Here is a 52,624-nt window from a genome sequence, read left to right on the forward strand (position 1 = left end):
CGATAGATCCACGCCGAGAACTTGCCGTGCTCGCCGCGCAGGTGGCCGTACTCGTGCGCGATCACCGCGAGCAGCCGTTTCGGCTCCAGCGCACACAGCAGCGGCCAGCCGATGCACAGGTAGTTGGTGTGCACCAGACCTCCGAAGCGCGGACGCTGCATGATGTAGGCGTTGAAGCTGGCGTCGACCATCACCACGTCGATCGGCGGTCCCTTGACCGCCCGGCGGATGCGGTCCAGGCCCTTGAACAGCTCCGGGGCATCGGCGCGTTCCAGCCGGTAGCCCTCGGGGCGCTCGAAACGCGTCATCAGCGCGCGCAGGCAGACCCACAGCAGCGCCAGCGCCACCAGCCCTACCCAGATCATCCAGCCACGCAGGCCATGCGCCGCCCAGGCCCGGGCGACGACGACCAGCGTGCCTGCCGCCCCTGCCGCAAGCAGGATCACCACCGCGTAGCCGAACATCGCGAACCACCACACGCTGCGCCGGTACGCGGCGGCATCCTCCTCGCAGGCCTGCTCGCTCAGGCGCACGAGATGCATGAAGTCGACGTGTCGCATGGGCGGTATGGCAGCGGCCGGCGGCCGCCTTGTGGTCAGGGCCCTGCACCGCGCCGCTGCGTGCTGCATCCCCCGCGCGGTGCCTCGGCCCAGTATATCGACGGCCCTGCGCCGCGCAGCCGCCGCGGCAGGGCTCAGCCGTGAAACACCTTCCGCTGCAGGCCTTCCAGATCCAGCACGCGCACGCCACCGTACTCGATGCGGATCAGCCCGCTGCGCTGCAGCGTGTGCAGCGCCTGGTTGACCCGCTGGCGCGACAGCCCGACCAGCATGCCCAGCTCCTGCTGCGTGATGCGCAGCATCGTGCCCACGCCGGGGTAGAGCACCGGGTGGAACAGCGCCGCCAGGCTGCGGGCCACGCGCACATCCGGGTCGGTCTGGCGGTCGATCTCGCGCGCGGCGATGAACTGCCCGAGCCGCTCGTTGAGCTGGCGCATCACGAAACGGTTGAACGGGATGCTGTTGTCCAGCAGCCAGTGGAAGGTGTCGATGGGCAGGCCGGCCACCACGCTGCGGCGCAGGGCCTGCACGTTGTAGCGGTACGGTTCGCGCTTGAGCAGCGTGCCTTCGCCGAACCACGCCCCGGGCGGCAGGCCGGTGAAGGTGATCGCCGTGCCCGAGGAAGTGTCGTTGCTCATCTTCAGCAGGCCGTCGATCACGCCGAACCAGTAGGTCGGTGCCCGACCGATGCGGCACAGCAGCTCGCCCGGCTCGGCGTCGGCGACGCGGATCTGCTGCGCGGCCGCCTCGCGGTCGGCCGCGTCCAGCACCTGCAGCCAGGGCACGTCGGCCAGTTCGCGCGGCGTGGGCGCACGCGCGCGGCGGTGCAGCGGCATCACGGAGGAAGCGGCGACCATGCTCGGGTTTTTCCCCTGGGGGCGGACCCTAGGATTGTCGTCAGAACGACAACCGGGCGTCAAACATCTTCCCTAGCATCACAGGCATGACGGCACACCCTGAAGGTGCCGCAAGAAGGAGACAAGGTGCAAACGACGTTTCCTCGCCTGCTGCTCGAGCACGCACGGCGCCGCCCTGACGCCCCCGCGCTGCGCGAGAAGGAATACGGGATCTGGCAGACCTGCACCTGGGCGCAGCTGGAGCAGCTGGTGCGCGAGCTGGCCTGCGGCCTGGCCGACGCCGGCCTGCGGCGCGGCCAGCACCTGGTCATCATCGGCGAGAACCGCCCGCGGCTCTACGCGACGATGCTGGCGGTGCAGGCGCTCGGCGCTGTGCCCGTGCCGCTGTACCAGGACGCGGTCGCCGCGGAGTTCGTCTTCCCGATCAACAACGCCGAGGTGGCGTTCGCCGTCGCCGAGGACCAGGAACAGGTCGACAAGCTGCTGGAGATCCGCCCGCAGTGCCCGCAGCTGGGCCGCATCTGGTATGACGACCCGCGCGGCCTGCGCAACTACGCCGAGCCCGGGCTGGCCAGCCTGGACGCGCTGATCGAATCCGGCCGGCGCCGCCACGAGCGCGAGCCCGGCTTCTTCGACGCCGAGGTGGAGCAAGGCCATCCCGACGACGTGGCCGCGATGTTCTTCACCTCCGGCACGACCGGCCATCCCAAGGGCGTGGTGCACACCCACCGCGCCCTGCTCGACCGCGCGCAGGCCGGCGCGAAGTTCGACCGCCTGACCGAGCGCGAGGAGGTGCTGGCCTACCTGCCGCCGGCCTGGATCGGCCAGAACTGCTTCAGCTTCGCGCAGTGGCTGGCCTGCGGCTACGTGGTCAACTGCCCCGAGTCGGCCTCGACGGTGACGATCGACATGAAGGAGATCGGTCCGACGTACTACTTCGCCCCGCCGCGCATCTTCGAAGGGCTGCTGACCAGCGTGATGATCCGCATGGAGGATGCCGGCCGCTTCAAGCGCTGGCTGTTCCACACCTTCATGAAGGTCGCGCGGCGCGTCGGCCCGGCGCGCATGGCCGGCCAGCCGCTGTCCGTCGCCGACCAGCTGCTGTACGCGCTCGGCGACGTGCTGATCTACGGTCCGCTGCGCAACAACCTCGGCATGAGCCGCATCCGCGTGGCCTACACCGCGGGCGAGGCGATCGGCCCGGACCTGTTCACCTTCTACCGCTCGATCGGCATCAACCTCAAGCAGCTGTACGGCTCGACCGAGACCGCGGTGTTCGTCTGCCTGCAGCCGGACCACGAGGTCAAGGCCGACACCGTGGGCGTGCCGATCGAGGGCGTGGAGATCAAGCTGGATGACAACGGCGAGATCCTGATCCGCTCGCCCGGGCTGCTCAAGGAGTACTACAAGAACCCGCAGGCCACTGCCGAGATCAAGACCGCCGACGGCTGGTATCGCAGCGGCGACGCCGGCTTCATCGACGCCAGCGGCCACCTGAAGATCATCGACCGCGCCAAGGACGTCGGCCGGCTGCGCGGCGGCGCCCACGACGGCGCGATGTTCGCGCCCAAGTACATCGAGAACAAGCTCAAGTTCTTCCCGCACATCAAGGAAGCGGTGGCCTTCGGCGACGGCCGCGAGAAGGTCTGCGCCTTCATCAACATCGACTTCGAGGCGGTGGGCAACTGGGCCGAACGGCGCAACCTGCCGTATGCGGGCTACACCGACCTGGCGGGCAAGCCCGAGGTCTACGAGCTGATCCGCGAATGCGTCGAACAGGTCAACGCCGACCTCTGCGCCGACGAGAAGCTGGCCGGCTGCCAGATCTCGCGCTTCCTGATCCTGCACAAGGAACTCGACGCGGATGACGGCGAGCTCACCCGCACGCGCAAGGTGCGCCGCGGCTACATCGCAGAGAAGTACCAGGTGCTGGTCGACGCGCTCTACGCCGGGCGCACCTCGCAGTACATCGAGACACAGGTCAGGTTCGAGGACGGCCGCACCGGCATCGTCTCGGCCGACCTGCGCATCGCCGACGCCAAGACCTTTCCCCCGATGAGGAGGGCCGCATGACAGCAGCAGTCGCCACCGCCATGCGCGCGGCCACCATGCCCGCGGAGCCGGCCTCCGCGCCCGCCACCCCCGCCCACGCGCAGGACGCGCCGGCCGCACGCCGCCGCATCGGCGACGTGATCCTCGACGTGCGCAACATCTCGCTGAGCTTCGGCGGCGTCAAGGCGCTGACCGACATCAGCTTCGACGTCCGCGAGCACGAGATCCGCGCCATCATCGGGCCGAACGGCGCCGGCAAGAGCTCCATGCTCAACTGCATCAACGGCGTCTACGCGCCGCAGCAGGGCTCGATCACCTTCCGCGGCCGGACGTTCAAGCACATGAACTCGCGCCAGGTGGCCGAGATGGGCATCGCCCGCACCTTCCAGAACCTGGCCCTGTTCAAGGGCATGAGCGTGCTGGACAACATCATGACCGGGCGCAACCTGAAGATGAAGAGCAACCTCTTCCTGCAGGCGCTGCGCTGGGGGCCGGCCGAACGCGAGGAGATCGAGCACCGCGAGTTCGTCGAACGCATCATCGACTTCCTCGAGATCCAGGCCTGGCGCAAGACGCCGGTCGGCCGCCTGCCCTACGGCCTGCAGAAGCGCGTGGACCTGGGCCGCGCGCTGGCGATGGAGCCGCAGGTGCTGCTGCTCGACGAGCCGATGGCCGGCATGAACCTCGAGGAGAAGCAGGACATGTGCCGTTTCATCCTCGACGTCAACGACGAGTTCGGCACCACCATCGTGCTGATCGAGCACGACATGGGCGTCGTGATGGACATCAGCGACCGCGTCGTCGTGCTCGACTACGGCAAGAAGATCGGCGACGGCACGCCCGACGAGGTGCGCAACAACGAGGACGTGATCCGCGCCTACCTCGGCACCTCCCACTAGAGAGCACCGCATGGCATTCTTCCTCGAGACCCTGTTCGGCGGCCTGATGGCCGGCATGCTCTATTCGCTGATCGCGCTGGGCTTCGTGCTGATCTTCAAGGCCAGCGGCGTGTTCAACTTCGCGCAGGGCGCGATGGTGCTGTTCGCCGCGCTGGCGATGGCGCGCCTGGCCGAGTGGTTCCCGCAGTGGCTCGGCTTCGAGAGCAAGGTGCTGGCCAACGTGCTGGCCTTCGTCGGCGCGATGGTGCTGATGGTCATCGTCGCCTGGCTGATCGAGAGGCTGGTGCTCGGTCCGCTGGTCAACCAGGAAGGCATCACGCTGCTGATGGCCACCCTGGGCGTGGCCTACTTCCTCGACGGCTTCGGGCAGACGCTGTTCGGCTCGGACATCTACTCGATCGACGTGGGCATGCCCAAGGACCCGGTGCTGATCGCCGAGTCCACCTTCGAGGGCGGCATCCTGATCAACCAGGAGGACCTGGTCGCCGCGCTGGTCGCCGCCGCGCTGGTCGCGGGCCTGGCGCTGTTCTTCCAGAAGACCGCCACCGGCCGCGCGCTGCGCGCCGTGGCCGACGACCACCAGGCCGCGCAGTCGATCGGCATCCCGCTCAACCGCATCTGGGTGATCGTGTGGTCGGTGGCCGGCTTCGTCGCGCTGGTGGCCGGGATCATCTGGGGCTCCAAGCTGGGCGTGCAGTTCTCGCTGTCGCAGGTCGCGCTCAAGGCCCTGCCGGTGGTGATCCTGGGCGGCCTGACCTCGGTGCCGGGCGCCATCGTCGGCGGCCTGATCATCGGCGTGGGCGAGAAGCTGTCGGAGGTCTACATCGGCCCGCTGCTGGGCGGTGGCATCGAGATCTGGTTCGCCTACGTGCTGGCGCTGCTGTTCCTGCTGGTGCGCCCGCAGGGGCTGTTCGGCGAAAAGATCATTGACCGGGTATGAAAGAGACGGGCTTGGCGAAGCAAGGTCAAGCGCAGCGTGTCGACGCCAAGGGATCATAGACCGCGCATGAGGACACGTGGGTTCAGCCCCGTCGAGCCAAGCGTGTCGTAGCGACAAGCGCACCAGGAACGCACCATGTTCTACAGAGAAAACGGCCAGTTCAAGACCAGCTACCGCGCCGACCAGCAGATCTTCCCGATCCTGCAGGACCGCATCGCGATCGGCATCCTGCTGTTCGTCGTGCTGGTGGTCGTCCCGCTGACGGCCAGCGAATACATGTTCCGCGCCATCCTGATCCCGTTCCTGATCCTGTCGCTCGCCGCGCTGGGGCTGAACATCCTGGTCGGCTACTGCGGCCAGATCTCGCTGGGCACCGGGGCCTTCATGGCGGTGGGGGCCTACGCGGCCTACAACTTCCACGTGCGCATCGAGGGCATGCCGCTGATCGCCTCGCTGCTGCTGGGCGGTGGCTGCGCGACGCTGGTGGGCGTGCTGTTCGGCATCCCGTCGCTGCGCATCAAGGGGCTGTACCTGGCGGTGGCGACGCTGGCCGCGCAGTTCTTCGTCGACTGGGCCTTCCTGCGCATCAAGTGGTTCACCAACGATTCGCCCTCGGGCTCCGTCAGCGTGGCCGGCCTCAACGTGTTCGGCATCCCGATCGAGTCGCCGGTGCAGAAGTACCTGTTCTGCCTGGCCTTCGTGCTGGTGTTCTCGCTGCTGGCCAAGAACCTGGTGCGCGGCGCCATCGGGCGCGAGTGGATGGCGATGCGCGACATGGACGTGGCCGCAGCCGTCATCGGCATCCGCCCGGTCTACGCCAAGCTAACCGCGTTTGCCGTCAGCTCCTTCATCGTCGGCGTGGCCGGCGCACTGTGGGCCTTCATCTACCTGGGCGCCTGGGAGCCGGCCGCCTTCAACATCGACCGCTCGTTCCAGCTGCTGTTCATGGTGATCATCGGCGGGCTGGGCTCGATCATGGGCAGCTTCTTCGGCGCGGCCTTCATCGTGCTGCTGCCCATCCTGCTCGATGCCATCCCGCGCTGGCTGGGCGCGCCGATCTCGACCGCCACCGCCTCGCACCTGACCTACATGATCTTCGGCGCGCTGATCGTCTTCTTCCTGATTGCCGAGCCGCACGGGCTGGCCCGGCTGTGGTCCACCGGCAAGGAAAAGCTGCGCCTGTGGCCGTTCCCGCACTGATCTGCCAGTTCTACAACGCACCGCACGTGCATACAAAAGGAGACAAGCAATGATCAAGTCGCTCGCTCTCGCATCGCGCCGGGCCACGGCGGCCACCCTGGTGGCCGCCGCGGTGGTGGCGCTGGCCGGACTGCCCGACGCCGCCCAGGCCCAGGCCAAGGAACAATTCTTCCCGCTGCTGGTGTACCGCACCGGCCCCTACGCCCCCAACGGCACCCCCTGGGCCAACGGCAAGCAGGACTACATCAAGCTGATCAACGCCCGCGACGGCGGCATCAACGGGGTCAAGATCACCTACGAGGAATGCGAGACGGGCTACGCGACCGACAAGGGCGTGGAGTGCTATGAGCGCCTCAAGGGCCGTGGCGCCACGGTGTTCGACCCGCAGGCCACCGGCATCACCTTCGCGCTTACCGACAAGGTGCCGCAGGACAAGATCCCGCTGATCACGCTGGGCTACGGCCTCGCGGCCTCGCAGGATGGCGGCGTGTTCAAGTGGAACTTCCCGCTGATGGGCAGCTACTGGACCGCCGCGGACATCATCATCCAGCACATCGGCAGGAAGGAAGGCGGGCTCAACAAGCTCAAGGGCAAGAAGGTCGCCCTGGTCTACCACGACTCGCCGTTCGGCAAGGAGCCGATCCCGCTGCTGGAGGAGCGCTCCAAGATGCACGGGTTCGACCTGCTGAAGATCCCGGTCACCGCACCGGGCGTGGAGCAGAAGTCGGCCTGGCTGCAGGTGCGCCAGCAACGCCCCGACTATGTGCTGCTGTGGGGCTGGGGCGTGATGAACTCCACCGCCCTGAAGGAGGCACAGGCCACCGGCTACCCGCGCGAAAAGATGTACGGCGTGTGGTGGTCCGGTGCCGAGCCCGACGTCAAGGACGTGGGCATGGGCGCCAAGGGCTACAACGCGCTGGCGCTCAACGGCTTCGGCCAGCAGGCCAAGGTCATGCAGGAGATTCTCAAGCACGTGCATGACAAGGGCCAGGGCACCGGCCCGCGCGACGAGGTCGGCTCGGTGCTGTACACGCGCGGCGTGATCATCCAGATGCTCACGATCGAGGCGGTACGCCGCGCGCAGGAGCGTTTCGGCAAGGGCAAGGTCATGACCGGCGAGCAGGTGCGCTGGGGCCTGGAGAACCTCGCGCTGGACGAGAAGCGCCTCGAGGAGCTGGGCTTCACCGGCCTGCTGCGCCCGATCAGCACCTCGTGCCAGGACCACATGGGCTCCACCTGGGCACGCATCCACACCTGGGATGGCACCAAGTGGGTGATGGACGACACCTGGTACCAGGCGGACGAGCAGATCCTCAAGCCCATGGTCAAGGCGGCCGCCGACAAGTACGCGGCCGAGAAGAAGCTGCAACGCCGCACGCCGCAGGACTGCCAGTCCTGACCGTGTGCCCGGGCTCCCCGCGGAGGGAGCCCTCCGGCAAGCGCCGCAGGACGCGACGCTTGCCAGAGTCGAAGGTGCAACAGATGACGACCGCTACGCCTGTCCTGCTCAATGTCAACGGCATCGAGGTGATCTACAACCACGTGATCCTCGTGCTCAAGGGGGTGTCGATGACCGTGCCCGAGGGCAGCATCGTCGCGCTGCTGGGCGGCAACGGTGCCGGCAAGACGACCACGCTGCGCGCCGTCAGCAACCTGCTGCGCGGCGAGCGCGGCGAGGTCACCAAGGGCTCGATCGAGCTGCGCGGCGAGCGCATCGAGGCGCTGTCGCCGGCCGAGCTGGTGCAGCGCGGCGTGGTGCAGGTGATGGAAGGCCGACACTGCTTCGGCCACCTGACCATCGAGGAGAACCTGCTGACCGGCGCCTACACGCGCCGCGACAGCAAGGCCGCGATCGCCGAGACGCTGGAGAAGGTCTACACCTACTTCCCGCGGCTGAAGACCCGCCGCCACTCGCAGGCGGCCTACACCTCGGGCGGCGAGCAGCAGATGTGCGCGATCGGGCGTGCGCTGATGGCCAACCCGAAGATGGTGCTGCTGGACGAGCCCTCGATGGGGCTGGCGCCGCAGATCGTCGAGGAGGTGTTCAGCATCGTGAAGGACCTCAACGCACGCGAGAAGGTCACCTTCCTGCTGGCCGAACAGAACACCAACATGGCGCTGCGCTACGCCGACTACGGCTACATCCTCGAGAACGGCCGCATCGTGATGGACGGCGCGGCCAAGGCGCTGGCCGAGAACGAGGACGTCAAGGAGTTCTACCTCGGCATGGGCGGCGGCGACCGCAAGAGCTTCCGTGAGGTCAAGAGCTACAAGCGGCGCAAGCGCTGGCTGGCTTGAGCCGGCCCCCAGGGAGACCGCATGGACGACTTCTTTGCCCCGCCCCCGTTCCGGCCCGACGAGGCCCTGGTGCAGCTCAAGCGCTCGCTGCGCGAGCTGCGTCCGCTGGCCGAGCGCGGCAACGGCTTCGAGCTGCAGGGCCTGCGCGTCATCGAGCTGGACATCGACGGCGCGACCCTGGTGGCCCGCGTCGCGAAGCGCCCGGCGCACACGCCCGAATGGGAGCACCGCACGCTGAAGAACGGCGCCGACGTGCGGCGGCTCGTCGACGACATCAAACGCCAACTGGCACGCTGGAGCGATGAATGAACGACAGCGCAGAGTTCTACGACGCGCTCGAAACCCGCGATCCGCAGCAGCGCGAGGAAGCCCTGCTGCAGGCCCTGCCGAAGCAGGTGGCGCATGCCCAGCGCAGCACCACCGCCTGGGCCCGGCGGCTGGCCGGCATCGACCCGCGTGAACTGACGTCGCGTGCGGCGCTGGCACGGCTGCCCGTGACCCGCAAGCACGACCTGGCCGAGGAGCAGAAGGCCCACCGCGCCAGCGACCCGTTCGGCGGCTTTGCCGCGATCGGCTGGCGCGCCATGCGCGCCTCGGGCGCGCTGCGGGTGTTCCAGTCCCCGGGCGGGCTGTACGAGCCCGAAGGCGGCGTGCCCGACTACTGGCGCATCGCGCGCGCGGTCTATGCTGCAAGGTTCCGCCGCGGCGACCTCGCCCACAACAGCTTCAGCTACCACCTGACCCCGGCCGGCTCGATGATGGAGACCGGCGCGCATGCGGTGGGCTGCACGGTGTTCCCGGGCGGCGTGGGCAACACCGAGCTGCAGCTGCAGGCCATGCTGGACCTGCGCCCGGACGGCTACCTCGGCACGCCCAGCTTCCTGAAGATCCTGCTCGACAAGGCCGACGCGATGGGCCGCGCGCTGCCGCACCTGCGCAAGGCCCTGGTCTCGGGCGAGGCCTTCCCGCCCTCGCTGCGCCAGGCGTTCGCCGCGCGCGGCATCGACGGCTACCAGTGCTACGCCACGGCCGACGTGGGCCTGATCGCCTACGAGACCGCCGCGCGCGAGGGCCTGGTGCTCGACGAGCAGGTCATCGTCGAGATCGTGCGCCCCGGCACCGGCGACCCGGTGCCCGACGGCGAGGTCGGCGAGGTGGTGGTCACCACGCTGAACCCGGACTACCCCCTGGTGCGCTTCGGCACCGGCGACCTGTCCGCGGTGCTGCCCGGCCGCTGCCCGACCGGCCGCACCAACACCCGCATCCGCGGCTGGATGGGGCGCGCCGACCAGACCACCAAGGTGCGCGGCATGTTCGTGCATCCCAGCCAGGTGGCCGACGTGCTGGCCCGCCATCCGGAGCTGCGCCGCGCGCGCCTGGTGGTCAGCGGCGCGGTCGCGCAGGACCGGATGACGCTGCATGCCGAGGTCGAGGGCGCGCCCGAGGGGCTGGCCCTGCGCGTGGCCGAGACGGTGCGCGAGATCACCAAGCTGCGCTGCGAGGTGCAGCTGGTCTCCCCCGGCACCCTGCCCAACGACGGCAAGGTGATCGAGGACGCGCGCCGCTATGACTGAGGCAGCGCGGCGCTCAGCCGCGCTCGACCACCACGAAGTGCTTGCGCACCGGCTCGAGCACCTCGAACATGCCCTCGAAGCCGGCCGGGATCACCGCGCCCTGCCCGGCCGCGACCTCGGTGTGGCCGCCCGCCGCGTCGTGCAGGCGCACCCGGCCTTCCAGCACGAAGAAGTACTCCTCCTTCGTCGGCGGGAACACGATGCGCCAGGCACCGGGTTCGCAGGTCCAGATGCCGCAGGAGGTCACGCCGTCGCTGCTTTCGTACAGCGTCCAGGTCTCGCGGCGCGGGCAGCCGCGCACCCGGCGGTCCTCGCGCGGATGGTCGACGACCGGCCCGGCGGCCGGCGGATCGAAGCGGATGATGGCAGGCTGGGTCATGACAGGAAGCCTCGCAAGGCAGAAGGGCCCGCATGGTACCCGCCCCGGCCCCCGCGCGCCCGGCCGGCATCCCGACCCTGCGCCGGGATATCGAGGGTTCGATATAAGCACAACGGGTTGAGGCACCTCAACCCTGGTTTCAGCTTACGTAGTTCCCACCGTGCGCAAGCCGCGCATCGGCCTAGCATGGTGCACGTTACATCCTCTGCAAAGGAGACACCGTGATGAAACGCCTGCTGATGGCTGCCGTCGCTGCCACCCTGACCGCAACGGGCGCCTTCGCCCAGGACTACCCGACCAAGCCGATCACGTTCGTGGTGCCGTTCGCTGCCGGCGGGCCGACCGACAAGGTGGCCCGTGACCTGGCCGAGGCCATGCGCAAGCCGCTGGGCGGACAGATCATCATCGAGAACGTCGCCGGCGCCGGCGGCACGCTCGGCCAGACCAAGGTTGCCAAGGCCTCGCCGGACGGCTACACGCTGCTGGTCGCCCACATCGCGATGGCCACCGCCCCTGCGCTGTACCGCAACCTCCAGTACAAGACCCTGGAGGACTTCGAGTACCTCGGCATGATCAACGAGGTGCCGATGACGCTGATCTCGCGCCCGACGCTGCCGGCCAACAACTACGCCGAGCTGTCCAAGTGGATCAACGACAACAAGGGCAAGATCAACCTGGCCAACGCGGGCCTGGGTTCGGCCTCGCACCTGTGCGGCCTGCTGTTCCAGTCGAGCATCAAGGTCGAGATGGTGACCGTGCCGTACAAGGGCACCGGCCCGGCGATGACCGACCTGATCGGCGGCCAGGTCGACCTGATGTGCGACCAGACCACCAACACCACGCCGCAGATCGAGGGCGGCAAGGTCAAGGCCTTCGCGGTCACCAGCCCGAAGCGCCTGAGCACGCCCGCGCTGAAGGACCTGCCCACGCTGGATGAAGCCGGCCTCAAGGGCTTCCAGGTCGCGATCTGGCACGCGCTGTACGCGCCCAAGGGCACGCCCAAGCCCATCCTCGAGAAGCTCAACGCCGCGCTCAAGGCGGCGCTGAAGGATCCCGAGTTCGTCAAGCGCGAGGAAGCGCTGGGCGCGGTGATCGTCAGCGACGACCGCGTGAACCCCGAGGGGCACAAGAAGTTCGTCGAGTCCGAGATCAACAAGTGGGGCCCGATCATCCGGGCGGCCGGCACCTACGCCGACTGAATCCCCCGCCTGACCGCCGTGGCCTTCGGGCCATGCCAGGCCGCCGCCACCGGCACGGGTGCGGCGGCTTTTTTCATGGCCCGTGCAGGTTCAGAAGCGTATCGGGATGGTCACCGGCCCGTCGTTGACCAGGTGCACCTGCATGTCCGCACCGAAGATGCCGGTGGCCACCTCGGGGTGCTGGCTGCGCGCCAGCTCGACCACCTTCTCGTAGAGCCGGCGCCCCTCGCCGGGCGGCGCGGCGCGCGAGAAGCTCGGCCGGTTGCCGCCCGAGACGTCGGCGGCCAGCGTGAACTGCGACACGATCAGCAGCCCGCCAGCCACGTCCTGCAGGCTGCGGTTCATCCGGCCCGCCTCGTCGCCGAAGATGCGCAGCTTCAGCAGCTTGGCGACCAGTCTTTCGGCCTGCGCGTCGCTGTCGCCGGCCTCGGCGCACACCAGCAGCAACAGCCCGCGGCCGGTGCGGCCCACCACCTGGCCGCCCACCTCCACGCGCGCCTCGGCGACGCGCTGCACCAGACCGATCAAGAGCGCTCCTCCTGCCTTGCGTTCATTGCGCCACCTGCGGCGCGACCGGCTCGACGTGCACCGGCAGCAGCTCGATGGCCACGCGCAGCCCGCTGACCGCGGCGACCAGCGCCCGCTCGACCTCCGCGCGCCGCTGCGCCGCCTGCGCCAGCGTCCAGCTGCCCGGCACGTGCATGTGCAGCGCGCAGTACTTGGCGCCCGCCGCGCTGCGGGTGCGCACGGCATCGAAGTGCACCCGCGCGTCCGAATGCGACTGCAGCACCTGCTCGATCGCGGCCAGGTCGTCCGCCTCCAGGGCCCGGTCCATCAGTCCGTCCACCGAGCGGCGCAGCAGGCTCCAGGCCTCGCGCATGATGTTCAGCGCCACCGCGATCGCCAGCACAGGATCCAGCCACAGCCAGCCGGTGGGCCCCACCAGCAGCACGCCGGCGGCCACGCCGATCGAGGTCCAGACGTCGGTCATCAGGTGCCGGCCGTCGGCCTCCAGCGCGATCGAACCGTGCCGGCGCGCCGCGCGCAGCAGCAGCCAGGCGACGCCACCGTTGATCAGCGAGCTCAGCATCGACAGCGCCACGCCCAGGCCCAGCGTCTGCAGCGGCTGCTGCGCCAGCAGCCGCTCGATGGCGGCCCAGATGATGGCGCCGGCCGCGCCCAGGATCAGCAGGCCCTCGAAGCCGCTGGAGAAATACTCCGCCTTCTCGTGCCCGAAGGGGTGGCTCGCGTCCGCCGGCGACCTCGCGATCGTCACCATCGCCAGCGCGAACACCGCGGCGGCCAGGTTGACGAACGACTCCATCGCGTCGGACAGCAGGCCCACCGAGCCGGTGAGCCGCCATGCGAGCGTCTTCAGCAAGATGGTCGCCACCGCGGCGGCGACCGACAGCTTCAGGTACCCGGTGACCGGCACGCCCTGCGCCCCTCGCCGCGGCTCAGGCCAGCGTCACCCGTGCGAACTTGCGCTTGCCGACCTGCACCACGTAGGTGCCCACGCCCAGCTTGAGCGCCTTGTCGCTCACGGTGGCCCCGTCGACGCGCACGCCGCCGCCGTCGATCAGGCGCATTGCCTCGCTGGTCGACGGGGCCAGGCCTGCCTGCTTGAGCACCGCGCCGATGCCCAGCGGCGCGCCGGAGAGCGACACCTCGGGGATCTCGTCCGGGATGCCCCCGCGCGCGCGGTTGTTGAAGTCGGCCAGCGCCTCCTCGGCGGCCTTGGCCGAATGGAAGCGGGTCACGATCTCCTGGGCCAGCATCACCTTGGCATCACGCGGGTTGCGGCCCGCCTCGCACTCGGCCTTGAGCCGGCGGATCTCGTCCATCGAGCGGAAGCTCAGCAGCTCGTAGTAGCGCCACATCAGCGTGTCCGAGATGCTCATCAGCTTGCCGAACATCTCGTTGGCCGGCTCGGTGATGCCCACGTAGTTGCCCTTGGACTTGGACATCTTCTCGACGCCATCCAGGCCTTCGAGCAGCGGCATGGTCAGGATGCACTGCGGCTCCTGGCCGTATTCCTGCTGCAGGTGGCGCCCCATCAGCAGGTTGAACTTCTGGTCCGTGCCGCCCAGCTCCAGGTCCGCCTTCAGCGCCACCGAGTCGTAGCCCTGCATCAGCGGGTAGAGGAACTCGTGGATGGAGATCGGCGTGCCAGCCTTGAAGCGTTTCGTGAAATCGTCCCGCTCCATCATGCGCGCGACCGTGTACTTGGCCGCCAGCTGGATCATGCCGCGGGCGCCCAGCGCGTCGCTCCATTCCGAGTTGTAGCGGATCTCGGTCTTCTGCGGGTCCAGCACCAGGCTGGCCTGCTTGTAGTAGGTCTCGGCGTTGGCCTTGATCTGCTCGGCCGTCAGCGGCGGGCGCGTCGTGTTGCGTCCGGAGGGGTCGCCGATCATCGAGGTGAAGTCCCCGATGAGGAAGATCACGGTATGCCCCAGGTCCTGCAGCTGGCGCATCTTGTTGAGCACCACCGTGTGGCCCAGGTGGATGTCCGGGGCGGTGGGGTCCAGGCCCAGCTTGATGCGCAGTGGCACGCCTGTTGCTTCAGACCGCGCCAGCTTGCGCAGCCATTCGGCTTCCGGCAGCAGTTCGTCACAACCGCGCAAAGAAATTGCCATCGCCTCCCGAACTTTGTCAGTGATCGGGTACTCGGTGGTCGGGGCGGACGCAGCCGCCGCCGCGCTGGAAGACGGAGCAGAAGTGAAGGACATACGGGTTATGGAAGTTGGGGAGGCAGGGGTGCGATTGCTATACTGCACGGCACTTTTGCCCTCCCGCACGGGACGCCTTCGGCATTCTAGTGGACGGCCACCGGCCGACAGCACGCCGCGGGCTTGGGTTCAAACTCGGGCGCAGTGCTCCGGGCCGTCCGTCCGGCCGCTCGCTCCTAACCGGCACACACCCAATTGAAAGAAGCGCTCGCAATCCTCGAACGCGGCTTGGGCCGTGCGGCGCTCTGGACGCGCCATCATCACAGGGGCATCGCTGCCGGCGTCGTCACTGTCCTGCTGGGCACCGGGATCACCGCTTTCGGCGTCGCGCCGCTGGCACCTGACGCTGCCGACCTGCCGCGCCGCCTGGTGCTCGAAGACGTCACGCCCCTGCCACTGGACGAACAGGTCGATGCGCTGGGCGGGATCCTGCTCGAACTGACCCGCAACGACCTCACCCGCACCAGCGACACGGCCGACTCGCTGCTCAGCCGGCTCAACGTGGTCGATGCCGAGGCCGCGGCCTTCCTGAGGCGCGACCCGGTCGCGCGCAAGCTGCTCGAAGGCCGCCCCGGCAAGATGGTGCAGGTGGTCACCGGTGAACGCGGCGAGCTCAAGCGCCTCGTCGCGCGCTACCCGGCCGAAAAGAGCGAGCAGTATTCCACGCATTTCACGCGCCTGACGGTCACGCGCGATGCGCTGGGGCTGCATGCCAAGACTGAGCAGGCTCCGCTGACCCCGCAGGTGCGCCTGGGCGGTGGCACCATCCGTTCCTCGCTGTTCGCCGCCACCGACGAAGCCGGCCTGCCGGACGTGATCGCGATCCAGATGGCCGAGATCTTCGCCAACGAGATCGACTTCCGCCGCGACCTGCGCCGCGGCGACCACTTCACGGTGCTGTACGAGTCGCTGGAAGCCGATGGCGAGCCGATCGCGTGGAACCAGGCCGCCGGGCGCGTGCTCGCGGCACAGTTCACGAACAACGGCCGCACCTACGAGGCGATGTGGTTCCAGGAGCCCGGCGGCAAGGGCGCCTACTTCGACTTCAAGGGCCAGAGCATGCGGCGCGCCTTCCTCGCCTCGCCGATGGAGTTCTCGCGCGTGACCTCGGGCTTCGCGATGCGCATGCACCCGATCCACAAGACCTGGCGTCGCCACCTCGGCGTGGACTACGGCGCGCCCACCGGCACGCCGGTGCGCGTCGTGGCCGACGGCGTGGTCGAGTTCGCGGGCGTGCAGAACGGCTACGGCAACGTCATCTACGTGAAGCACCGCGGCGATCGCGTCACGGTCTACGCGCACCTGAGCCGCATGCACGTGCGCAAGGGCGAGCGGGTCAGCCAGGGCCAGCACATCGGCGCGGTCGGCGCCACCGGCTGGGCCACCGGCCCGCACCTGCATTTCGAGATCCGCGAGAACGGCAAGCATGTCGACCCGCTGCGCGTGGCGCGCTCGTCGGAGGCCTTCTCGATCCCTGCCTCGGCACGCCCGCAGTTCGAGGCCCTGGCGCAGTCGGTGCGCACCCAGCTCGCGGTGGCCGAAGCCCGCTATCGCCACGCGAGCGCCGGCAACCCGCCGGCCAACGAGTGAGGCCCCGGCCCGTCCGCCCGAAGCCCGCCGCCGTGCGGGCTTTTTTCTGGGCCGGATGCGCCGGGCGCAACCCCCTGCGGCCGACACGCTCATCGCTGCGCAGGTGCGGCCCGCACGTACACTCGCCGGCATCGCCTGCCTGCATCGATGCTGCTGCCATGACACCCGTTGTCCGCCGATGCCCGTTCCCCGGCGCCCTGCTGGGGGTCCTGCTGCTCGCGCTGGCCGCCCCGGCGGGCGCCCAGCATGCGCACGGCGCCCATGGCCACCACGGCACGCCGTCGCAGGCCGGCGCCCCGCCCAGCCCTTACGCCGGCCTGCAGGACCGCGCGATCAAGGCGCTGTCGGACGAGCAGATCGCCGACCTGCGCGCCGGCAAGGGCATGTCGCTCGCCCTGCCGGCCGAGCTCAACGGCTACCCCGGCCCGGCGCATGCCCTCGAGCTGGCCGAGCCGCTCGGGCTGAGCACCGAACAGAAGGCGCGCACGCAGGCGCTGTTCGAACGGATGCAAGCGGAAGCCCGGGCCGCGGGTGCCGCGCTGATCGAGGCCGAGGCGGCGCTCGAGCGCCTGTTCCGCGAGCGCACCGCCACCCCCGAGTCGCTGCAGGCTGCCGTGGCCCGCGCCGCCGCCGCACAGGGGGCGCTGCGCGAGACGCACCTGCGCTACCACCTGCAGATGATGGACGTGCTGTCGCCGCAGCAGGTGGCCGCCTACCACCGGCTGCGCGGTTATTGAGGCCCGCGCGGCCGATTCCCTGCCCTGCCGACGCATGACGCCCCGGACCTCGACGCCCGCCCCCCTGACCGCGCCGGCCCGGCCGGCCAACCGCTACGACCGCATGGAGTGGGCCGGCGCGTTCGGCGACCTGGGCACGCTGATCCCGTTCGTGGTCGCCTACCTCGGCGTGCTCGGGATGGACCCGACCGGGGTGCTGCTCGCCTTCGGCGCGTCGATGGTCGCCTGCGGGCTCCACTACCGCACCCCGATACCGGTCCAGCCGATGAAGGCGATCGGCGCGGTCGCCGCGCTGCAGGCCGCCCAGACGGCGGCGATCACGCCGGAGACGGTGCACGCCGCCGCCTTGGTCACCGGGCTCGTCTGGCTGGCGCTCGGCAGCTCCGGCGCCGTGACCCGGCTGGCGCGGCTCGTGCCGCCGCCGGTGGTCGGCGGCATCGTGCTGGGCCTGGGGCTGGGCTTCATGGCCGAGGGCGTCAGGCTCATGCACACCGGCTGGTGGATCGCGGCCATCGGTGCCGCCGGCACCCTGGCGCTGCTGCGCAGCCGCACGGTCCCGGCGATGTTCGTGCTGCTGGCCTTCGGCGTGCTGGTCGGCGCCTGGCAACGCCCGGAGCTGCTGACCACGCTGTCGGGCACGACCGTGGAACTGCGGCTGCCGGGCTTCGCGCTCGCGCAGCTGCAGTGGGACCACGTGCTGGCCGGGGCCGTGCTGCTGGCGCTGCCGCAGGTGCCGCTGACGCTGGGCAATGCGGTCATTGCGATCAGCGACGAGAACAACCGCCGCTTCCCGCACGCACCGGTCACCGAGCGGCGCATCGCGCTCTCCACGGGCCTGATGAACCTGTTCAGCGCCGCCGTCGGCGGCGTGCCGCAATGCCACGGCGCCGGCGGCATGGCCGGCCATGTCGCCTTCGGCGCGCGCACCGGCGGCGCGCTGGTCATCCTGGGCGGGCTGCTGCTGGTGCTGGCGATCGGCTTCGGCGGCTCGGTGCAGCACCTGCTGCAGCTGCTGCCCCCGGCGGTGCTGGGCGTGTTCCTGCTGTTTGCCGGCGTGCAGCTGGCCCGCGGCACCCTGCGTGCGCGGCCGAGGGGGCAGGCACTGCTCGTCGTGCTGGTCACGGCGGCCGCAGCGCTGTGGAACGTCGCGCTCGCGTTCGTGGCGGGCTGGGTGCTGTGGCGCATCACGCGCCGCCCCGAGGCCCCCGACCTGCCCTGAACGGCGCCGGCGCGGGACAATCGGGCGATGAACGAGATCTACATCGGCCTGATGTCCGGCACCTCGCTCGACGGCGTCGACGGCGTGCTGGTCGACTTCGGCCCGCAGGACGGCGGCCGGCCGCTGCAGGTGCTGGCGCATGCCGCACTGCCCTTCGAGGCGGGTTTCCGCGCCGAACTGCTGGCGCTCAACACCCCCGGCCCCGACGAGCTGCACCGCGCCGCGCTGGCGGGCAACCGGCTCGCGCGCGCCTACGCACAGGTGGTCGGCGAGCTGCTCGCATGCACCGGCATCGACCGCGCTCAGGTGCGGGCCATCGGTGCGCACGGCCAGACGGTGCGGCACCGCCCGCAGGAATTCGACGGCACCGGCTACACGATCCAGCTGCTGCAGCCGGCGCTGCTGGCCGAGCTGACCGGCATCCCGGTGGCGGCCGACTTCCGCAGCCGCGACGTCGCCGCCGGCGGTCACGGCGCGCCGCTCGCACCGGCCTTCCACCAGGCGCTGTTCGGCGCCGCCCGCGAGGTCGCGGTGCTCAACATCGGCGGCATCGCCAACCTGACGCTGCTGCGCCCCGGCCAGCCGACGCTCGGCTTCGACTGCGGCCCGGGCAACGTGCTGATGGACCTGTGGTGCGCCCGCCACCTCGGCCGGCCCTACGACGAGGACGGGCGCTGGGCCGCCGGCGGCCAGGCCGTGCCGTCCCTGCTGGATGCCCTGCTGCAGGAGCCCTGGCTGGCCCTGCCGCCGCCCAAGAGCACCGGGCGCGACCTGTTCAACGAGTCCTGGCTGGAGGCACGCCTGGGCGCCGCGCCGGACACGTCGCCCGCGGACGTCCAGGCCACGCTGTGCGAGTTCACCGCCTGCGCGGTGGTGCGGCACCTGCAGCGGCATGCGCCGGGGGTGGCCGAGCTGGTCGTCTGCGGCGGCGGCGCCCGCAACGGGCACCTGATGGCACGGCTGGCCGCGCGGCTGCCCGGCGTGCAGGTGGTCGACAGCGGCCGGCGCGGCCTGCCGCCGCTGCAGGTCGAGGCCGCCGCCTTCGCCTGGCTGGCGCGCCAGCGTGTCCTGGGCGCGCCCGGCAACCTGCCGGCGGTCACGGGCGCGGCCGGCGAACGCGTGCTGGGGGCCCTGCACGCAGCCTGAAGGCCGCGGAAAAACGCAAAAGCCGCCCGAAGGCGGCTTTTGGCGCGTCATTGCGACCAGGCGGTGCGTCAGACCGAGAAGCTCGAGCCGCAGCCGCAGGTGGTGGTCGCGTTCGGGTTGCGGATCACGAACTGGGCGCCTTCGAGGTCTTCCTTGTAGTCGATCTCGGCGCCGACCAGGTACTGCAGGCTCATCGCGTCGATCAGCAGCGTCACGCCGTTCTTCTGCATCTGCGTGTCGTCGTCGTTGACGATCTCGTCGAACGTGAAGCCGTACTGGAAGCCGGAGCAGCCGCCGCCCTGGACGAACACCCGCAGCTTCAGCTCCGGGTTGCCCTCTTCCTCGACGAGCTGGCGGACCTTCTCGGCCGCGCTGTCGGTGAAGATGATGGGCGCGGGCATTTCGGTGGCAGGGGTGGTTTCGGCGACAGCGGTCATGTAGTGGTACTCCGGATGTTCTGGGGGCGCATTATCCGTTGCTGGAGGCCAGCTTCAAGGGACCAGCTGCGGCCGGTTCGTCCGCCTTCAAGACCTGCACCTGGCCCTCGATGGTCGCGCCCTGGTGCATTTCCAGGGACTGGTAGCGCACATCGCCATGGATGCGGGCCTTGGGCTGCAGCTCCAGCAGCTCGTCCGACTCGACGGGCCCCTCGACGGTTCCGTTGATGATGACATGACGTGCCTTCACCTTGCCGGTGACCTTGGCTTTTTCGCTGATCACCAGCAGCGTCGGGGCGTCCTCGGCGCCGATCACGTCCCCCACCACCTCGCCGTCGATGCGCAGGGCATCGATGAAAGCCAGGCACCCCTCGATGCGCGTGCCCTCGCCGATCAACGTGCGGATGGGCGGCTGCTTCTTCTTGCCGAACATGATGTGCTCTCCAACGATGTGGCGCCCCGGTACGTCTGCCGGGGCGCCTGTCTTGCGTGGCGGGCGACGCAGCGCTCAGAGCTTGAGGGACTGCTGGGCCTTGAGGGCACCGCCCGTGTCGGTCACACGGACCTGGACCTGTTTTACCACGGCCTGTTCGGGGAAGTCGATGACGCCTTCCACACGCCGGTACTGTTTGACCTGTAAAGGTTGCGGGCCCTCGGGCATGGTCTGGGTCCAGCTGCGGCCATCCAGCGTGCCGCTCAGGGTCAGCTCGTAGCGGCCCTGGAACTCGGGCAGCGTGCGCCCGTTCTGCATCACGAGGATCTGGAAGCGCAGCTGGCCCGGCTCGGTCACCTCGGCATGCAGGGCACGCACCGCCAGCGGCTGTTGCCCGGTGGCCGGCAGCAGCCGCTCGAAGAAGCCCAGTTCCTCCTTGAGCGCCAGGTTCTCGGCCTCCAGCGCCCGGACCTGCTCAGCCAGGCGCTCCTGCGCGACCCGTTCGGCGCGCATCAGGCTTTCGGCGGTGTTGGCGATGGACTGCGCCTTGTCGCGCTGCTCGCGCAGCTCGGCCAGCTCGGCGCGCAGGCGCTGCACCTCCTCGGCGTTGCCGCTGCCACGCTGCAGCCCGGACAGCGTCTTGCCGAACTCGAAGGCCCACAGCGCCAGCGCGGCCGAGAAGCCCAGGGCCAGCGCCACCACCGCCCAGCGCAGCGGCCAGGGCAGGTAGCTGCGCACGATCATGCGCGGCGCGCTGACCGACAAGCGCCGCTTCAGGAGCTTCCAGCGCATGACGCGCCTCGCCCGCTTACGGCAGCACCGGGACGAAGTTCAGGCCGGCGGTCTCCTCCAGCCCGAACATCAGGTTCATGCACTGCACGGCCTGGCCGGACGCGCCCTTGGTCAGGTTGTCCTCGACCACCAGCACCATGGCGAGGTCGGCGGCCGGGCGGTGCACCGCGATGCGCACCACGTTGGAGGCGCGCACCGAGCGGGTCTCGGGCGCCGAGCCGGCCGGCATGACGTCGACGAAGGGCTCGCCGCGGTAGGCGTCCTCGTACAGCTTCTGCAGGTCGGTCTGCTGCCCCTGCGGCGTCAGGCGCGCATAGAGGGTGGAGTGGATGCCGCGGATCGCCGGGATCAGGTGCGGCACGAACACGCAGTGCACGCTGCCGTCGCCGCCGGCGATCGCGCGCAGCTGCTGGTTGATCTCCGGGCCGTGCCGGTGTCCCTTGACGCCGTAGGCCTTGAAGTTGTCCGAGGCCTCGGCCAGCAGCGTGTGCACCTCGGCCTTGCGGCCCGCGCCCGAGACGCCCGAAGCGCAGTTGGCGATCAGGTGGCCCGCATCGACCAAGCCCGGGGTACGCAGCAGCGGCGCGAAGCCCAGCTGCACGCTGGTCGGGTAGCAGCCCGGGTTGCCGATCACGCGCGCCTTGCGGATCGCCTCACGGTTGAGTTCAGGCAGGCCGTAGACCGCCTCGGCCAGGATGTCCGGGCAGGCGTGCGGCATGCCGTACCACTTCTCGAACTCGGCGGTGTCCTTGAGGCGGAAGTCCGCCGCCAGGTCGATGATCTTGACGCCTGCGGCCAGCAGCTCGCGCGCCTGGGCCATCGCCACGCCGTGGGGCGTCGCGAAGAACACCACGTCGCACTCGTGCAGCTTCGCCTCGTCCGGGGTGGTGAAGGCCAGGTCCACGCGACCGCGCAGCGAGGGGAACATGTCGGCCACCGGCAGGCCGGCTTCCTTGCGCGAGGTGATCGCGGTGATGCGCGCATGCGGGTGCTGGGACAGGATGCGCAGCAGCTCGACCCCGGTGTAGCCCGTGCCACCGACGATACCGACCTTGATCATGCAGACCTCCGAACGACGCGGGCGGCCGCCTCGTGGACGGCGCCTCTGGCAGTGATGCGAAAGAGAGGGATTGTAGAAGCACGAAGGCCGCCCGATGGGCGGCCTTCGTGAGCAGGATGTCCCGGAAAACGGGTATCAGCGCTTGCTGAACTGCTTGCGGCGGCGGGCACCGTGCAGGCCCACCTTCTTGCGCTCGACTTCACGGGCGTCGCGGGTGACGAAGCCCGCCTGGCTCAGCTGGGGCTTCAGCGCCGCGTCGTAGTCGATCAGCGCGCGGGTGATGCCGTGGCGCACCGCGCCGGCCTGGCCGGACTCGCCACCGCCATGCACGTTGACCTTGATGTCGAACGCCGCCTCGTTGCCGGTCAGCACCAGGGGCTGCTTCACCACCATGATCGAGGTCTGGCGGCCGAAGTACTGCTCCAGGGGCTTGCCGTTGACCACGATCTGGCCGGTGCCCTTCTTGATGAACACACGGGCCACGGAAGACTTGCGGCGGCCGGTGCCGTAATTCCAATTGCCGATCATCGCCGCTCCTTAGATTTCCAGCACCTTGGGCTGCTGCGCGGTGTGCGGGTGCGTCGCACCGGCGTACACCTTCAGCTTCTTGATCATCGCGTAGCCCAGGGGCCCCTTCGGGAGCATGCCCTTGACGGCCTTCTCCAGGGCACGGCCGGGATGCTTGGCCTGCATGTCCTTGAACTTGGTGCCGTAGATGCCGCCCGGATAGCCGGTGTGGCGGTAGTACACCTTTTGTTCGGCCTTGTTGCCGGTGACGCGCAGCTTGTCTGCGTTGACGACGACGATGTAATCACCGGTGTCGACGTGAGGCGTGTAGATGGCCTTGTGCTTGCCGCGCAGTCGGCGTGCCACTTCGCTGGCGACACGTCCGAGCACCTTGTCGGTGGCGTCAATCACAAACCACTCGTGCTTCACCTCGGCCGGTTTGGCGCTGAAGGTTTTCATGAGCTGTTCCACAAGTTGGTTTGCTCAACCCGATGTCCGCCGGCACGAGCCGGCGGCGCCGCGATGCGGTCGGTGCTGCTTCTCGCCGTCCTGAACGCGCAGGACCAAATGGCAGCCTCTTAGGCATCGACCTTGCCCCTCCCTACGCTGGCAACAGGCCCGCGGATGCGCCCCTGTTGTCACGGCAGGACAAAGCCTTCCCTGGGTTGAAGTCGGGAAAGCCTTGCAGTATACCCAAAGCACGCGCAAGCCCGCAAGGAATTGCGGGCTCGCCACAGCAACCGCTGCAATCCGGGCCTGGGTGGTGTATCCTAGGGTTTACCCTAATCGGAGTTGGAGATGGGCTTCCCTGGAGATGTGCTCGGCGGACCGGGTTACCGGCAGGACCGCCACGACCGCCCGGCCGCACCCGCGCGCTCGGCGGCGCGCCGCTTTGCCTGGGTGCCGATCCGCTCGCTGGCGCCGCGGCACCGCAGCCGCATTCTCGCGCATCTGCTGGCGCTGGACGACCACGACCGCTACCTGCGCTTCGGCCAGGTCACCTCGGACGACCGTATCCGCCAGTACGTCGAGTCGCTGGACTTCGACCGCGACGAGGTGTTCGGCATCTTCAACCGCCGCCTGCAGCTGATCGCGGTGGCCCACCTGGCCTACGAGCCGGCGCCGCAGCGCCCGGGCCAGCCGGCGATGGCCGAGTTCGGCGTCTCGGTGTCCAAGGAGGCGCGCGGCCGCGGCTTCGGCGCACGGCTGTTCGAGCGGGCCGTGATCCACGCCCGCAACCGCAAGATCGACACCCTGTACATCCACGCGCTGAGCGAGAACACCGCGATGCTGAAGATCGCCCGCAAGGCCGGCGCGATCGTCGAGCGCGACGGCAGCGAAGCGCAGGCCTACCTGCGGCTGCCGCCCGACACCCTGGGCACGCGGGTCGAGCAGCTGTTCGAACGCCAGGCCGCCGAGGTGGACTACCAGCTCAAGCGGCACGCCCAGCGCTTCGCCAAGCTGCTGGAAGGCATCGCCGAAGTCCGGGCCAACGTCGGCACGCACCGCATCAGCGGCCTGGAGTGAGCCGCGACGGGCCTTGCCGCCGCAAGTGAGCCCTTGCGCTCCCCCGTATAGGCGGTGCCGGCGCGCCGGCCGCGTCGATATCATGGACCGTTCCCCCTGCGGCACGCCGGCCGCGGCCTTCGACGTTCTTTCTCCGCTTCCGACGTCATGCAGACCCTGGTCCTGATCGCAGCCTTGGCGAGCGCCGCCGCGCTGGGCGCGGGAGTCGTGCTCTGGCTGACCAGCCGCAAGCGGGCCGTGCCGCTGCCGCGGGAATGGAACCTGATGCTGCGCCCGGTGTTCACGGCCGACGAGCGCCGCATGCACCGCCAGCTGCGCGAGGCGTTCCCGCAGTACATCGTGCTGGCCAAGCTGCCGCTGACGCGCTTCACCCAGCCCACCGAGCCGGCCCGCGTGGTCTACTGGCACAGCCTGATCAGCGCCCTGCATGTCACCTTCGCGCTGTGCACGCCGAACGGCCGGGTGCTGACGGCCATCGACATCGAGGGCCGCCACCTGCCCTCGCGCCGCGCCACCGCGATCAAGACCGGGGTGCTGCAGGCCTGCCGGGTCCAGTACCTGCGCTTCTATGCCGACCAGCTGCCGTCGCTGGCCGAGGTGCAGCTCGCCGTGGAAGGCCATGCGCGCGCGGTGGCGGCTGCCGCCCCGCCGCCGCAGGAGGCGCCGACCCGGCTGGCCCAGGCCAGCCAGACGCTGTCGACCACCGTGCAGCGTCGCCGCGAGCAGCGCGCCGGCTGGCAGGAGTCCGCCTATCCCGATTCCTTCTTCGCCCCCGACAGCCGCCTCGACGGGCTGATCGAAAGCGGTTTCGCTCCGCTGAACACCCAGGCGCCGGCGCCCGCCCCGCGCGATGCGGACATCGCCGCGGTCGTGGTCGACACGCCCTCTGCCGACGCCCGCCGCCCCGCCTGAGCACTGCGGCTAGGATGGGCGCATGTCCGACCCTGCCCCCCTCCTCCCGCCCGGCGACGCCGACGCCGCGCACCCCTACGCCCGCCTGACGCCCGACCTGGTGCTGGACGCGCTCGACCGCGCCGGACTGCCGGGTGACGGCCGGCTGCTGCAGCTGAACTCCTACGAGAACCGGGTGTTCCAGGCCTTCCTCGACAGCGGCGAGGCGGTCGTCATCAAGTTCTACCGCCCCGACCGCTGGAGCGACGCGCAGATCCTCGAGGAGCACGCCTTCGCGCTGGAGCTGGCCGCCGAGGAGATCCCGGTGGTCGCGCCACTGGCCCTGCCCGCGCTGCCTGCCGGCAGCACGCTGGCCGAACACGCCGGCTTCCGCTTCGCGGTCTACCCGCGCCGCGGGGGACGCGCCCCCGAGCTGGAGGATCCGGAAACGCTCGAATGGCTGGGCCGGTTCCTCGGACGCCTCCATGCCGTCGGGCGCCGCAAGCCCTTCGTGCACCGCCCGCCGCTGGACCTGCAGACCTTCGGCATCGCCTCGCGCGACTGGCTGGCCGCGCACGACTGCGTGCCGCCCGATGTGCGCCCGGCCTGGGACGACGCGCTCGCCCGCGCGCTGGACCTGGTCGCGCAGCGTTTCGACGCGGTGCCGGACCTCGTCACGCTGCGCCTGCACGGCGACTGCCACCTCGGCAACATCCTGTGGACGCCGGCCGGCCCGCACTTCGTGGACCTGGACGACGCCCGCATGGGCCCGGCCATCCAGGACCTGTGGATGCTGTTGTCCGGCGACCACGCCGCAATGCAACGACAACTCGCAGATGTGTTGGCAGGTTACGAACAATTTGCGTCTTTGGACCGCCGCGAGTTACAGCTGATCGAGCCGCTGCGCACGCTGCGCATCGTCCACCACTGCGCCTGGATCGCGCGCCGCTGGTCCGATCCGGCGTTTCCCCCCGCGTTTCCTTGGTTCGGCAGCTCGTCGTACTGGTCCGAGCAGGTCGTGCGGCTGCGCGAGCAGGTCGAGGCGATGCAGGACACCTCGTCCGAGCCGTAACAGTCACAGCCAATACCGTGCCCGCCTGAGACGAAAGTGCACCCTCACTTGAGGGCCTGAAGCTTGTCGCAAGGGGACTACCCTGAATGGGCCCCATGCGATATCGCCCGAACCGGGCTCTTACCTTCAGGAGGATCTGCATGAAACGTCATCTGCTGGCGCTAGGCCTTGCGGCGGCCACCACCGCAGCCAGCGCGCAACTCTCGGTGTCCGGGCCGGACACCACGTTCGGGGGGTATGACGGCACGCCGGCAACCTACACGGGCACGCTGTCCAGCGGCACGTTCAACGGTCTGCTGGACACCGGGCTGGGCGGCACGCTGACCGTCACCTTCCTCGGGAAGGACGACGCGTGGCACAACAACACGCTGACCTTCGCCGGCGGCACGGTGATCGACAACCAGACCACCGCGGTCGGCACCAGCTACACCTTCGACGTGGCGGCCGGCCCGCTGGACTTCCTGTTCACCGACCTCACCGATGGTGACACCGTCGCCAACGGCGGCCCGAGCTCGGCCTACGGCTCGTACGTGGTGGTCCCGGGATCGGCGGTCGGTGCGGGCAACCCGGCGTACGGCCAGTACGACTTCATCCTCGGCTTCAACGATGGCCACCTCTACGACGCCGACTATGACGACTTGGTCGTGGGCATCAGCCTGGTCCCGGTACCCGAGCCGGAAACCTATGCGCTGATGCTGGCCGGCCTCGGCGCGATCGGTTTCATGGCCCGCCGTCGCCGCCGCCAGGACTGACTGCGTCTTCGCAGCATGAACAAAAGCCGCCCTCGGGCGGCTTTTTCGTTGTGCGACGCGATCCTCAGCCGGCCAGCAGCGCGTTGACGCGCCGCACGTAGGCGGCCGGGTCATCCAGCTGCCCGCCCTCGGCCAGCAGCGCCTGGTCGAACAGGATGTGGGCCAGGTCCTCGAAGCGGTCGGTGCGCTCCAGCCGCTTGACCAGCGCGTGCTCGGGATTGATTTCGAGGATGGGCTTGACCTCGGGCGTCTTCTGGCCGGCCTGCTTGAGCAGGCGCGCCAGGTGTCCGCTGATGTCGCCCTCCTCGCCCACCAGGCAGGCGGGCGAGTCGACCAGGCGGGTCGTCACGCGCACGTCCTTGGCCTTGTCCTTCAGCGTTTCCTTCAGGCGCTCCAGCAGCGGCTTGATCGCGGCCGCGGCTTCCTCGGCCTTCTTCTTCTCTTCCTCGTCCTGCAGCTTGCCCAGGTCCACCGCGCCCTTGGCGACGCTTTGCAGCGGCTTGCCGTCGAACTCGTACAGGTGGCTGAGCATCCACTCGTCGACCCGGTCGGTCAGCAGCAGCACCTCGATGCCCTTCTTGCGGAAGATCTCCAGTTGCGGGCTGTTGCGCGCGGCGGCCAGCGTCTCGGCGGTGATGTAGTAGATCGCCTCCTGGCCTTCCTTCATGCGGCTGACGTAGTCGGCGAACGACACGCCCTCGTCGGCATGGGTGGAGGCAAAGCGCAGCAGCCTGGCCAGGCGCTCGCGGTTGGCATGGTCCTCGCCGATGCCCTCCTTGAGCACCGCGCCGAACTCCTTCCAGAACGCGGCGTACTTGTCCTTGTGGTTCTCGGCCAGGTCCTCGAGCATGCCCAGCACGCGCTTGGTCGAGCCCTCGCGGATGGCCTTCACGTCGCGGCTTTCCTGCAGCAGCTCGCGGCTGACGTTGAGCGGCAGGTCCGACGAGTCGATCACGCCCTTGACGAAGCGCAGGTAGACCGGCATCAGCGCCTCGGCGTCGTCCATGATGAAGACGCGCTTGACGTAGAGCTTCACGCCGCCGCGCTTCTCGCGGTTCCACAGGTCGTACGGCGCCTTGGACGGGATGAACAGCAGCTGCGTGTACTCGGTGCGGCCCTCGACCCGGTTGTGCGTGTAGGCCAGCGGCGGCTCGTTATCGTAGCTGATCTGCTTGTAGAACTCGTGGTACTGCGCCTCCGTGATCTCGTTCTTCGGGCGCACCCACAGGGCCGCAGCCTGGTTGACGGTCTCCCACTCGTCCAGCAGCACGTACTCGCCCTTGTCCTTGTCCCACTGCTCCTTGCGCATCAGGATGGGCAGCGAGATGTGGTCGGAGTAGCGGTTGATGATGGACTTGAGCCGCCAGGTGTTGAGGAAGTCGGTGTCGCTGTCGCGCAGGTGCAGTATCACGTCGGTGCCGCGCTGCGGCCGGGTGATCGTCTCGACCTCGAACTCGCCGGTGCCGTCGCTGCTCCAGCGCACGCCCTCCTCGGGCTTGAGCCCGGCGCGGCGCGATTCGACCGTGATGCGGTCGGCGACGATGAACCCGCTGTAGAACCCGACACCGAACTGGCCGATCAGCTGCGCGTCCTTCTGCTGGTCGCCCGAGAGCTTGTCCATGAACTCGCGCGTGCCGCTTTTGGCGATGGTGCCCAGGTTGGCGATCGCCTCGTCCGCCGACAGGCCGATGCCGTTGTCGCTGATGGTGATGGTCCTGGCGGCCTTGTCGAAGGTGACGCGGATCTCCAGGTTGGGCCGGTCCTCGTACAGCGCGTTGTCGTTCAGCGCCTCGAAGCGCAGCTTGTCGCAGGCGTCCGAAGCGTTGGACACCAGCTCGCGCAGGAAGATCTCCTTGTTCGAGTACAGCGAATGCGCCACCAGGTGCAGCAGCTGCTTGACTTCGGCTTGGAATGACAGGGTCTGTTTGTCCATGGCGTGTCCGGTGTGCGGTGTTCCGTCTTTGCTCTCGGAAAGGGTAGCGGGCGCCCAAATGGGGATGGCGGCATGGTTTTTCAAGGGCGCCATGAAAAACGCCGGCCTTGCGGGCCGGCGTCGACGCACTCGGGTCGGAGGCGCGCGCCTCAGCGCCCGCGCAGGTGGGCCGGCGCCTCGAGCTTGCGCGCCAGCATCGACAGCACCATCGTCAGCACCAGGTACATCGCCGAGATGGCGAGGTACGGCTCCCAGTAGCGGGAGTAGGCGCCGGCGACCGTGCGCGCGGCCAGTGCCAGTTCGGCCAGGCCGATCGCGGAGACCAGCGAGGAGTCCTTGATCAGCGTGACCCCTTCGTTGACCAGCGGCGGCACCATGCGGCGGAAGGCCTGGGGCAGGATCACGTAGCGCATCGCCTGCGCATGCGTGAGCCCCAGGCTGTAGGCCGCCTGGGTCTGTCCGACGTGGATGGACTGGATGCCGGCCCGGAAGATCTCGGAGATGTAGGCCCCGGCGTTGAGCGTCAGCGCCAGCGCCCCCGAGAAGAACGCCCCGTGCTCCTGGCGGAAGCGGATCGCCGCCTGCCCCGACAGCAGCAGCCCGTGCTCGGGCTGGATCAGGGTCGGCATCAGCGCGAAATGCACCAGCAGGATCTGCACGAACAGCGGCGTGCCGCGAAAGAACGTGACGTAGGCCAGCGTCAGCCACTGGGCCGGCTTCAGCAGCACCAGCGCCCACGCCGACTTGGGCGGCGGGGCGCTGCGCGAGCTGCTGATCAGGCCCAGCACCAGGCCCAGGGCCAGGCCCGCGGTGATGGCCACCAGCGTGAGCTTGACCGTCATCCACAGGCCGGCCGTGAACAGCGGCCCGTAGCCGGCAAGGATCTCCCAGCGCAAATCCACGATGGGGACTTCCTGGTCTCAGCCGTTCAGTTGGACGCTTCGGCCGCAGGTGCCTGCGCCGCCGGCGCTTCGGCCGCCGGCTTGGCGCCGAACCACTTGGCGTAGATCTGGTCGTAGGTGCCGTCCGACTTGATCGCGGCCAGCCCCTGGTTCAGCTTCTCCAGCAGCTCGGTGTTGCCCTTGCGCACCGCGAGGCCGTACTGCTCGGCCTCGAACGAGTCGTCGCTGACGGTCTTGAACTGCGCGTTCGCGTTGTTGGCAACGTAGTTCTCGACCACGCCGTTGTCGGCCACCACGGCGTCGACGCCACCGGCCTGCAGCTCCTGCAGGGCCAGCGGGGTGGACTCGAAGCGCTTGATCAGCGTGCTGTTCTTGCCCTGCAGCTTGGTCACGACCTCGTCACCGGTGGTGCCGGTCTGCACGCCCACGCGCAGCGTCTTCAGGTCCTCGAACTTGGAGACCGTCGAGTCCTGGCGCACCGCGATCAGCTGGCGGGCGTCGAAGTACGGATCGGAGAAGTCCATCGTCTGCTTGCGCTCGTCGGTGATCGTGATCGCCGAGACGAGGAAGTCGCGGTCGCCCTGTTGCAGGGTGTTGAAGATGCCTTCCCAGGGGGTGTTGACGAACTTGACTTCGAAACCGGCCTTCTCGGCGATGGCGCGCACCACGTCGATGTCGAAGCCGACGATCTCGCCCTTCTCGTCCTGCGACTCGAACGGCGCGTAGGCTGCGTCGGTGCCGACGACGTAGACCTGGGCGGGCGCGGGGGCCGGCGCGGCGGCCTCGGTGGCGGGCGCCGGGGCGGGAGCCGGCTCAGGCTGCTTGCCGCAGGCGGCCAGCACGAGACCCGCCACCAGCATGGCGGCGCGCTGCCAGAAGGCGGGGATAGCAAGGCTCAAGGTATGCATGAGAGAGTAACCTCGTGAGAAATCTGAAAACCAGCATTTTGACCGTTTTGGGCGCAGAAAAACGGCGACTTTGCCCGGCCGGTGCTGCAGATTCCTCGCGGCCTTAGGCGGCAAAACAACGGTTCGTGCGGCGGGCAGTGCCGCTGCGCCACGCCGCCGCGGGCGACGCACCCCGCCTCAGACCACCAGGTCGCCGCTCCAGCGCAGGCACTGCTGGCGCACCACCTCGGCCAGCAGGTGCTCGCGCTCGTGCACCTGGCGTGCCCAGGTGGCGTCGTTGCCGTGGCGCTGCAGCTCGCTGCGCAGGTAGCGCAGCGCGCCGTCGGCCTTCAGATCGATCGCGTGGTGCTCGATCGCCCCCATCGTGAACAGGATGTCCTCGCGCAGCGAGCGGTGCTCGCCGGTCTTCGGGTCGACGAAGGTGCCCTCCGGCCCGAAGCGGCAGGCCTGGAAGCGGTTGAAGGTGTAGACGAGGTAGTCGTCCTCCTCCAGCGGGAACGGCTGCTCCTTCGACAGCCACGCCGCCACGCACTGGATGTAGGCCGCCAGCGCCGCCGCCTTCTCGATCGTCAGCGGCGTGTCGAGCACGCGCACCTCGATGGTGCCGAACTCGGGCTTCGGGCGGATGTCCCAGTAGAAGTCCTTCATGCTCTGGACCACGCCGGTGCGCGTCATCTTGCCGAAGAAGGTGCCGAAGTCGTCCCAGGTGGTCACGAAGGGCGCGCGGCCCGACAGCGGGAAGGCGAACACCGAGTTCAGGCGCGCCGAATGGAAGCCTGTGTCAGTGCCCTGCACGTAGGGCGACGACGCCGACAGCGCGATGAAGTGCGGGATGAAGCGCGACAGCCCGTGCAGCAGCACCAGCGCCTCGTCCGGCCCGGGGCAGCCCACGTGCACGTGCTGGCCGAAGATGGTGAACTGCTTCGACAGGTAGCCGTACAGCTCGGACAGCATGTGGAAGCGCGGCGTGTTGAAGATGCGCCGCTCGCTCCAGTCCTGGAACGGGTGCGTGCCGCCGCCGCACAGCCCCACGTTGAGCTTGCGCGCGCAGTCGACCAGCGCGTCGCGGATCTCGGTCAGCTGCGACAGCGCGTCGTCGTAGCCGGTGCAGATCCCGGTCGACAGCTCGATCATGCTGTCGGTCATCTCCGGCTTCACGTCGCCCGGGATCTTGCGCTTGCCCATCAGGCGCAGCAGGTCGGCCGAGCTGGGCGACAGGTCGTAGTCGTGCGTGTTGACGATGGCCAGTTCCAGCTCCACCCCGAGGGTGAGCGGCTGGGACGGTGCGAAGGCTTCGAGCGTCATGCGATGTGTCTCCTGTCCACCGGCGGTTCAGGGGCGGCGCGCGGCGATCTCGCCCGCGCTGCGCAGCGCGCCCAGCACGGCCAGCGCCCCCAGCAGTTCCATGATCGCGATCGAGCTGAGCGCCACCGGCGCCAGCTGCGCGGCAAAGCCCGCATGCGAGCCCTGCAGGTCGGCGTACATCACCAGCGCGGTGGCCGACAGCGGGGTCAGCGCCAGGCTCACGCCCACGCCCTGCCGCAGTGACTGCCCGCTGAACCAGCCGAGCATGAACACCGCAGCCGACTTCGCGGCGGCACGCGCGGCCATCGCCGCCAGCGCGAGCAGGCCGCCCGCGGCCAGCCCCTCGACCGGCCAGGCCGACCCGACGATCACGAACAGCATCAGCACCAGCACGCCGCCGGCGGTGCCGAAGTGGCGCGGCCACACCCAGGGGCGCTCGGTGGTGTTGCGCAGCCACAGGCCCGCCATCAGCGGCACCAGCAGCGTCGACCAGCCGAAGGTCTTGGTCAGCGCCAGCGCCAGCGTGATCAGGCCCAGCAGCAGCAGCGTCGCGTTCTCGTTGCGCAGGTCCAGCCCGCGCGCCACGCGCGCCACCCCGTAGCCGAGCAGCCCGGCGAGCAGGAAGGAGCCGACGAACACGTACAGCGGCTGCACGATCGCCTGCACCGGGTTCTGCCCCTGGTCCAGGTCCAGCCAGGCCAGCAGCAGCTTGCTGGCGAACACGCCATACAGCGTGTTGAGCGCCGAGAGCATGTAGACGCGCTCGGTCACCTGCCCCTCGGCGCCGAACTCCGAGGCCACGCGCGCGATCACCGCGGGCGAGGCCGGCACGGCCAGCACCGCCACTGCGGCGGCCGACGGCGTGTCCAGGCCCAGGTAGCGCATCGCGAGGTACACCGTGCCGAAGGTCAGCAGCGACTCGGCCAGGCTGGTGACCAGCAGGAAGGGGTTGGTGCGCAGCCAGCGCAGCCGCACGCGCGCGCCCAGCTCGAACAGCAGCAGCGCAAGCGCCAGGTCCAGGATCATCCGCACCACCGGCGGGATCTCGCCGGTGGCCGCCACGCCATGCCCGGAGACGGCCACGCCCAGGCCGACCAGCGAATAGCCGACGATGCGCGGCAGCCCCAGGAAGCGGAACACTCCTTCGCCGATCAGCGCTCCCGCGATCACGACCAGCGACAACCCGAGCAGGGCGCGGGTGGACGACCAGTCGACGACCACGCCGAGAAAGGACTGTGCCTGCAACCACTGGTCCACCATCACGCGATCTCCTTGTTGTTCGTTGAGCGGCCGTTGCCGCCACGCGGCCCGGGCCACGCGGCCGGCCGGCGGCTGCCCCGAGGCAGCCTCGTATGGCAAATGCAATGCCGCAGCACCGGCACCAGCCCGAAAGCCGGCAGGCGTGCCCTGCCGGCACGCCCCCACCCTGGTCCTGACCTGGGGGGCAGGGAGCGACCGGGCCCCCGGACCCGGCTGTGGCATTCTGCCGTACCCGCCGCTGGCCTCGGACGCCTGGCGGCCGGGCGGGCCTTGAGGAAGGCTAAAAAAGATCCCCCGCGCGCAGGCGGGGGAGAACGCTTCTTGGCCGCTGTGCGGGACGCGGAAGTCCGGGCGTCCCCACAGACGGCGCCGATCCTACTGGGAAACATTTGCACGCCAATCTTTACCCGTGCACACCGGTGAGATTTGCGTGACGGTTTCCCCGGCCGGCCGGGGATCCGGGCAGGCGCGCGGCAACGGGGGCGCGCCGCGCCTGCCGAGGCCGCCTCAGGCGGTCAGGTCCTTGACCGTGGCCTGGGGCGCATGCGCCTTCACCGAGGCGACGCCGTTTTCCATGGCGCTCCTGGACGAATACATCTCGCTGCGCCCGATCACCTGGCCGTTGGTGGCGGTCAGCACGAAGTACGGCGAGCCGTCCTTGGCTTCCTTGCGCTCGTAGCGCGCGTCGTTGGGCGCGTTCTTCTGGACCGAAGCGATCCCGTCCAGCGCCGACGCCTTGGTCTTGTACGTCTCGCTCGACAGGATGACCTGGTGGTTCGCCGCCTTCAGGTTGAAGACGTACTGCCCGTTCGCCGCGGTCTTGAGTTCGAAATACCCTGCCATGAAGCCCTCTCCACACTGACGCGGTGCACCACCCGCGAAACGACCGGGGAGTCTGCGGCCGGCACGTGCAGCTGGAGCCTGGCCCCGGCCGCCTCCTGGCAGGCACTCCCCTCCCGGTGCGAAGGCAGGATAACGACCGTTACAAACGGACGTCAACGCAAGGTAATCCCTGAGCAACAGGCGCAAAAAAACAGGCCCTCGCAAGGAGGGCCTGTTCGGGAATTTGGTTGCGGGGGCTGGATTTGAACCAACGACCTTTGGGTTATGAGCCCAACGAGCTACCAGACTGCTCCACCCCGCGTCGGGAAAGCAAAACTATAGCATGTTTTTCGCCGGCAACGCAAGACCATGGTGAGATCTTCGGCAAGCCCGCCGGCTAGAGGCCGGCGGCGTCCAGGGTCTGCAGGAAGCGGTCGGCCGACTGGAAGCCGATCACGCGCAGCTGCGGCAGCTCGCGGCCGCTGGCGTCGAAGAACAGCGTGCCGGGCGGCCCGAACAGGCCGAAGCGCTTGAGCAGCGCGCGGTCGTCGCGGTTGTTGGCCGTGACGTCGGCCTTCAGCAGCAGCGCATTGGCGAGCCTGGCCCGCACGCGCGGGTCGCTGAAGGTGAAGGCCTCCATCTCCTTGCACGAGACGCACCAGTCGGCATAGAAGTCCAGCATCACCGGCCGGCCGGCGCGGGCCAGCACGGCCTCCAGTTCCTCGACGCTGCGCACCGGCTCGAAGCCCGGACCGGCATCGGTCGCGGCCTCGGCGCGGGCCAGGTGGGCCAGCGGCTGCCAGGGATCGCGCCCCCCGGAGGCCGCACCGACGAGCTGGATCGCGCCCAGCACCGCCAGCACCACGCCCACGCCCTTGAAGAAGCGCTGCCAGCCGCGCGCGCCGGGCGGCAGCGTGTCGAACACCTTGAGGTAGACCGCGGCCACCAGCAGCAGCGCGCCCCACAGCAGCATCGCGAGCCAGCCCGGCAGCACCGGCTGCAGCATCCAGATCGCCACCGCGATCAGCAGCGCGCCGAAGAAGTGCTTGACGTGCTCCATCCAGGCCCCGCCGCGCGGCAGCCAGCGCCCCGCCGACGCGCCGATCAGCAGCAGCGGCACGCTCATGCCTGCGGCCAGCGCGAACAGCGCCGCCCCGCCCAGCACCACGTCGCGGGTCTGGCTGATGTAGACGAGCGCGCCGGCCAGCGGCGCCGCCACGCAGGGGCTGACGATGAGCGCCGACAGTCCGCCCATCAGGAACACCGCGAGGAAGCGCCCGCCGTGCAGCCGCCCGGAGGCCTGCTGGACCCGGTCGCGCCAGCCCGAGGGCAGCTGCAGCTCGTAGAAGCCGAACATCGACAGCGCCAGCAGCACCAGCAGCGCGGCGAACGCGCCCAGCACCCAGGGCGTCTGCAGCCAGGCCGCCAGCCCTTCGCCCGCCAGCCCCGCGGCGACGCCGAATGCGGTGTAGACCAGCGCCATGCCGAGCGAGTAGCTGGCTGCCAGCCCGAACGCCCGGCCCCGGCTGACCGGGCGCCCGTCGGCCTCGGCCTGCCCGACGATGATCGAGGACAGGATCGGCAGCATCGGCAGCACGCAGGGGGTCAGCGACAGCAGCACGCCCGCGACGAAGAACACCGCCACCACGGTGGGCAGCCGCCCGCTCTCCAGCGCCGCGGCGATGCGGTCGCTGTCGGTGGGCGAGCGGGTGTTGATCAGGTTCGCCGGCACCGGCGCCGCACCGGTGAGCGACTGCAGCGAGGCGGCCAGACCGCCGGACGCACCCCAGCGTTCGGCCTGCGCCTCGGTCAGCAGCGCCACCCGGTTGGCCGGCGCGCCGAAGGCGGCCAGCGCGACCTCGACGTGGTGGTCCATCGGCGGGTAGCACAGCCCCTTGTCGGCGCAGCCCTGGCTGGTCACGGTGAGCCGGAACGGCCCCTCGGCCTGCACCACCGGCAGCCGGATGCGCAGCGTGCCGCGGTGGGTCTCGACGTCCTTCTCGAAGGTCCGGTCGTACTTGACCTCGCCGCGCGGGATCTCCGGGGTGCCCAGCACCGCGGGCGGCGTGGCCGCGAAGCGGAACTGCTCGCGGTACATGTAGTAGCCGTCGGCGACGTCGAAGCGCAGCTCCAGCGTGCGCTCGTCCAGCGCCGCGGCGGCGAAGCGGAACGCCACCTCCGGCTCGAGGAAATCGTCGTCGTCATCGGCCCGCACGCCGCCGGCCAGCACCGCCAGGCCCAGGGCCAGCAACGCCGCCAGCAGCCAGCGGATGGCACCGGTCATGGCCTGTCTCCTTGCTGCATCTCTGAGACCAGCCAGCGCAGGTACGGTTCCAGCCCGTCCGTGACCGACGTCGCGATCAGCTCCGGCACCTCGTAGGCGTGCAGCTCGGGCAGCCGCGCCTTCAGTGCAGGCCAGCGCGCCTCGGTGGTCTTCAGGACCAGCAGGCACTCGCCGCCCTCCTCGATCCGGCCCTGCCACCAGTACATCGAGCGCACCCCCGGCAGGATGTTGACGCAGGCCACCAGGCGCTCTTCCAGCAGGCGCCGCGCCAGCGCGGCGGCCGCGGCCTCGTCGGCCACGGTGCTGAAGGCCAGCAGCGGACGGCCCTGAACTTCGCTCATCAGCCCCTCCTCGCTCACTTGAAGAACCGCCGGCGCGTCAGCACCAGCGCGACGTAGTACCCCACCGCGGCGTACCCGGCCAGCACCGCGGCCGGAGCCGCCACCTGCTGCGGCCACTGGCCGATCACCAGCGGGCGCACCAGCTCGACGGCCGCGGTCAGCGGCAGCCACGGCGCGACCTGCTGCAGCCAGCCCGGCAGCTGGTCGGTCGGGAAGTAGACGCCGGAGACGAAGGTCATGGGCGTCAGCACCAGGGTGAAGTAGTAGGTGAAGAAGTCGTAGTTCCTCGCCAGCGCGTTGAACACCAGCGCCAGCGACGAGAACGTGATGCCGACCAGGAACAGCAGCGGCAGCGCCAGCACCAGGGTCGGCGCCCGGCTGATGCCCAGCGCCACCAGCACCAGCGCGATCGCCACCGAGGTGAACAGCGCCTTCATCGCGGCCCACAGCATCTCGGCGAAGACGATGTCGTCCAGCGACACCGGCGCGTTCATGATGCCGTCCCAGGTCTTCTGCACGTGCATGCGCGAGAAGGCCGAGTACAGCCCCTCGAACGAGGCCGCGTTCATCGCGCTCATGCAGATGCTGCCCGAGGCGAGGAACACGATGTAGGGCATGCCCGCCACCTCGCCGACCAGCGCACCCAGGCCGTAGCCGAAGGCGACCAGCACGATCAGCGGCTCGGCGATGTTGCCGATCAGGCTGGGCACGGCCAGCTTGCGCCACACCAGCAGGTTGCGCTGCACCACCGGCCAGATGCGCGAGGACAGGCGGGGCGGTGCGTACAGGGAAATCAGCATGTCCGGTCCTTCCTCAGGCGTCGTCGCGGATCTGGCGACCGGTGAGCTTCAGGAACAGGTCCTCCAGGTTGGCCGGGCGGTGCAGGTAGCGCACCGCCGGGTCGCGCGACAGCACTTCCAGCAGCGGCCGGGGCTGGCGCAGGTAGAAGAACACCGTCTCGCCGATCACCTCGACCCGGTCGGCCAGCGCGCGATGGCGCTCCGCGGTCGCGGGCGCGCCCTCGCCGTAGACCTCCACCACGTCGCTTTCGAGGTGCTGCGCGATCAGCCCGCGCGGCGTGCCTTCGGCGATCTTCTGCCCCAGGTCGAGCACCAGCAGCCGGTCGCACAGGCGCTCGGCCTCGTCCATGAAGTGCGTCGTCAGCAGGATGGATTTTCCCTGCTGCAGCAGCAGCTTCAGGCGCTCCCACATCAGGTGGCGCGCCTGCGGGTCCAGCCCGGTGGTCGGCTCGTCCAGCAGCAGCAGGTCCGGGTCGTTGACCAATGCCCGCGCCAGGCTCAGCCGCCGGCGCATGCCGCCTGACAATTCGGCCGGCTTGGCGCCCGCCTTGGACTGCAGGGCCGCGAACTCGAGCAGCCGCGGCGCGCGCTCGGCCAGCACCGCGCGGGGAATGCCGAAGTAGCGCCCGTAGACGATCAGGTTCTCGAGGCAGGTGAAGTCCGGGTCCAGGCTGTCGAACTGCGACACCACGCCCAGGCGCATCTTGGCCTCGCGCACCTGCTGGGGGACCGGCAGCCCGAAGGCCTCGATGCGCCCGGCGTCGGGGCCCACCAGCCCCAGGCACATGCGGATGGTGGTCGTCTTGCCGGCACCGTTGGGGCCGATCACCCCCAGGCATTCCCCGGCATGGATCTCGAACGACAGGTCGTTGACGACGGTGTGGCCGCCATAACGCTTGACCAGGTGCTGGACACGGAACAGGGTGGTGGGCGCCATGGCGTGCAGTGTGCCAAAGGGCCGCGGCGGGTGCCGGGCCGCCGCGGGGAATCCGGAAACGAAAAAGGCCAGCGGGAGCTGGCCTTCGGGGGTGTGCAGCGCGGCTTACTCGGCAGCGGCTTCGCCTTCGGTCGCGGCTTCGGTCGGCTCCGGACGGTCGACCAGCTCGACGTAGGCCATCGGGGCGTTGTCGCCGACGCGGAAACCCATCTTCAGAATGCGGGTGTAGCCGCCCGGACGCTCCTTGTAGCGCGGGCCCAGCTCGTTGAACAGCTTGACCACGTTGTCGCGGTTGCGCAGGCGGGAGAAGGCCAGGCGCTTGTTGGCGACGGTGGGCTCCTTGGCCAGCGTGATCAGCGGCTCGACGACGCGGCGCAGTTCCTTGGCCTTGGGCAGGGTGGTCTTGATGGCCTCGTGCTCGATCAGCGAGTTGGCCATGTTGCGCAGCATCGCGAGGCGGTGCGACGAGGTGCGGTTGAGTTTGCGAAGACCGTGGCGGTGACGCATGGTGCTTTCCTTTCCTTATAGAACCCCGGCCGGATCAGGTACCGGGGGGTGCACTGGGTTGAATCGGATCGTGGCAGGGACGCGGGGCCGGCGGGCCGGCCCCGTGCGCCGGATCAGCGCTTGTCCAGGCCGGACGGCGGCCAGTTTTCCAGGCGCACGCCGAGCGTGAGACCGCGGGAAGCCAGGACTTCCTTGATCTCGTTGAGCGACTTGCGACCCAGGTTCGGGGTCTTGAGCAGCTCGGTCTCGGTGCGCTGGATCAGGTCGCCGATGTAGTAGATGTTTTCGGCCTTCAGGCAGTTGGCCGAACGCACCGTCAACTCCAGCTCGTCGACCGGACGCAGCAGGATCGGGTCGAACTGCTGGGCACGCTGGGCCGGCTGGTCGAAGGCGGCGATCTCGCTGCCTTCCAGCTGGGCGAACACGGCCAGCTGTTCCACCAGGATCTTGGCCGAGGCGCGGATCGCTTCCTCCGGCGAGATGGCGCCGTTGGTCTCGATCTCCATCACCAGCTTGTCCAGGTCGGTGCGCTGCTCCACGCGGGCGCTTTCGACGGTGTAGCTGACGCGCTTGACCGGCGAGAACGAGGCGTCGAGGACGATGCGGCCGATGGCCTTGGTCGGCTCGTCCGCGTAGCGGCGCAGGTTGCCGGGGACGTAGCCGCGGCCCTTCTCGACCTTGATCTGCATGTCGAGCTTGCCGCCTTGCGACAGGTTCGCGATGACGTGGTCCGGGTTGATGATCTCGACGTCATGCGGCGTCTGAATGTCGCCGGCCGTCACCGGACCCTCGCCCTCCTTGCGCAGCACCAGCGTGACTTCCTCGCGGTTGTGCAGGCGGAACACCACCCCCTTGAGGTTCAGCATGATGTGCACCACGTCTTCCTGCACGCCGTCGATCGTCGAGTACTCGTGCAGCACGCCGGCGATGGTGACTTCGGTCGGCGCATAACCCACCATCGACGACAGCAGGACGCGGCGCAGCGCGTTGCCCAGCGTGTGGCCGTAGCCGCGCTCGAAGGGCTCGAGCGTGACCTTCGCGCGGTGACCGCCCAGCGGCTCCACGTTGATGGCTTTGGGTTTCAGCAAATTCGTTTGCATGAGGTCTTCCTGTCAATACCCTCGGCTCGTTACACCGATAAGGCTGATGGACCACCCGGCGGTTTCGTCCCCCGCCGGGAGAGGGAAATGAGGCGAACCCGCCAGGGCGGGTTCGTCGGCATCAGCGCGAGTACAGTTCGACGATCAGCGACTCGTTGATCTCGGCGCCGAACTCGTCGCGATCCGGGACCTTCTTGAACACGCCCTCGAGCTTGGCGCCGTCCACCTGCACCCAGGCGGGCAGGCCGACCTGCTCGGCCAGCTTGAACGCTTCCTGGATGCGGGCCTGCTTCTTGGCCTTCTCGCGCACCGCCACCACGTCACCGGCCTTCACCATGTACGACGGGATGTTCACGACCTCGCCGTTGACGGTGATCGCCTTGTGCGACACCAGCTGGCGCGCTTCCGCACGGGTGGAGCCGAAGCCCATGCGATACACGACGTTGTCCAGACGCGATTCCAGCAGCTGCAGCAGGTTCGAGCCGGTGTTGCCCTTGCGGCGCTCGGCCTCCGCGAAGTAGCGGCGGAACTGGCGCTCCAGCACGCCGTACATGCGCTTGACCTTCTGCTTCTCGCGCAGCTGCAGGCCGTAGTCGGAGGTGCGGGAGCCGGAGGTGCGGCCATGCTGGCCGGGCTTGGTGTCGAACTTCGCCTTGTCACCGATGGCGCGACGGGCGCTCTTCAGGTACAGGTCGGTGCCTTCGCGGCGGGAGAGTTTTGCCTTGGGGCCGAGATAACGTGCCACTTGAGTGCTTCCTCTGGAATCTGACGTGTCCCGGGGCGACCAGGTCACGCGAGTCTGGCGAGCTTGGAATTGTTCGAGCTGCTCAGACGGTGGGCTTCAACGAAACCGCCGGCGCTGGTGCTCGCGCACCCGCCGGCGAACCAAAAACGCGCCAAATTGTATTAGATGCGGCGGCGCTTCTGCGGACGGCAGCCGTTGTGGGGGATCGGCGTCACGTCGGAGATCGACGTGATGCGGATGCCCAGCGCCGCCAGCGCGCGCACCGACGATTCCCGGCCGGGGCCCGGGCCCTTGATCTGGACGTCCAGGTTCTTGATGCCCTGCTCCTGGGCGGCACGGCCGGCCGCCTCGGCCGCGACCTGCGCGGCGAACGGCGTAGACTTGCGCGAGCCCTTGAAGCCCTGGCCACCGCTGGACGCCCAGGACAGCGCGTTGCCTTGGCGGTCGGTGATCGTGATGATGGTGTTGTTGAACGATGCGTGCACGTGGGCGATCCCGTCCGCAATGTTCTTGCGGACCTTCTTGCTCACACGGCGGGCAGCGTTGTTGACAGGAGACTTAGCCATGGAATCTTCTTTCAGTCAGCAGGAGCGGCCGGTCACTTCTTCAGCGCGACACCGGACTTGCGCGGACCCTTGCGGGTACGGGCGTTCGTGCGCGTACGCTGGCCGCGCAGCGGCAGGCCGCGGCGGTGACGGAAGCCACGATAGCAGCCGAGGTCCATCAGCCGCTTGATGTTCATCGTCACCTCACGGCGCAGGTCGCCCTCGATCGTGAGCTTGCCCACCTCTTCGCGGATCTTTTCCAGATCGGCGTCGGTCAGGTCCTTGATCTTCTTGTCGTACGGAATGCCACAGGCGTCGCAGATCTTCTGCGCCGTGGAACGGCCGATGCCGTAGATCGAGGTCAGACCGATTTCCGCGTGCTTGTGGGGCGGAATGTTGATACCAGCAATACGTGCCATGTGGTCCTCTAGTTCGCGTTCATCAGGGCGGGGCTGTCAGCGCCGGTCAGCCCTGGCGTTGCTTATGACGGGGGTCGGTGCAAATCACGCGAACCACGCCATTGCGACGGATGATCTTGCAATTGCGGCAGATCTTCTTGACAGATGCCGAAACTTTCATGGTCTTCTCCTTGACCTCTCAGTGCTCGCTACGGGCTCGCGCCCCTTCTGACGGCCAGTTTGCTCCGAGGGTTGACAATCGCTCACTTCGCTCGGAACACGATGCGAGCTCGACTCAAATCGTAGGGCGTCAGCTCCACGGTCACCTTGTCGCCAGGCAGGATGCGGATGTAGTGCATGCGCATCTTGCCGGAAATGTGACCGAGCACCACATGCCCGTTCTCCAGCTTCACGCGAAACGTCGCGTTGGGGAGGTTCTCGATCACCTCGCCCTGCATCTGAATGACGTCGTCTTTCGCCATACGTGCTCAGTCTCGTTTCGCGTTCTTGCCCCGGGCCTTCAGCCCGCCTTGAAATTCGCCTTCTTCAACAGCGACTCGTACTGCTGGGACATCACGTACGACTGCACCTGAGCCCAGAAGTCCATCGTCACCACCACGATGATCAGCAGCGAGGTCCCGCCGAAGTAGAACGGCACGTTGTACTTCAGGATCAGGAACTCCGGCAGCAGGCACACCGCGGTGATGTACAGCGCCCCCGCCAGCGTCAGCCTCGACAGGATCTTGTCGATGTACCGCGCGGTCTGCTCGCCCGGACGGATGCCCGGGATGAACGCCCCGCTCTTCTTCAGGTTGTCCGCCGTCTCACGGCTGTTGAACACCAGCGCCGTGTAGAAGAAGCAGAAGAAGATGATCGCGGCGGCGTACAGCATCACGTACGGCGGCTGGCCCGGATGCAGCGCATCGGCAATGTTCTTCAGCCAGCGCATGCTGTCGCCCGTGCTGAACCAGCTCACCACCGTGGCCGGCAGCAGGATGATCGACGACGCGAAGATCGGCGGGATCACCCCGGCCATGTTCAGCTTCAACGGCAGGTGCGAGGACTGGCCGCCGTACACCCGGTTGCCCACCTGGCGCTTGGCGTAGTTCACCAGGATCTTGCGCTGGCCACGCTCGACGAACACCACGAAGTAGGTCACCAGCACCACCAGGGCGATGATGAACAGCGACACCAGGATGCTCATCGCGCCGGTGCGCACCAGCTCGAACAGGCCGCCGATGGCGCTCGGCAGGCCGGCCGCGATACCCGCGAAGATCAGGATCGAGATGCCGTTGCCCAGCCCGCGCTCGGTGATCTGCTCGCCCAGCCACATCAGGAACATGGTCCCCGCGGTCAGGCTGATCATCGCCGAGATGCGGAAGCCGAAGCCCGGGTTCAGCACCAGGCCCTGCGAGCTCTCCAGCGCGATCGCGATGGACAGCGACTGGAACAGCGCCAGGCCCAGCGTGCCGTACCGGGTGTACTGCGTGATCTTGCGCCGTCCGGCTTCACCTTCCTTCTTCAGCGCCTCCAGCGTCGGGATCACGTAGGTCATCAACTGCATGATGATCGACGCGGAGATGTACGGCATGATGCCCAACGCGAACACGGTGAAGCGCGACAGCGCGCCCCCCGAGAACATGTTGAACAGGCTCAGGATGCCGCCTTGTTGCCCCTGGAAGAGCTGCTGCAGCTGGTTCGGGTCGATGCCCGGCACGGGGATGTGCGCGCCGATGCGGTAGACCACGAGCGCCAGCAGCAGGAAGACGAGCCGGCGACGCAGGTCGCCGAACTTCCCGGTCTTGGCCAGCTGGGTCGGGTTGGTTGCCACTGTGTGGTGTCCTACAGCCTAGGTGTGCGCAAGCCGCTTCACTCGGCCAGCGAACCGCCAGCCTTCTCGATCGCCGCCTTGGCCCCGGCGGTGGCGCCGATGCCCTTGAGCACGACCTTCTTGGTCAGCTCGCCGGAAGCGATCACCTTCACGTTCTTCGCCAGCTCCGGCACCAGGCCTGCCTGCTTCAGCGTCAGCAGGTCCACTTCCTCGGCACCCAGGCGCTCCAGGTCCGACAGGCGAACCTCGGCGTTGAACTTCAGGGTCTGCGACTTGAAGCCGCGCTTGGGCAGGCGGCGCTGCAGCGGCATCTGGCCGCCTTCGAAACCGACCTTGTGGAAGCCGCCCGCGCGGGACTTCTGGCCCTTGTGACCGCGGCCGGCGGTCTTGCCCAGGCCCGAGCCGATGCCGCGACCGACGCGGCGGCGGGCCTTCTTGCTGCCCTCGGCCGGCTTGATGGTGTTGAGTTGCATCTTGTCCTCAGCCCGGTTCAGAGCACCTTCACCAGGTAGCTCACCTTGTTGATCATGCCGCGCACGGCCGGCGTGTCTTCCAGCACCGACTCGCTGTTCAGCTTGCGCAGACCCAGGCCACGCAGGGTGGCGCGGTGAGATTCGCGGGTCCCGATCGGGCTGCGAACCAGCTTCACCTTCAGAGTTTTCTTGTCAGCCATGACGAATGCTCCCGGCTTCAGTTGAAGAGCTCTTCAACCGTCTTGCCGCGCTTGGCTGCCACTTCGGCCGGCGTCCGCAGGGACGTCAGCGCGTTCAGCGTGGCGCGCACCATGTTGTAGGGGTTGGTCGAGCCGTGGCTCTTGGCCACGATGTCGGTCACACCCATCACTTCGAAGACGGCACGCATCGGGCCGCCGGCGATGATGCCGTCACCGGGCTTGGCCGGGGCCATCAGCACCTTGGCGGAGCCGTGCTCACCCACCACGTTGTGGTGGATGGTGCCGTTCTTCAGGCTCACCTTGATCATGTTGCGGCGGGCCTGCTCCATCGCCTTCTGCACGGCGACCGGCACTTCACGCGCCTTGCCCTTGCCCATGCCGATGCGGCCGTCGCCGTCGCCCACCACGGTCAGCGCGGCGAAGCCGAGGATCCGGCCGCCCTTGACCACCTTGGTGACGCGGTTGACCGCGATCATCTTCTCGCGCAGACCGTCGTCGCGACCTTCGTCAGCCACCTTCGGTTGAAACTTTGCCATTTCCGATTCCTTGAGGTCTTGCGCTTAGAACTGCAGGCCACCTTCGCGGGCCGCCTCGGCCAGCGCCTTCACGCGGCCGTGGTAGGCGAAGCCCGAACGGTCGAACGCCACCTTCTCCACGCCAGCGGCCTTTGCCTTCTCGGCGATGCGCTTGCCGACGATCGCTGCCGCGGCGACATTGCCGCCCTTGCCGGCACCGAGCTGCTCGCGCACTTCCTTCTCGACCGTCGAAGCGGTCGCCAGCACGCGGGAGCCGTCTTCCGAGATCACGCTCGCGTAGATGTGCTGGTTCGAACGGAACACGGTCAGGCGCGCCACACGCAGCTGCGCGATCCGAGCGCGGGTCTGGCGGGAGCGGCGCAGGCGCTGTTCTTTCTTGTTCAACATCTGGCTGCTCCTTACTTCTTCTTGGTCTCTTTCAGGGAGACCTTCTCGTCCGCATAACGAATGCCCTTGCCCTTGTAAGGCTCGGGAGGACGGATCGCGCGCACTTCGGCGGCGACCTGGCCCACCACCTGGCGGTCCGCGCCCTTGATGACGATTTCGGTCTGCGACGGGGTTTCGACCTTGACGCCGGCAGGCATTTCCTTGACGACCGGATGCGAGAAGCCGACCTGCAGGTTCAGCTTCTGGCCCTGGGCCTGGGCACGGAAGCCCACGCCGACCAGGGTGAGCTTCTTCTCGAAGCCCTTGCTGACGCCGTTGACCAGGTTGGCCACCAGCGCGCGCATCGTGCCGGACATCGCGTTCGCCTCGGCCGAGTCGTCGGCCGGGGTGAAGGTCAGCTTGCCGTCTTCGTTCTTGACCGTGACCAGGCGGTTCACCGGCTGCACGAGCGTGCCCAGTGCACCCTTGACGCTGATCTGGTCAGCAGTGATCGACACATCCACGCCTTGCGGGATGGCGACCGGCATTTTTCCAACGCGGGACATTTACTGGCCTCCCCTCATCACGCGACGTAGCAAAGCACTTCGCCGCCGATACCGGCCTGGCGCGCCTTGCGGTCGGTCATCACACCCTTGGGCGTCGTCACGATCGCCACGCCCAGACCGTTCATGACCTGGGGAATCTCGTGCCGGCCCTTGTAGATGCGCAGGCCGGGACGGCTCACGCGCTCCAGGCGCTCGATCACCGGACGCCCGGCGTAGTACTTCAGGGCGATCTCGAGTTGCGGCTTGGCCGGCTCGCCACGCACCTGGAAATCTTCGATGTAGCCCTCGTCCTTCAGGACCTGGGCGATGGCCACCTTCAGCTTGGACGACGGCATCGACACGCTGGCCTTCTCGACCATCTGCGCGTTGCGGATGCGGGTCAGCATATCGGCGATAGGATCACTCATGCTCATTGGATTTCTCCTGATCGTGCCGATTACCAGCTGGCCTTGACGACACCCGGGATGTCGCCCTCGAAGGCCAATTCACGGATCTTGTTGCGGGCCAAGCCGAACTTGCGGAAGGTGCCACGCGGGCGACCCGTCAGGCCGCAGCGGTTGCGCAGGCGGGTCGGGTTGGCGTTGCGCGGGAGCTTCTGCAGCTCGAGGCGGGCCAGGTAACGCTCTTCGTCCGACTTCTTGGCGTCGTCGATGATCGCCTTCAGCTCGGCGTACTTCTTGGCGTACTTGGCCACGAGGTCGGCGCGCTTCTGTTCGCGCTGCTTGAGAGAAAGTTTAGCCACGAGCCACCTCAGTTCTTGAACGGGAAACGGAATTCGGACAGCAGCGCCTTGCACTCCTCGTCCGTCTTGGCCGTCGTGGTGATGCTGATGTTCAGACCGCGCAGGGCGTCGATCTTGTCGTACTCGATCTCGGGGAAGATGATCTGTTCCTTGACGCCGATGTTGTAGTTGCCACGGCCGTCGAAGGAGCGACCCGAGATGCCGCGGAAGTCACGCACGCGCGGCAGCGCGATGGTGATGAAGCGGTCCAGGAATTCGTACATGCGCACGCCACGCAGCGTGACCATGCAACCGATGGGCACGCCCTCGCGGATCTTGAAGCCCGCGATGGCCTTGCGCGACTTGGTCACGACCGGCTTCTGGCCGGCGATCTTGGCCAGGTCACCGACGGCGTTGTCCATCACCTTCTTGTCGGCCACGGCCTCGCCCACGCCCATGTTCAGCGTGATCTTGGTGATGCGGGGCACTTCCATCACCGACTTGTAGCCGAACTTCTGGATGAGGTTCGGCACCACCTTCTCGCGGTAAAACTCTTGCAAACGAGCCATCTCGAACCTCTTAAGCCTTGATCTCTTCGCCGCTGGACTTGTAGACGCGGACCTTCTTGCCGTCAGCCAGGAGCTTGACGCCAACGCGGTCGGCCTTGCCGGTAGCGGGATTGAAGATCGCCACGTTCGACTGGTGGATCGGCATGGTCTTCTCGACGATGCCGCCGGTCGTGCCCTTCAGCGGGTTGGGACGCACGTGCTTCTTGACGACGTTGACGCCCTCGACGGTGATGTAGTCGGCGTCGACGCGCGCCGTCACCTTGCCGCGCTTGCCCTTGTCGCGACCGGCCAGCACGATGACCTCGTCGCCCTTACGAATCTTGTTCATGGCCTATCCTCGCTCGCCGCTCAGAGCACTTCAGGAGCCAGCGACACGATCTTCATGAACCGCTCGGAGCGCAGTTCGCGCGTGACCGGGCCGAAGATGCGGGTGCCGATGGGCTCCAGCTTGTTGTTCAGCAGCACCGCGGCGTTGCCGTCGAACTTGATCAGCGAGCCATCCTGGCGGCGCACACCCTTGGCGGTACGCACGACCACGGCGTTGTAGACCTCGCCCTTCTTGACGCGGCCACGCGGCGCAGCTTCCTTGATGCTCACCTTGATGATGTCGCCGATGCCGGCATAGCGACGCTTGGAGCCGCCGAGCACCTTGATACACATGACGGACTTCGCGCCAGTGTTGTCGGCGACGTCCAGTCGCGATTGCATTTGAATCATTTAAGTCCCCAACTTTTCCCGCTTGAACCCGTGCCCATCACAGGTCGTACGACGCGGTCAGTCTTGGGCCCGTCTGACCACTGCAGCCTGGGGCCACAGCGACCGCTTGGGCGAAGCCGGCTCGCTCCGGACCCGCACCCTGCGTGGCGCAAGGCGTGATCCGCCCGATTTCCGGCGAAGCTACGAATTATGGGTGAGAACCCGAAACCCTGTCAAGGGCGGGTGTCGCACCCCCAACGGCCTCAGGCCTTCAGCGCACGCGCCTGCTCCAGCAGGGTCTGGGCGTCGCTCACCTCGAACTTGCCCGGCGCCTCGACATTCAGGGTTTTCACCTGGCCGTCGACCACCAGCATCGAGTAGCGCTGCGAGCGGACCCCCATCCCGCGCGGGGTCAGGTCCAGCGTCAGGCCGGTGGCGCGGGCGAAGTCGCCGTTGCCGTCGGCCATCATGCGCACCTTCCCGGCCGTGCCCTGCTCGCGGCCCCAGGCCCCCATCACGAAGGCGTCGTTGACCGAGACGCACCAGATCTCGTCCACCCCGGCGGCCTTCAGCTCGTCGGCCTGCTGCACGTAGCCAGGCAGGTGCTTGGCCGAGCAGGTCGGGGTGAACGCCCCGGGCAGCCCGAAGATGGCGATGGTCTTGCCGGCGACCGACTGGGCGATGTCGAAGGCGTTCGGGCCGATCGGGCAGCCCTCCCCCTCGACCTCGATGTATTCATACAGGGTGCCGGCGGGCAGCTTGTCTCCGACTTTCAGCATGGCGCGTCTCCTCGTTCAGGGCCGGAAAAATGCAACGGCCGGGCGCCAGTATGGCGAGCCGGCCGTCGCTGGTGCGGGGCAGCGTGAACCACCCCACGGATTTCAGGGGATCAGACCACGCGGGCCTTTTCGATCAGGCGCGTGACGTACCAGGCCTTGGTCTTGGAGACCGGACGGCCTTCGGCGATCTCGACCAGGTCGCCCAGCTTGTACTCGTTGTTCTCGTCGTGGGCGTGGTACTTGCGCGACCGCACGACGATCTTGCCGTACAGCTCGTGCTTGACGCGGTTCTCGACCAGCACGGTGACCGTCTTGGCGCGCTTGTCGCTCACGACGCGACCGATGAAGGTGCGCGTGTTCTTTTCGCGGGTTTCCGTCATTTCGCGGCCTCCTTCTTCTTCTCGGCCAGAATGGTCTTGGCGCGAGCGATGTCGCGACGGGTCTGGCCCAGCGAGGCCGTGTTGGCCAGCTGCTGGGTCGCCTTTTGCATGCGCAGACCGAAGTGAGCCTTGAGCAGGTCCTTGATTTCCTTCTCCAGGCCGGCGACGTCCTTGGCGCGCAGTTCAGATGCTTTCATTACGGTTCTCCGAATGCGTCAGGCGCCGATCTGGCGGGTCACGAAGACGGTGCGCAGCGGCAGCTTGGCCGAAGCCAGCTGGAACGCCTCGCGGGCGAGCTGCTCGGGCACACCGTTGATCTCGTACAGCACCTTGCCCGGCTGGATCTCGGCGACGTAGTACTCCGGGTTGCCCTTGCCGTTACCCATACGCACTTCAGCCGGCTTCTGCGAGATCGGCTTGTCCGGGAAGATGCGGATGAAGATGCGGCCACCGCGCTTGATGTGGCGCGAAATGGCACGACGGGCCGCCTCGATCTGACGCGCGGTGATGCGGCCGCGCTCGGTGGCCTTCAGGCCGAATTCGCCGAACGACACGTTCGTGCCGCGGGTGGCGATGCCGGTGTTGCGGCCCTTGTGCTCCTTGCGATACTTGCGACGAGCGGGTTGCAGCATGTTTATTCTCCTTTCGCCTCACCCGAGCCGGAACCCGGGGTGACGGCTTTGCGCACGCGCTTGACCGCGGGGGTCTTCGCGTCTGCGGCCTCGGCGGGCTTGTCGCTGCCGTCGGCCGGCGCTTCATTGCGGGCACCGGCGCGGGCCGGGCCACCGCGCGACGGACGGCGGTCGCCGGACGGACGGTCGCCACGCGGGCCACGACGGCCGCGGCGATCCTCCTCGGGACGCTCGTCGGTCTTGGCCGCAGGCGCTTCGCCGCGGCCCAGGGTGTCACCCTTGTAGACCCACACCTTGACGCCGATGACGCCGTAGGTGGTTTTCGCTTCCGAGAAGCCGTAGTCGATGTCGGCGCGCAGGGTGTGCAGGGGCACACGACCTTCGCGGTACCACTCGGTACGGGCGATCTCGATGCCGTTCAGGCGGCCGGACGACATGATCTTGATGCCCTGGGCACCCAGGCGCATGGCGTTCTGCATCGCGCGCTTCATCGCGCGGCGGAACATGATGCGCTTTTCCAGCTGCTGGGTGATCGAGTCGGCGATCAGCTGGGCATCGATCTCGGGCTTGCGCACCTCCTCGATGTTCACAGCGACCGGCACACCCAGGCGGCGGGTCAGTTCGGCCTTCAGGTTCTCGATGTCCTCGCCCTTCTTGCCGATCACCACCCCCGGACGGGCCGAGTAGATCGTGATGCGGGCGTTCTTGGCGGGACGCTCGATCAGGATGCGGGAGACCGCAGCGTTCTTCAGACGCGTCTTCAGGTACTCGCGCACCTGAAGGTCTTCGGCCAGCATCTTGGCGAAGTTGCGGTTGTTTGCATACCAGCGCGACGCCCAGGCACGCGTGACGGGCAGCCGGAAGCCGGTCGGATGAATTTTCTGTCCCATATTCTTCCTGTCTGCCTATCAGTTGCCGACGGTCACGTAGATGTGGCAGGTGGGCTTGCTGATGCGGTTGCCGCGGCCCTTGGCGCGCGCGGTGAAGCGCTTCAGCGTGGTGCCCTGCTCCACGTAGATGGTCTTGACCTTCAGTTCGTCGATGTCGGCGCCGTCGTTGTGCTCGGCATTGGCGATGGCGGACTCCAGCACCTTCTTGATGATCACGGCAGCTTTCTTCTGCGTGAACGCCAGGATGTTGAGTGCCTGGTCCACCTTCTTGCCGCGGATCAGGTCGGCCACCAGCCGACCCTTGTCGACCGACAGGCGCACGCCGCGAAGACTTGCACGGGTTTCCATGGCGACTCCTTACTTCTTGGCTTTCTTGTCTGCGGGGTGACCCTTGAAGGTGCGGGTCAGCGCAAACTCGCCCAGCTTGTGGCCGACCATCTGGTCGGTCACGTACACGGGCACGTGCTGCCGGCCGTTGTGCACGGCAATCGTCAGGCCGATGAACTCGGGCAGGATCGTCGAACGGCGCGACCAAGTCTTGATCGGCTTCTTGTCCTTGCTGGCCGCAGCGGCTTCGACCTTGGCCATGAGGTGGTGGTCCACGAAAGGACCTTTTTTCAATGAACGAGCCATGACCTACCTCTTACTTCTTGCGGCGCGAGACGATCATCGCCTGCGTGCGCTTGTTGTTGCGGGTGCGGTAGCCCTTGGTCAGCGTGTTCCACGGCGACACCGGGGCCTGAGCCTCACCGGTACGGCCTTCACCACCACCGTGCGGGTGGTCGATCGGGTTCATCGCCACGCCACGCACCGTCGGGCGGATGCCGCGCCAGCGGATCGCACCGGCCTTGCCGTACTGGCGCAGGCTGTGCTCCTCGTTCGAGACCTCGCCGATCGTGGCGCGGCACTCGATGTGGATGCGGCGCACTTCACCGGAACGCAGGCGGACCTGGGCGTACGCGCCTTCGCGGGCCATCAGCACGGCGGACGCGCCGGCCGAACGGGCCAGCTGGGCACCCTTGCCCGGCAGCAGCTCGATGCAGTGGATGGTCGAGCCGACCGGGATGTTGCGGATCGGCAGCGTGTTGCCGGCCTTGATCGGGGCTTCCGAGCCGGACAGCACCGTCGCGCCGACCTCCAGGCCGCGCGGGGCGATGATGTAGCGACGCTCGCCGTCGGCGTAGCACACCAGCGCGATGTGCGCGGTACGGTTCGGGTCGTACTCGATGCGCTCCACCTTCGCGGGGATGCCGTCCTTGTTGCGGCGGAAGTCGATCACCCGATAGTGATGCTTGTGGCCACCACCCTTGTGACGGGTCGTGATGTGGCCGTTGTTGTTGCGGCCAGCATTCTGCTTCTGGGGCTCGAGCAGCGACTTCTCGGGCCGGCCCTTGTACAGGTGCTTGTGCACCACCTTGACCACGGCACGGCGGCCGGGCGACGTGGGCTTGAGTTTGACGACGGCCATTACGCAGCCTCCCCGGAGAAGTTGAGCTCCTGGCCTTCCTTCAGGGACACATAGGCCTTCTTCACGTGATCGCGACGGCCGATGGTGCGGCCAAAGCGCTTGACCTTGCCCTTCTGGTTGACCACCTGCACGGATTCCACCTCGACCTTGAACATCAGTTCGACGGCCGCCTTGATCTCAGGCTTGGTGGCGTCCCGCAGGACCTTGAACAGCACCTGGTTGTGCTTCTCGGCGACCGACGTGGCCTTCTCGGACACGATCGGGGCGACCAGCACCTGCATCAGGCGACCTTCATCGAATTTCTGAGCGCTCATGCCAGCATCTCCTTGAGCTGCTCGATCGCAGCCTTCGTCACGAGCACCTTCTTGTAGTGCACGAGCGACAGCGGATCGGCGTAGCGCGGCTCGACGACGAGCACGTTGGCCAGGTTGCGGGAAGCCAGGTACAGGTTCTCGTCGACCTCGTCGGCAATCACCAGCACGGAATCCAGGCCCATGGCCTTGAACTTCTGGGCCAGCAGCTTGGTCTTGGGCGACTCGACCTTCAGGGAGTCCACCACGGCCAGGCGGCCTTCGCGGGCCAGCTGCGAGAAGATGGCGGCCATACCGGCACGGTACATCTTCTTGTTGACCTTCTGGGTGAAGTTCTCGTTCGGGCTGTTCGGGAAGATGCGACCGCCCCCACGCCACAGCGGCGACGAGGTCATGCCGGCGCGAGCGCGGCCGGTGCCCTTCTGGCGCCACGGCTTCTTGGTGGAGTGCTTGACGGTGGCGCGGTCCTTCTGGGCACGGGTGCCCTGGCGCGCGTTGGCCTGGTAGGCCACCACGATCTGGTGCACCAGCGCTTCGTTGTAGTCACGGCCGAACACGGTGTCGGGCGC

General features: G+C 68.2%; 67 protein-coding genes and 1 tRNA gene (2 of these 68 only partly in view). 17 read left to right on the plus strand and 51 right to left on the minus strand.

Features of this window, described 5'->3' with window-relative positions; genetic code table 11:
- A protein-coding gene (locus tag IS481_RS15560; protein WP_170067447.1) for a M48 family metalloprotease crosses the window boundary here: on the minus strand, positions 1-560 show its 5' end (the start). Its footprint begins 1,303 nt before the window's first position; only the first 560 of its 1,863 coding nucleotides appear in the window; its start codon is at positions 558-560; its stop codon lies off the left edge, out of view.
- A 134-nt stretch (positions 561-694) separates the two neighbouring features.
- On the minus strand, positions 695-1,417 hold the full coding sequence (locus tag IS481_RS15565) for a Crp/Fnr family transcriptional regulator (protein WP_104357011.1): 723 nt from the start codon (positions 1,415-1,417) through the stop codon (positions 695-697).
- Between the two features lie 126 nt (positions 1,418-1,543).
- On the opposite strand from IS481_RS15565, the gene IS481_RS15570 reads away from it, so the two are divergent.
- From IS481_RS15570 to IS481_RS15605, 8 genes are all read left to right on the plus strand, one after another.
- Positions 1,544-3,490 carry an AMP-dependent synthetase/ligase gene (locus IS481_RS15570; RefSeq protein WP_104357012.1) on the plus strand — a complete coding sequence of 649 codons (1,947 nt, stop codon included), beginning with the start codon at positions 1,544-1,546 and terminating at the stop codon, positions 3,488-3,490.
- Between the two features lie 35 nt (positions 3,491-3,525).
- The gene (locus tag IS481_RS15575; protein WP_419186862.1) at positions 3,526-4,368 is read left to right on the plus strand and encodes an ABC transporter ATP-binding protein; all 843 of its coding nucleotides are present in this window, start codon (positions 3,526-3,528) and stop codon (positions 4,366-4,368) included.
- Positions 4,369-4,378: 10 nt separating this feature from the next.
- Positions 4,379-5,308 (plus strand): branched-chain amino acid ABC transporter permease, encoded by a 930-nt coding sequence (locus IS481_RS15580; RefSeq protein WP_104357013.1) that lies wholly within the window; start codon positions 4,379-4,381, stop codon positions 5,306-5,308.
- Between the two features lie 135 nt (positions 5,309-5,443).
- On the plus strand, positions 5,444-6,508 hold the full coding sequence (locus IS481_RS15585; protein WP_104357014.1) for a branched-chain amino acid ABC transporter permease: 1,065 nt from the start codon (positions 5,444-5,446) through the stop codon (positions 6,506-6,508).
- 49 nt (positions 6,509-6,557) lie between these two features.
- A complete protein-coding gene (locus IS481_RS15590; RefSeq protein WP_104357015.1) occupies positions 6,558-7,907 on the plus strand; it encodes an ABC transporter substrate-binding protein in 1,350 nt (449 codons plus the stop codon).
- An 83-nt stretch (positions 7,908-7,990) separates the two neighbouring features.
- Complete coding sequence (locus IS481_RS15595) at positions 7,991-8,806, plus strand: ABC transporter ATP-binding protein (RefSeq protein WP_104357016.1); 816 nt, start codon at positions 7,991-7,993, stop codon at positions 8,804-8,806.
- 21 nt (positions 8,807-8,827) lie between these two features.
- The gene (locus IS481_RS15600; RefSeq protein ID WP_104357017.1) at positions 8,828-9,115 is read left to right on the plus strand and encodes a hypothetical protein; all 288 of its coding nucleotides are present in this window, start codon (positions 8,828-8,830) and stop codon (positions 9,113-9,115) included.
- Positions 9,112-10,380 carry a phenylacetate--CoA ligase family protein gene (locus IS481_RS15605; RefSeq protein ID WP_104357018.1) on the plus strand — a complete coding sequence of 423 codons (1,269 nt, stop codon included), beginning with the start codon at positions 9,112-9,114 and terminating at the stop codon, positions 10,378-10,380. Before IS481_RS15600 ends, IS481_RS15605 begins: the two co-directional genes overlap by 4 nt.
- 13 nt (positions 10,381-10,393) lie before the next feature.
- On the opposite strand, the gene IS481_RS15610 is transcribed toward IS481_RS15605, so the two are convergent.
- On the minus strand, positions 10,394-10,759 hold the full coding sequence (locus IS481_RS15610; protein ID WP_104357019.1) for a cupin domain-containing protein: 366 nt from the start codon (positions 10,757-10,759) through the stop codon (positions 10,394-10,396).
- Positions 10,760-10,983: 224 nt separating this feature from the next.
- On the opposite strand from IS481_RS15610, the gene IS481_RS15615 reads away from it, so the two are divergent.
- Positions 10,984-11,958 carry a tripartite tricarboxylate transporter substrate binding protein BugD gene (locus IS481_RS15615; protein WP_104357020.1) on the plus strand — a complete coding sequence of 325 codons (975 nt, stop codon included), beginning with the start codon at positions 10,984-10,986 and terminating at the stop codon, positions 11,956-11,958.
- A 90-nt stretch (positions 11,959-12,048) separates the two neighbouring features.
- On the opposite strand, the gene dtd is transcribed toward IS481_RS15615, so the two are convergent.
- From dtd to tyrS, 3 genes are read right to left on the minus strand one after another with little or no spacing between them, the layout of a single operon-like run.
- Positions 12,049-12,486 (minus strand): D-aminoacyl-tRNA deacylase, encoded by a 438-nt coding sequence (gene dtd, locus IS481_RS15620; RefSeq protein ID WP_104357021.1) that lies wholly within the window; start codon positions 12,484-12,486, stop codon positions 12,049-12,051.
- A 22-nt stretch (positions 12,487-12,508) separates the two neighbouring features.
- Positions 12,509-13,393: a cation diffusion facilitator family transporter gene (locus IS481_RS15625; RefSeq protein WP_104357022.1), complete on the minus strand. Its 885-nt coding sequence runs from the start codon at positions 13,391-13,393 to the stop codon at positions 12,509-12,511.
- Between the two features lie 22 nt (positions 13,394-13,415).
- The gene (gene tyrS / locus IS481_RS15630; RefSeq protein WP_419186860.1) at positions 13,416-14,594 is read right to left on the minus strand and encodes a tyrosine--tRNA ligase; all 1,179 of its coding nucleotides are present in this window, start codon (positions 14,592-14,594) and stop codon (positions 13,416-13,418) included.
- Between the two features lie 288 nt (positions 14,595-14,882).
- Here tyrS and IS481_RS15635 point away from each other — a divergent pair, with 288 nt between their 5' ends.
- From IS481_RS15635 to IS481_RS15650, 4 genes are all read left to right on the plus strand, one after another.
- Positions 14,883-16,277 (plus strand): M23 family metallopeptidase, encoded by a 1,395-nt coding sequence (locus IS481_RS15635; RefSeq protein ID WP_104357024.1) that lies wholly within the window; start codon positions 14,883-14,885, stop codon positions 16,275-16,277.
- A gap of 158 nt (positions 16,278-16,435) precedes the next feature.
- Positions 16,436-17,014 (plus strand): periplasmic heavy metal sensor, encoded by a 579-nt coding sequence (locus IS481_RS15640; protein ID WP_104357025.1) that lies wholly within the window; start codon positions 16,436-16,438, stop codon positions 17,012-17,014.
- Between the two features lie 34 nt (positions 17,015-17,048).
- The gene (locus IS481_RS15645; protein ID WP_232529327.1) at positions 17,049-18,233 is read left to right on the plus strand and encodes a putative sulfate/molybdate transporter; all 1,185 of its coding nucleotides are present in this window, start codon (positions 17,049-17,051) and stop codon (positions 18,231-18,233) included.
- 27 nt (positions 18,234-18,260) lie between these two features.
- Positions 18,261-19,379: an anhydro-N-acetylmuramic acid kinase gene (locus tag IS481_RS15650; RefSeq protein ID WP_104357026.1), complete on the plus strand. Its 1,119-nt coding sequence runs from the start codon at positions 18,261-18,263 to the stop codon at positions 19,377-19,379.
- A 68-nt stretch (positions 19,380-19,447) separates the two neighbouring features.
- Here IS481_RS15650 and erpA read toward each other — a convergent pair whose 3' ends face one another.
- From erpA to rplM, 6 genes are all read right to left on the minus strand, one after another.
- Positions 19,448-19,816: an iron-sulfur cluster insertion protein ErpA gene (erpA, locus tag IS481_RS15655; protein WP_104357027.1), complete on the minus strand. Its 369-nt coding sequence runs from the start codon at positions 19,814-19,816 to the stop codon at positions 19,448-19,450.
- Between the two features lie 31 nt (positions 19,817-19,847).
- Positions 19,848-20,249, minus strand: coding sequence for a bactofilin family protein (locus IS481_RS15660; protein WP_104357028.1), 402 nt, complete (start codon positions 20,247-20,249; stop codon positions 19,848-19,850).
- A 75-nt stretch (positions 20,250-20,324) separates the two neighbouring features.
- Positions 20,325-21,041, minus strand: coding sequence for a DUF6776 family protein (locus IS481_RS15665; protein WP_104357029.1), 717 nt, complete (start codon positions 21,039-21,041; stop codon positions 20,325-20,327).
- A 16-nt stretch (positions 21,042-21,057) separates the two neighbouring features.
- Entirely contained in the window at positions 21,058-22,101 is a 1,044-nt protein-coding gene (gene argC, locus IS481_RS15670) for an N-acetyl-gamma-glutamyl-phosphate reductase (RefSeq protein ID WP_104357030.1), read from the minus strand.
- Positions 22,102-22,236: 135 nt separating this feature from the next.
- Complete coding sequence (rpsI, locus tag IS481_RS15675) at positions 22,237-22,629, minus strand: 30S ribosomal protein S9 (protein ID WP_104357031.1); 393 nt, start codon at positions 22,627-22,629, stop codon at positions 22,237-22,239.
- A gap of 9 nt (positions 22,630-22,638) precedes the next feature.
- Complete coding sequence (gene rplM, locus IS481_RS15680) at positions 22,639-23,067, minus strand: 50S ribosomal protein L13 (RefSeq protein ID WP_104357032.1); 429 nt, start codon at positions 23,065-23,067, stop codon at positions 22,639-22,641.
- A 339-nt stretch (positions 23,068-23,406) separates the two neighbouring features.
- Between rplM and IS481_RS15685 the strand changes: the two genes are divergently transcribed.
- The 4 genes from IS481_RS15685 (at position 23,407) to IS481_RS18430 (ending at position 26,850) form a co-directional block, all read left to right on the plus strand.
- Positions 23,407-24,135, plus strand: a complete 729-nt coding sequence (locus IS481_RS15685; RefSeq protein ID WP_104357033.1) for a GNAT family N-acetyltransferase — start codon at positions 23,407-23,409, stop codon at positions 24,133-24,135.
- 147 nt (positions 24,136-24,282) lie between these two features.
- Positions 24,283-25,047, plus strand: a complete 765-nt coding sequence (locus IS481_RS15690; RefSeq protein WP_104357034.1) for a DUF2726 domain-containing protein — start codon at positions 24,283-24,285, stop codon at positions 25,045-25,047.
- A 22-nt stretch (positions 25,048-25,069) separates the two neighbouring features.
- A complete protein-coding gene (locus IS481_RS15695; RefSeq protein ID WP_104357035.1) occupies positions 25,070-26,098 on the plus strand; it encodes a serine/threonine protein kinase in 1,029 nt (342 codons plus the stop codon).
- A gap of 140 nt (positions 26,099-26,238) precedes the next feature.
- On the plus strand, positions 26,239-26,850 hold the full coding sequence (locus IS481_RS18430) for a PEP-CTERM sorting domain-containing protein (RefSeq protein ID WP_232529329.1): 612 nt from the start codon (positions 26,239-26,241) through the stop codon (positions 26,848-26,850).
- Positions 26,851-26,914: 64 nt separating this feature from the next.
- On the opposite strand, the gene htpG is transcribed toward IS481_RS18430, so the two are convergent.
- From htpG to rplD, 39 genes are all read right to left on the minus strand, one after another.
- Complete coding sequence (gene htpG, locus IS481_RS15705) at positions 26,915-28,783, minus strand: molecular chaperone HtpG (RefSeq protein WP_104357037.1); 1,869 nt, start codon at positions 28,781-28,783, stop codon at positions 26,915-26,917.
- Positions 28,784-28,932: 149 nt separating this feature from the next.
- Positions 28,933-29,685, minus strand: a complete 753-nt coding sequence (locus IS481_RS15710; protein WP_104357038.1) for an amino acid ABC transporter permease — start codon at positions 29,683-29,685, stop codon at positions 28,933-28,935.
- Between the two features lie 26 nt (positions 29,686-29,711).
- Entirely contained in the window at positions 29,712-30,593 is an 882-nt protein-coding gene (locus tag IS481_RS15715) for a basic amino acid ABC transporter substrate-binding protein (protein WP_104357039.1), read from the minus strand.
- A 177-nt stretch (positions 30,594-30,770) separates the two neighbouring features.
- Positions 30,771-31,898, minus strand: a complete 1,128-nt coding sequence (locus IS481_RS15720; RefSeq protein WP_104357040.1) for a YbdK family carboxylate-amine ligase — start codon at positions 31,896-31,898, stop codon at positions 30,771-30,773.
- 27 nt (positions 31,899-31,925) lie between these two features.
- A complete protein-coding gene (locus tag IS481_RS15725; protein WP_104357041.1) occupies positions 31,926-33,158 on the minus strand; it encodes a cation:proton antiporter domain-containing protein in 1,233 nt (410 codons plus the stop codon).
- A gap of 507 nt (positions 33,159-33,665) precedes the next feature.
- Complete coding sequence (locus tag IS481_RS15730) at positions 33,666-34,001, minus strand: YegP family protein (RefSeq protein ID WP_104357042.1); 336 nt, start codon at positions 33,999-34,001, stop codon at positions 33,666-33,668.
- Between the two features lie 224 nt (positions 34,002-34,225).
- Positions 34,226-34,302: transfer RNA gene (locus IS481_RS15735), tRNA-Met, on the minus strand.
- Between the two features lie 75 nt (positions 34,303-34,377).
- Positions 34,378-36,264: a protein-disulfide reductase DsbD gene (dsbD, locus tag IS481_RS15740; protein ID WP_104357043.1), complete on the minus strand. Its 1,887-nt coding sequence runs from the start codon at positions 36,262-36,264 to the stop codon at positions 34,378-34,380.
- Complete coding sequence (gene cutA / locus IS481_RS15745) at positions 36,261-36,605, minus strand: divalent-cation tolerance protein CutA (protein ID WP_104357044.1); 345 nt, start codon at positions 36,603-36,605, stop codon at positions 36,261-36,263. Before cutA ends, dsbD begins: the two co-directional genes overlap by 4 nt.
- Before the next feature lie 14 nt (positions 36,606-36,619).
- Positions 36,620-37,405 (minus strand): ABC transporter permease, encoded by a 786-nt coding sequence (locus tag IS481_RS15750; RefSeq protein WP_104357045.1) that lies wholly within the window; start codon positions 37,403-37,405, stop codon positions 36,620-36,622.
- Between the two features lie 13 nt (positions 37,406-37,418).
- A complete protein-coding gene (locus IS481_RS15755) occupies positions 37,419-38,342 on the minus strand; it encodes an ATP-binding cassette domain-containing protein (protein ID WP_104357046.1) in 924 nt (307 codons plus the stop codon).
- A gap of 105 nt (positions 38,343-38,447) precedes the next feature.
- Positions 38,448-38,849 (minus strand): 50S ribosomal protein L17, encoded by a 402-nt coding sequence (rplQ, locus tag IS481_RS15760; protein WP_104357047.1) that lies wholly within the window; start codon positions 38,847-38,849, stop codon positions 38,448-38,450.
- A gap of 113 nt (positions 38,850-38,962) precedes the next feature.
- Positions 38,963-39,949 (minus strand): DNA-directed RNA polymerase subunit alpha, encoded by a 987-nt coding sequence (locus IS481_RS15765; RefSeq protein WP_104357048.1) that lies wholly within the window; start codon positions 39,947-39,949, stop codon positions 38,963-38,965.
- A 121-nt stretch (positions 39,950-40,070) separates the two neighbouring features.
- Positions 40,071-40,694 (minus strand): 30S ribosomal protein S4, encoded by a 624-nt coding sequence (gene rpsD / locus IS481_RS15770; RefSeq protein ID WP_104357049.1) that lies wholly within the window; start codon positions 40,692-40,694, stop codon positions 40,071-40,073.
- A gap of 161 nt (positions 40,695-40,855) precedes the next feature.
- Positions 40,856-41,260, minus strand: a complete 405-nt coding sequence (gene rpsK, locus IS481_RS15775; RefSeq protein WP_104357050.1) for a 30S ribosomal protein S11 — start codon at positions 41,258-41,260, stop codon at positions 40,856-40,858.
- Positions 41,261-41,292: 32 nt separating this feature from the next.
- Positions 41,293-41,658, minus strand: a complete 366-nt coding sequence (rpsM, locus tag IS481_RS15780; protein ID WP_104357051.1) for a 30S ribosomal protein S13 — start codon at positions 41,656-41,658, stop codon at positions 41,293-41,295.
- 46 nt (positions 41,659-41,704) lie between these two features.
- Positions 41,705-41,818 (minus strand): 50S ribosomal protein L36, encoded by a 114-nt coding sequence (gene rpmJ, locus IS481_RS15785; RefSeq protein ID WP_047196694.1) that lies wholly within the window; start codon positions 41,816-41,818, stop codon positions 41,705-41,707.
- Positions 41,819-41,900: 82 nt separating this feature from the next.
- Positions 41,901-42,119, minus strand: coding sequence for a translation initiation factor IF-1 (infA, locus tag IS481_RS15790; RefSeq protein WP_004521905.1), 219 nt, complete (start codon positions 42,117-42,119; stop codon positions 41,901-41,903).
- Positions 42,120-42,157: 38 nt separating this feature from the next.
- On the minus strand, positions 42,158-43,468 hold the full coding sequence (secY, locus tag IS481_RS15795; protein WP_104357052.1) for a preprotein translocase subunit SecY: 1,311 nt from the start codon (positions 43,466-43,468) through the stop codon (positions 42,158-42,160).
- Between the two features lie 38 nt (positions 43,469-43,506).
- Positions 43,507-43,941: a 50S ribosomal protein L15 gene (gene rplO / locus IS481_RS15800; RefSeq protein WP_104357053.1), complete on the minus strand. Its 435-nt coding sequence runs from the start codon at positions 43,939-43,941 to the stop codon at positions 43,507-43,509.
- A 17-nt stretch (positions 43,942-43,958) separates the two neighbouring features.
- Positions 43,959-44,141: a 50S ribosomal protein L30 gene (gene rpmD, locus IS481_RS15805; RefSeq protein WP_104357054.1), complete on the minus strand. Its 183-nt coding sequence runs from the start codon at positions 44,139-44,141 to the stop codon at positions 43,959-43,961.
- 17 nt (positions 44,142-44,158) lie between these two features.
- Complete coding sequence (rpsE, locus tag IS481_RS15810) at positions 44,159-44,677, minus strand: 30S ribosomal protein S5 (protein WP_104357055.1); 519 nt, start codon at positions 44,675-44,677, stop codon at positions 44,159-44,161.
- Positions 44,678-44,701: 24 nt separating this feature from the next.
- Positions 44,702-45,064, minus strand: coding sequence for a 50S ribosomal protein L18 (rplR, locus tag IS481_RS15815; protein ID WP_104357056.1), 363 nt, complete (start codon positions 45,062-45,064; stop codon positions 44,702-44,704).
- Between the two features lie 11 nt (positions 45,065-45,075).
- Complete coding sequence (rplF, locus tag IS481_RS15820; protein WP_104357057.1) at positions 45,076-45,609, minus strand: 50S ribosomal protein L6; 534 nt, start codon at positions 45,607-45,609, stop codon at positions 45,076-45,078.
- 17 nt (positions 45,610-45,626) lie between these two features.
- Positions 45,627-46,022, minus strand: coding sequence for a 30S ribosomal protein S8 (gene rpsH, locus IS481_RS15825; RefSeq protein ID WP_104357058.1), 396 nt, complete (start codon positions 46,020-46,022; stop codon positions 45,627-45,629).
- Positions 46,023-46,045: 23 nt separating this feature from the next.
- The gene (rpsN, locus tag IS481_RS15830; RefSeq protein ID WP_104357059.1) at positions 46,046-46,351 is read right to left on the minus strand and encodes a 30S ribosomal protein S14; all 306 of its coding nucleotides are present in this window, start codon (positions 46,349-46,351) and stop codon (positions 46,046-46,048) included.
- Positions 46,352-46,359: 8 nt separating this feature from the next.
- A complete protein-coding gene (rplE, locus tag IS481_RS15835) occupies positions 46,360-46,899 on the minus strand; it encodes a 50S ribosomal protein L5 (protein ID WP_104357060.1) in 540 nt (179 codons plus the stop codon).
- 10 nt (positions 46,900-46,909) lie between these two features.
- Positions 46,910-47,227: a 50S ribosomal protein L24 gene (rplX, locus tag IS481_RS15840; RefSeq protein ID WP_104357061.1), complete on the minus strand. Its 318-nt coding sequence runs from the start codon at positions 47,225-47,227 to the stop codon at positions 46,910-46,912.
- 20 nt (positions 47,228-47,247) lie between these two features.
- Positions 47,248-47,616: a 50S ribosomal protein L14 gene (gene rplN, locus IS481_RS15845; protein ID WP_104357062.1), complete on the minus strand. Its 369-nt coding sequence runs from the start codon at positions 47,614-47,616 to the stop codon at positions 47,248-47,250.
- A gap of 242 nt (positions 47,617-47,858) precedes the next feature.
- Entirely contained in the window at positions 47,859-48,374 is a 516-nt protein-coding gene (locus tag IS481_RS15850) for a peroxiredoxin (protein ID WP_104357063.1), read from the minus strand.
- Between the two features lie 110 nt (positions 48,375-48,484).
- Positions 48,485-48,754 (minus strand): 30S ribosomal protein S17, encoded by a 270-nt coding sequence (gene rpsQ / locus IS481_RS15855; RefSeq protein WP_104357064.1) that lies wholly within the window; start codon positions 48,752-48,754, stop codon positions 48,485-48,487.
- A complete protein-coding gene (gene rpmC, locus IS481_RS15860; RefSeq protein ID WP_104357065.1) occupies positions 48,751-48,951 on the minus strand; it encodes a 50S ribosomal protein L29 in 201 nt (66 codons plus the stop codon). Before rpmC ends, rpsQ begins: the two co-directional genes overlap by 4 nt.
- A gap of 18 nt (positions 48,952-48,969) precedes the next feature.
- The gene (gene rplP / locus IS481_RS15865) at positions 48,970-49,386 is read right to left on the minus strand and encodes a 50S ribosomal protein L16 (protein ID WP_104357066.1); all 417 of its coding nucleotides are present in this window, start codon (positions 49,384-49,386) and stop codon (positions 48,970-48,972) included.
- A gap of 2 nt (positions 49,387-49,388) precedes the next feature.
- Positions 49,389-50,276: a 30S ribosomal protein S3 gene (gene rpsC / locus IS481_RS15870; RefSeq protein ID WP_104357067.1), complete on the minus strand. Its 888-nt coding sequence runs from the start codon at positions 50,274-50,276 to the stop codon at positions 49,389-49,391.
- An 18-nt stretch (positions 50,277-50,294) separates the two neighbouring features.
- Complete coding sequence (rplV, locus tag IS481_RS15875) at positions 50,295-50,624, minus strand: 50S ribosomal protein L22 (protein WP_104357068.1); 330 nt, start codon at positions 50,622-50,624, stop codon at positions 50,295-50,297.
- Positions 50,625-50,633: 9 nt separating this feature from the next.
- Positions 50,634-50,909, minus strand: a complete 276-nt coding sequence (rpsS, locus tag IS481_RS15880; RefSeq protein ID WP_104357069.1) for a 30S ribosomal protein S19 — start codon at positions 50,907-50,909, stop codon at positions 50,634-50,636.
- 10 nt (positions 50,910-50,919) lie between these two features.
- Positions 50,920-51,744, minus strand: coding sequence for a 50S ribosomal protein L2 (gene rplB, locus IS481_RS15885; protein WP_104357070.1), 825 nt, complete (start codon positions 51,742-51,744; stop codon positions 50,920-50,922).
- Positions 51,744-52,058, minus strand: a complete 315-nt coding sequence (gene rplW / locus IS481_RS15890) for a 50S ribosomal protein L23 (RefSeq protein WP_104357071.1) — start codon at positions 52,056-52,058, stop codon at positions 51,744-51,746. The genes rplB and rplW overlap by 1 nt, the downstream gene beginning before the upstream one ends.
- On the minus strand, positions 52,055-52,624 hold the 3' portion of the coding sequence (gene rplD / locus IS481_RS15895) for a 50S ribosomal protein L4 (protein ID WP_104357072.1). Its footprint extends 51 nt past the window's final position; only the last 570 of its 621 coding nucleotides appear in the window; the start codon falls outside the window, past its right edge; its stop codon occupies positions 52,055-52,057. The genes rplW and rplD overlap by 4 nt, the downstream gene beginning before the upstream one ends.

The sequence above is a fragment of the Caldimonas thermodepolymerans genome, from assembly GCF_015476235.1.
Lineage (GTDB): Bacteria > Pseudomonadota > Gammaproteobacteria > Burkholderiales > Burkholderiaceae_C > Caldimonas > Caldimonas thermodepolymerans.

What these genes read in the sequence shown, in the direction of transcription:
- IS481_RS15565 (WP_104357011.1), bottom strand. Translation starts at nt 1,417, where the DNA reads ATGGTCGCCGCTTCCTCCGTGATGCCGCTGCACCGCCGCGCGCGTGCG.
- IS481_RS15575 (WP_419186862.1), top strand. Translation starts at nt 3,526, where the DNA reads ATGCCCGCGGAGCCGGCCTCCGCGCCCGCCACCCCCGCCCACGCGCAG.
- IS481_RS15580 (WP_104357013.1), top strand. Translation starts at nt 4,379, where the DNA reads ATGGCATTCTTCCTCGAGACCCTGTTCGGCGGCCTGATGGCCGGCATG.
- IS481_RS15585 (WP_104357014.1), top strand. Translation starts at nt 5,444, where the DNA reads ATGTTCTACAGAGAAAACGGCCAGTTCAAGACCAGCTACCGCGCCGAC.
- IS481_RS15590 (WP_104357015.1), top strand. Translation starts at nt 6,558, where the DNA reads ATGATCAAGTCGCTCGCTCTCGCATCGCGCCGGGCCACGGCGGCCACC.
- IS481_RS15595 (WP_104357016.1), top strand. Translation starts at nt 7,991, where the DNA reads ATGACGACCGCTACGCCTGTCCTGCTCAATGTCAACGGCATCGAGGTG.
- IS481_RS15600 (WP_104357017.1), top strand. Translation starts at nt 8,828, where the DNA reads ATGGACGACTTCTTTGCCCCGCCCCCGTTCCGGCCCGACGAGGCCCTG.
- IS481_RS15605 (WP_104357018.1), top strand. Translation starts at nt 9,112, where the DNA reads ATGAACGACAGCGCAGAGTTCTACGACGCGCTCGAAACCCGCGATCCG.
- IS481_RS15610 (WP_104357019.1), bottom strand. Translation starts at nt 10,759, where the DNA reads ATGACCCAGCCTGCCATCATCCGCTTCGATCCGCCGGCCGCCGGGCCG.
- IS481_RS15615 (WP_104357020.1), top strand. Translation starts at nt 10,984, where the DNA reads ATGAAACGCCTGCTGATGGCTGCCGTCGCTGCCACCCTGACCGCAACG.
- tyrS (WP_419186860.1), bottom strand. Translation starts at nt 14,594, where the DNA reads ATGGCAATTTCTTTGCGCGGTTGTGACGAACTGCTGCCGGAAGCCGAA.
- IS481_RS15640 (WP_104357025.1), top strand. Translation starts at nt 16,436, where the DNA reads ATGACACCCGTTGTCCGCCGATGCCCGTTCCCCGGCGCCCTGCTGGGG.
- IS481_RS15645 (WP_232529327.1), top strand. Translation starts at nt 17,049, where the DNA reads ATGACGCCCCGGACCTCGACGCCCGCCCCCCTGACCGCGCCGGCCCGG.
- IS481_RS15650 (WP_104357026.1), top strand. Translation starts at nt 18,261, where the DNA reads ATGAACGAGATCTACATCGGCCTGATGTCCGGCACCTCGCTCGACGGC.
- erpA (WP_104357027.1), bottom strand. Translation starts at nt 19,816, where the DNA reads ATGACCGCTGTCGCCGAAACCACCCCTGCCACCGAAATGCCCGCGCCC.
- IS481_RS15660 (WP_104357028.1), bottom strand. Translation starts at nt 20,249, where the DNA reads ATGTTCGGCAAGAAGAAGCAGCCGCCCATCCGCACGTTGATCGGCGAG.
- IS481_RS15665 (WP_104357029.1), bottom strand. Translation starts at nt 21,041, where the DNA reads ATGCGCTGGAAGCTCCTGAAGCGGCGCTTGTCGGTCAGCGCGCCGCGC.
- argC (WP_104357030.1), bottom strand. Translation starts at nt 22,101, where the DNA reads ATGATCAAGGTCGGTATCGTCGGTGGCACGGGCTACACCGGGGTCGAG.
- rpsI (WP_104357031.1), bottom strand. Translation starts at nt 22,629, where the DNA reads ATGATCGGCAATTGGAATTACGGCACCGGCCGCCGCAAGTCTTCCGTG.
- rplM (WP_104357032.1), bottom strand. Translation starts at nt 23,067, where the DNA reads ATGAAAACCTTCAGCGCCAAACCGGCCGAGGTGAAGCACGAGTGGTTT.
- IS481_RS15685 (WP_104357033.1), top strand. Translation starts at nt 23,407, where the DNA reads ATGGGCTTCCCTGGAGATGTGCTCGGCGGACCGGGTTACCGGCAGGAC.
- IS481_RS15690 (WP_104357034.1), top strand. Translation starts at nt 24,283, where the DNA reads ATGCAGACCCTGGTCCTGATCGCAGCCTTGGCGAGCGCCGCCGCGCTG.
- IS481_RS15695 (WP_104357035.1), top strand. Translation starts at nt 25,070, where the DNA reads ATGTCCGACCCTGCCCCCCTCCTCCCGCCCGGCGACGCCGACGCCGCG.
- IS481_RS18430 (WP_232529329.1), top strand. Translation starts at nt 26,239, where the DNA reads ATGAAACGTCATCTGCTGGCGCTAGGCCTTGCGGCGGCCACCACCGCA.
- htpG (WP_104357037.1), bottom strand. Translation starts at nt 28,783, where the DNA reads ATGGACAAACAGACCCTGTCATTCCAAGCCGAAGTCAAGCAGCTGCTG.
- IS481_RS15715 (WP_104357039.1), bottom strand. Translation starts at nt 30,593, where the DNA reads ATGCATACCTTGAGCCTTGCTATCCCCGCCTTCTGGCAGCGCGCCGCC.
- IS481_RS15720 (WP_104357040.1), bottom strand. Translation starts at nt 31,898, where the DNA reads ATGACGCTCGAAGCCTTCGCACCGTCCCAGCCGCTCACCCTCGGGGTG.
- IS481_RS15725 (WP_104357041.1), bottom strand. Translation starts at nt 33,158, where the DNA reads ATGGTGGACCAGTGGTTGCAGGCACAGTCCTTTCTCGGCGTGGTCGTC.
- IS481_RS15730 (WP_104357042.1), bottom strand. Translation starts at nt 34,001, where the DNA reads ATGGCAGGGTATTTCGAACTCAAGACCGCGGCGAACGGGCAGTACGTC.
- dsbD (WP_104357043.1), bottom strand. Translation starts at nt 36,264, where the DNA reads ATGACCGGTGCCATCCGCTGGCTGCTGGCGGCGTTGCTGGCCCTGGGC.
- cutA (WP_104357044.1), bottom strand. Translation starts at nt 36,605, where the DNA reads ATGAGCGAAGTTCAGGGCCGTCCGCTGCTGGCCTTCAGCACCGTGGCC.
- IS481_RS15750 (WP_104357045.1), bottom strand. Translation starts at nt 37,405, where the DNA reads ATGCTGATTTCCCTGTACGCACCGCCCCGCCTGTCCTCGCGCATCTGG.
- IS481_RS15755 (WP_104357046.1), bottom strand. Translation starts at nt 38,342, where the DNA reads ATGGCGCCCACCACCCTGTTCCGTGTCCAGCACCTGGTCAAGCGTTAT.
- rplQ (WP_104357047.1), bottom strand. Translation starts at nt 38,849, where the DNA reads ATGCGTCACCGCCACGGTCTTCGCAAACTCAACCGCACCTCGTCGCAC.
- IS481_RS15765 (WP_104357048.1), bottom strand. Translation starts at nt 39,949, where the DNA reads ATGCAAACGAATTTGCTGAAACCCAAAGCCATCAACGTGGAGCCGCTG.
- rpsK (WP_104357050.1), bottom strand. Translation starts at nt 41,260, where the DNA reads ATGGCTAAGTCTCCTGTCAACAACGCTGCCCGCCGTGTGAGCAAGAAG.
- rpsM (WP_104357051.1), bottom strand. Translation starts at nt 41,658, where the DNA reads ATGGCACGTATTGCTGGTATCAACATTCCGCCCCACAAGCACGCGGAA.
- rpmJ (WP_047196694.1), bottom strand. Translation starts at nt 41,818, where the DNA reads ATGAAAGTTTCGGCATCTGTCAAGAAGATCTGCCGCAATTGCAAGATC.
- infA (WP_004521905.1), bottom strand. Translation starts at nt 42,119, where the DNA reads ATGGCGAAAGACGACGTCATTCAGATGCAGGGCGAGGTGATCGAGAAC.
- rplO (WP_104357053.1), bottom strand. Translation starts at nt 43,941, where the DNA reads ATGCAACTCAACACCATCAAGCCGGCCGAGGGCAGCAAGAAGGCCCGC.
- rpmD (WP_104357054.1), bottom strand. Translation starts at nt 44,141, where the DNA reads ATGGCTGACAAGAAAACTCTGAAGGTGAAGCTGGTTCGCAGCCCGATC.
- rpsE (WP_104357055.1), bottom strand. Translation starts at nt 44,677, where the DNA reads ATGGCAAAGTTTCAACCGAAGGTGGCTGACGAAGGTCGCGACGACGGT.
- rplR (WP_104357056.1), bottom strand. Translation starts at nt 45,064, where the DNA reads ATGTTGAACAAGAAAGAACAGCGCCTGCGCCGCTCCCGCCAGACCCGC.
- rplF (WP_104357057.1), bottom strand. Translation starts at nt 45,609, where the DNA reads ATGTCCCGCGTTGGAAAAATGCCGGTCGCCATCCCGCAAGGCGTGGAT.
- rpsH (WP_104357058.1), bottom strand. Translation starts at nt 46,022, where the DNA reads ATGAGCATGAGTGATCCTATCGCCGATATGCTGACCCGCATCCGCAAC.
- rplE (WP_104357060.1), bottom strand. Translation starts at nt 46,899, where the DNA reads ATGGCTCGTTTGCAAGAGTTTTACCGCGAGAAGGTGGTGCCGAACCTC.
- rplX (WP_104357061.1), bottom strand. Translation starts at nt 47,227, where the DNA reads ATGAACAAGATTCGTAAGGGCGACGAGGTCATCGTGCTGGCCGGTCGC.
- rplN (WP_104357062.1), bottom strand. Translation starts at nt 47,616, where the DNA reads ATGATTCAAATGCAATCGCGACTGGACGTCGCCGACAACACTGGCGCG.
- IS481_RS15850 (WP_104357063.1), bottom strand. Translation starts at nt 48,374, where the DNA reads ATGCTGAAAGTCGGAGACAAGCTGCCCGCCGGCACCCTGTATGAATAC.
- rpsQ (WP_104357064.1), bottom strand. Translation starts at nt 48,754, where the DNA reads ATGACGGAAACCCGCGAAAAGAACACGCGCACCTTCATCGGTCGCGTC.
- rpmC (WP_104357065.1), bottom strand. Translation starts at nt 48,951, where the DNA reads ATGAAAGCATCTGAACTGCGCGCCAAGGACGTCGCCGGCCTGGAGAAG.
- rplP (WP_104357066.1), bottom strand. Translation starts at nt 49,386, where the DNA reads ATGCTGCAACCCGCTCGTCGCAAGTATCGCAAGGAGCACAAGGGCCGC.
- rpsC (WP_104357067.1), bottom strand. Translation starts at nt 50,276, where the DNA reads ATGGGACAGAAAATTCATCCGACCGGCTTCCGGCTGCCCGTCACGCGT.
- rplV (WP_104357068.1), bottom strand. Translation starts at nt 50,624, where the DNA reads ATGGAAACCCGTGCAAGTCTTCGCGGCGTGCGCCTGTCGGTCGACAAG.
- rpsS (WP_104357069.1), bottom strand. Translation starts at nt 50,909, where the DNA reads ATGGCTCGTTCATTGAAAAAAGGTCCTTTCGTGGACCACCACCTCATG.
- rplB (WP_104357070.1), bottom strand. Translation starts at nt 51,744, where the DNA reads ATGGCCGTCGTCAAACTCAAGCCCACGTCGCCCGGCCGCCGTGCCGTG.
- rplW (WP_104357071.1), bottom strand. Translation starts at nt 52,058, where the DNA reads ATGAGCGCTCAGAAATTCGATGAAGGTCGCCTGATGCAGGTGCTGGTC.